Raw genomic sequence first — 57,671 nt, forward strand, 5'->3', positions numbered from 1 at the left:
TTACCTCTTAAATTTACAACCTCTATCGAAGTAGGTCACATCTTCAAGCTTGGTACTTACTACACTAAGACAATGGGTGCTGATTTCTTAGATCAAAATGGTAAAGCACAACCAGTTATCATGGGTTCATACGGTATCGGTGTAACTAGAATGTTATCAGCAGCTGTAGAACAACACTTAACTGAACGTGGAGTTGCTTGGCCAAAAGAAATTGCACCATTTACAATTCATTTAATTCAAATGAAGATGAAAGACGATGTACAAACTGAATTGGCTGAAAAACTTGAAAAAGAACTTTCTGCTAAGTATGATGTTTTGTATGACGATAGAAATGAACGTCCAGGTGTTAAATTCAATGATGCTGACTTAGTAGGTGCACCTATTAGAATTACTATTGGACGCGATGCCAAAGATAATATTGTAGAAGTTAAGCAACCAACTGATGAAAAGGCAGCAAAGCTTTCTGTTGACGAGTTGGAAGCTTATATTAGTGAAAAGTTAGGATAATTTTTCGTGACTAAGAAGAACGATCTTTTCTTACAATTATTGAAACAAGTTAAATTTCCCGATAATTTTGCAGATAATGAGCTGTTGCAAAAAGGCGAGATTGAAAACGTGGACGTGTATGCTCGTGAGCGTAGATGGAAAATCCACGTTTTTTTTAACACGCCTTTAGATTTTGATACTTACCATGCATTGGCCAAAGCTATTGAACAAGACTTCAATCCATTTGTTGATGTGGAATTAGAAGTTAAAACAGCTGATGGAGATGCCAAACACTTACCTGATTATTGGAAATATGTAGTTCAAAACTCCAAGAAATTACAGCCTGTTGTAAGAGAGTTTTTACAAAATCAAACGCCGTATTTTGAAAAAGATAAGTGGTTAATTCCTGCTCAAAATAAAGTAGTCAACGGATTAATTAATGAGCAAGTTTTAGCTGATTTGAACGAAGAGTTCAGAAAATATGGATTTTTCAACATCAAATTCACTACTAAGCTCGATGAAAGTCGAATTGATGAAAATTTTAAAAGCTTAGAGCAGCAGCAAGCTGAACATGAATCAGCAATGCAGGCCTTTTATGAGCAGAACCCTCCAGAACCTAAACCGAAGAAGAGTAACAATTCTCGCACTAGTAAATTTGGCAAAGGCAAAATTAATGAAAAAGCACAATTTGTGCAAATCAAAGATATTGAAGATGGAACTAGCAATGTAGTTTTAGAAGGAAATATCTTTTCTACTGAGTTAAAAGAATTAAAATCAGGAAAAGCAATTTGGACTGGAGAAATTACAGATTATACTGATTCAATTAGCTTTAAAAAGTTTGTTTCAGACAAAGATGAAATTGATTATTTAAGTTCAATTAAGCCAGGTGTTTGGGCTCGTATGCAAGGCTACGCTGCTGATGACCAATGGCAACATGATGTAGTCTTTAATATTCGTAACATGGAATTAGTTGAACATAAAGGCCGGCAAGAAAAGTATGAAGGAGAACAAAAGCGCGTTGAGCTGCACCTTCATACTAATATGTCGCAAGTGGACGCAATTGATCCTCCAACTAATTTTATTAAAACAGCCAAGAAATTTGGGCAAAAGGCTATTGCAATTACTGACCATGGCGATGTGCAATCTTTCCCAGAAGCCTATCATACTGGGAAAGCTGAAGATATGAAGATTCTGTATGGTTATGAAGCTAATACAATTGACGATCATGCATTGCTTGTCTTAAACCCAGCTGAAATGGATTATCGCGATCGTGAGTACGTTATTTTCGACGTTGAAACAACAGGTTTATCTTCTGTTTATGATACTATCATTGAAATTGGTGCCGTTAAGATGAAGAATGGCGAAGTTTTAGAGCGCTTTGACAAGTTTATCAATCCCCACCATCCATTGAGCGATACGACAATTAACTTAACATCAATTACTGATGAAATGGTTAGTGCAGCTGACGATGAAGATGTTGTCATTAAGCAATTTAAAGATTTTTATGGCAATCGACCACTATGTGGACACAACGTTCAATTTGATGTGGGCTTTGTTAATGCAGCATTAAGACGAGCTGGATTAGATGAGATTACCCAGCCAGTTGTCGATACGCTAGAAGTATCACGCTTGCTTCACCCAGAACAGACGCGTCATACTTTAGATTCATTAGCCAAAAAATATAACGTTGTTTTAGAGCACCACCATAGAGCTAATCAAGATGCCGAAGCAACTGGTTATTTGATGTTTAAGCTACTTGATGCTTTTTATGATCGTTTCCATGAAGCCGATCTTGGTAAAATGAACGATTATGCTAAATACGGTCAAGTATATAAGAGAGCTCGTCCGCACCATATGACAGTTTTAGCCTTGAACCAAGAAGGCTTAAAGAACATGTATAAGTTGATCTCGGTTGCTTCAACGAAATACTTTTACCGTGTCCCAAGAACGCCAATGTCAGAACTAAGAAAGTATCATAAAGGCTTAATTTATGGTTCGGGCTGTTGGCAAGGCGAAGTCTTTATTGCCATGATGCAAAAAGGCTATGATGACGCTCGTGAAAAAGCCAAGTTTTATGACTTTTTAGAAGTCCAACCACCAGCTAATTATCAGACATTGATTGATGACCATTTAATTAGTGACGAAGATGAACTTCATGAAATTATTTCTAATATCTATAAATTAGGTAAAGAATTAAATAAACCAGTAGTTGCAACTGGCGACAGTCACTATGTTGAACCTCATGAAGCTATTTATCGAAAGATTTTATTAGCGGCGCAAAAGGGTAATCCTGATAGAAATAAATCTTTGCCAGATTTACACTTTTATTCAACGCAAGAAATGCTGGATGCCTTTGACTTTTTAGGCAAAGATGTGGCAAAAGAAATAGTTATCGAAAACACTAATAAAATAGCTGATCAAATTGAAGATATTGCACCAATTAAGAGTGGTTTATATCCACCGCATATCGCCGATGCCGATCAAGAAATGAAGGACTTAACTTACAATAAGGCATATGAGTTATACGGTAAGCCTTTACCAAAACTAGTTAAGGATCGAATCGATATGGAATTAAATTCCATTATTTCTAATGGTTATGCCGTAATTTACTTAATTTCTCAACGTCTGGTAGCTAAGTCTAATAAAGATGGCTATTTGGTAGGTTCTCGTGGTTCTGTGGGTTCTAGTTTAGTAGCTACAATGTCTGGTATTACGGAAGTTAATCCGTTAGCTCCACATTATCGCTGTCCAAAATGTAAGTATTCTCACTTTTATGAAAATGGAGAATACGGGTCTGGTTTTGACTTGCCTGATAAGGATTGTCCAAAATGTGGTACGCCATTAGTTAAGGATGGGCAAGATATTCCGTTTGCTACTTTCTTGGGATTTCATGGAGATAAAGTTCCTGATATCGATTTGAACTTCTCAGGAGATTACCAACCAGTTGCTCACAATTATATTCGAGTAATGTTTGGACCAGATAATTCTTATCGTGCGGGAACAATTGCCACAGTTGCTGATAAGACTGCATTTGGCTATGTTAAGCACTATGAAGACGAACATGAATTGCATTTAAGAAATGCGGAACTTGATCGTTTGGCAGCTGGTGCCAGTGGGGTAAAAAGAACTACAGGTCAACACCCGGCCGGTATTGTTGTGGTTCCAGACGATATGGATATTTATGATTTTACGCCGGTGCAATATCCAGCAGATGATCTAAATGCTGCTTGGCTGACAACGCACTTTGACTTCCATTCAATTCATGATAATATTTTGAAGTTTGATATCTTAGGACATGATGATCCAACGATGATTAGAATGCTGCAAGATTTGTCAGGAATTGATCCTTTGACTATTCCACCTGATGATCCAGGAGTCATGTCGCTATTTGCGAGTCCTGATATTTTGGGCGTTACTCCTGAGCAAATACAATCGCAAACTGGAACACTTGGCGTGCCTGAATTTGGTACGCGTTTTGTTCGCGGAATGCTTGAAGAAACAAAGCCAAATACTTTTTCTGAATTATTGCAGATTTCTGGCCTTTCTCACGGAACCGATGTATGGCTAGGTAATGCTGAAGATTTAATTAAAAACGGCACTTGCAAGATTAAAGACGTAATTGGTTGTCGTGACAACATCATGATGGACTTGATTCACTGGGGAGTTAAACCAGAAGTTGCCTTTTCAACAATGGAATCAGTGCGTCATGGACGCGGAATAAGCGATGATGATATGGCAGTTTTAAAGAAAAATGATAATATTCCAGATTGGTATATTCCTTCATGTTTGAAGATCAAGTACATGTTTCCTAAGGCTCACGCCACAGCTTATATCTTGATGGCCTTACGAATTGCTTGGTTTAAAGTGTACTACCCAGTTATTTACTACACGGCTTACTTTTCAGTTCGTGCTGACTTATTTGACTTAGTTGCAATGAGTCACGGTAAAAATACTGTTAAGGCAGCAATGAAGGAAATTCAAGACAAAGGAATGGATGTCAGCGCTAAAGATAAGTCGCTTCTGACAGTTTTGGAAATTGCCAATGAATGTTTGGAACGCGGCATTAAGATTAAGATGGTAGATGTTAATGAATCTGAGGCTACTGACTTTAAGATTTTAGATGAGCACACCATTTTAGCTCCATTTAATGCTGTACCAGGTTTAGGTGACAATGCTGCTAAGCAAATTGTTGCCGCAAGAGCTGAGCAGGAATTCTTATCCAAAGAAGATTTGTCAAAACGTGGTAAAGTTTCGCAAACAATCATGGACTATTTTGAAAACAATGGTGTATTGGAAGGGATGCCTGATCAAAATCAATTGTCGCTATTTTAGCGTCATATTTTACAAAACTAAAGAAATATGCTATTCTAAACACGAAGTTCGAATAGCAAATTCGAGTGAGCAGTAATGCTCACTCTTTTTATTACGGAGGAAGAAGTTTGTCAAAAGTTACTGAAATGGTTACTAAATTGGTCGAACCTTTAGCACAAGCTCGAGGCGACGAAGTCGTTGATGTAGAATATGTTAAAGAAAAGACTCAATATTACTTGCGTATTTACGTAGATCGTCGACCAGGTGGTATTGATATTGAAGAGATTGCTGAATTAAGTGACATCGTTTCTGAAAAACTAGATGAATTGGACCCAGATCCATTTCCAGATCCTTATGTTCTTGAGTTGTCTTCTCCTGGTTTGGAAAGACCAATTAAGAAAGATAAAGACTGGCAAAATGCGCTTGACTCTTACATTCATGTTGGACTTTATAAAAATCTTGACGGCAGTAAAATCTATGAAGGTTTTTTAAGACAGCTTGATGAAGATGAAATAACTTTAGAAATTAAGGTTAAGACACGCACGAAAGAAATTAAAATTCCTCGTAATGTGATTGCTAATGCTCGATTTGCAATTGAGTTTTAGAAAGGATGATCAAAAACTTATGACTAAAGAAATGGTAGAAGCCTTTGCTACTTTAGAAAAAGAAAAAGGTATTAAACAAGATGTCATTGTAGATGCAATAAAGGCAGCTTTGGTTGCAGCATATAAGAAGAACTATAATCAAGCACAAAACGTTGAAGTTGTTTTTGATGAAAAGAAGGGTAACTTTAAAGTTAATGCGGTTAAGACTGTGGTTGATGAAGTTCAAGATAGTCGTTTGGAAGTAAGCTTGAAAGATGCTCTTGAAATCAATCGTGCTTACGAAGTAGGCGATGAAATCAAATTTGAGGTAACACCAAAGAACTTTGGTCGTCTTGCAGCTCAAACAGCAAAACAAGTCATTATGCAAAGACTTCGTGAAGCTGAAAGAAATCACATTATTGATGAATATTCACAATACCAAGATGAGATTGTGACTGGTACAGTTGAAAGACAAGACAATCGTTTTGTTTATGTGACTATTGGTAATGTTGAAGCAGTGATGCCACATAATGATCAATTACCTGGCGAAACTTACAATCCGCAAGATAAGATCCGTGTTTTGGTAACTCGTGTAGGTTCTGATGCCAAAGGAGCTCAAATCACTGTATCACGTACTGCACCAGGACTTGTAAAGCGTCTTTTTGAGCAAGAAGTTCCTGAAGTTTATGATGGAACTGTTGAAATTGTTTCAATTGCGCGTGAAGCAGGCGATCGCACCAAGATTGCTGTTAAGAGCAATGATCCTAACATTGATCCAGTGGGAACTTTAGTTGGACCAAAGGGTTCCAGAGTTCAAAATATCGTTAACGAATTAGGTGGCGAAAACATCGATATTGTTAAATATGAAGATGATCCATCTGATTACATTGCAAATGCTTTGAATCCAGCAGAAGTTATAGCAGTTCAATTTGGTGATGAAGAAGACGATAGCAAAGATGCTTTAGTTATCGTTCCTGATTACCAATTGTCATTAGCTATTGGTAAAAAGGGTCAAAATGTTCGTTTAGCAGCACGTTTAACTGGCTATAAGATCGATATTAAACCTGAATCACAAGTTGAGTTTGTTGACGAAGGCGATGAAGACGATTCTACTGAAGAAACTGCTCAAGATGCAGATGGTTCTTCAAGTAACGATAGCAGCGAAGTTGAGAATACTGAAGATTTTCCAAACGGAGAAACAGTTGATTCTCAATTAGACGATGATGCTGATAAGGATGAAGAATAGGAATTAGGTGATTTTCTTTGAAAAAAAGAAAAATTCCAATGCGTAAAGATCTTTTAACCAACACAATGGTACCTAAAAAAGAATTAGTGCGGATTGTGATTGATAAAGATAAAAATGTCAGCGTTGATCCTACTGGTAAAAAGTCAGGGCGCGGAGCATATGTTTCTTTAATTCCAGAAAAGATTGCAGAAGCACAAAAAAACCGTGTTTTAGAAAAAAGTCTCGGTGCAAAAATTTCCGAAGATTTTTACAAGGATCTTTACGACTATGTCGATCACCAAAAAGCAAGAAAAGAATTGTTTGGTGATAAATAGTTTTGAATAATAAATTAAAGATTTTAAATTTTTTAGGTTTGATTCAAAGAGCAGGCAAACTTGTTAGCGGCTATGATGCGGTTAGTCTAGCTATTAAAGCTCATCAAGCTAAAGTTGTCATTTTAGCTAAAGATGCAAGTGACAATACAGCTGATAAAATTCTTTCTTTAACCAAGCACGATCAGGCAATTAAGTTAGTGAGAGAATTGACAAGTTCTGAATTAAGCCACGCTCTAGGAAAAAAGCGTAAATTAGTAGCCGTAACTGATTTAGGTTTTAGTAAGGCGTTAATTAGAAAAATAGATGAAGGAGAGTGATTTGATGGCTAAAAAACGTATCTATGAAGTAGCCAAAGAATTAAACATCGATAATAAGACCGTTGTAGATAAGGCAAAGGAATTAGGATTTGATGTTAAGAGCCATATGTCCTCCTTAGATGATGCTCAAGCTGATAAATTAGTTGAAGCATTTAAATCTAATAAGAATGCTGGTAAAGCAACCAAGAAAAAGAGTAAGATTAAGATTTCTGTAGGCGCAATTAGAAGACCTAGTCATAATGAGAAAAAGAAAGATTTCTCAAAGAATAAAAAGCGTTCGAATAATCATCGCAATGATCAAGAACAAAATCGCAATAAAAAGAATAATGAACGTCGGCGTCAAAATAATGACAACAAGAATTCGCGCCCTGCAGCCAGAGATCTGTTAAAGCAACTACAACATAAGCAAAGAGCAGAATCTTCAGAATTGGATGCTCAAACAGAACGTTCACGTCGTCAATGGCATGAACAACAAAATTCAAGCAAAGGTACTAAGAAAGTAGAACAAGTGAAAAAAGCTGAAAAGAAATCAATTCCATCAGTAGGTGCTGAAGCTGTTAAAGCTCGCGTTGAAGCAAGCCAAAAGCCAACTGGTCCTAAGATTATTAAGCCATCACCTGCAAGAAATAAACCAAAAGTTAAAAAAGTTGAGCCAGTAATTCCAGCTCAACCCACTCCTGAAAATGCTAAGCCTTCTCGTAAGAAAGACTTTGGCAAGCCAGGTCGTAAAAAGCGTGAAGTTCCAGAATACGAACGGGAACGTAGCGAACATTCTGATAAAGCACGTAGACGTCGTAATAAGAAGAACAAGCGCAATAACCAAACTCAAGAAGTTAAAAAGCAACCTACTCAAAGAAAAGAACGTCCATTGCCAGAAACTCTTGTTTTTGAAGAAGGCATGAATGCTCAAGATTTAGGTAAGCTTCTTCACAGAGAACCAGCTGAAATCGTTAAAAAGCTCTTTATGCTTGGCGTTATGACTAACCAAAACCAATCTTTAGATAAAGATACAATTGAGTTATTGGCAGCTGAATATGGTATTGATGCTCAAGAAAAAGTTCATGAAGATATTTCTGACATTGATACTCTTTACACTAAAGAAGTTGAAGCTTCTAAGAAATCTAAGCACCAAATTAAGCGTCCACCAGTTGTAACTATCATGGGGCACGTTGACCACGGTAAAACTACTTTGCTTGACCGTTTACGTCATACAAACGTATCTGAACATGAAGCTGGAGGTATTACCCAGAAGATCGGTGCTTACCAAGTAAGACTTGATGATCGTTTGATTACTTTCTTGGATACTCCAGGACATGCTGCCTTTTCTAACATGCGTGCTCGTGGTGCTGAAATCACTGATATCGTTGTTTTAGTTGTAGCAGCTGACGACGGTGTAATGCCACAGACTATTGAAGCAATTGACCACGCTAAGAGTGCTAAGGTGCCAATTATTGTTGCGGTAAACAAGATTGATAAGCCAGGAGCAAATCCTGATCACGTTATGGAACAATTGATGAAGTATGGTTTAGTTCCAGAAGACTGGGGTGGAGATACCATCTTTGTTAAGATTTCTGCTAAGACTGGTAAGAATGTTGATGACTTACTTCAAATGATCTTGCTTCAATCAGATGTGATGGAATTAAAGGCTGATCCAGACCAAAAAGCTATTGGTACTGTTATTGAAGCTCGTCTTGATAAGGGACGCGGTGCTGTAGCTGACGTTTTAGTTCAACAAGGTACGCTTAAAGTTGGTGATCCAATTGTTGTTGGTGATACTTTCGGACGTGTACGTGTTATGACTAACGATAAGGGACGTCGCGTTAAAAAAGCTACTCCATCTACTCCAGTAGAAATTACTGGTTTGAACGATGTTCCATCTTCGGCTGATAAGTTAGTTGTCTTTGATGATGAAAAGACTGCACGTAGTGTTGGTGAACAACGTGCTAAGAATGCTCTTGAAAAGCAACGTGAAAATGTACAACATGTTACTCTTGATAACTTATTTGATACAATGAAGAAGGAGAACATGAAGGAAGTTGACATTGTCTTGAAAGCCGATGTTCAAGGTTCCGTAGAAGCTTTGCAACAATCTCTTGAAAAGATTAACGTTGAAGGCGTAAGAGTTAACATCATTCACGCAGGCGTAGGTGCTATTAATGAATCTGATGTTACTTTAGCTGGTGCTTCAAATGCATTTATTATTGGATTCAATGTTCGTCCAACTGCAACTGCTAAGAGTCAGGCTGAAAGCGAAGGCGTTGACATTCGTCTTTACAACATTATTTACAAGGCAATGGATGATGTTGAAGCAGCTATGAAGGGTATGCTTGAACCGACTTACGAAGAAAAAGTTACTGGTAACTTGACTGTTCGTGAAACTTGGAAGGTTTCTAAAGTTGGTACAATTGCCGGTGCCTTTGTAGATAGTGGTTACATTACTCGTGATTCTGGTGTACGTGTAATTCGTGACGGAATTGTTAAATATGATGGTAAGGTTGCTTCTTTGAAGAGATTTAAAGATGATGTCAAGGAAGTTAAGCAAGGATTTGATTGTGGGTTAACAATCGAAAACTTCAATGATATTAAGATTGATGACCAATTGGAAGCTTATGAAATGCAAGAAGTTAAGCCTCAATAATTGATCCCTAATCTTAGGAGGTTTTGACATGAAACATAGAATTGGTCGTGTTGAGGGCGAAATTTTACGCGAATTGACTAAGATTTTACGTAAAGATATTCGCGATCCTCGTTTAAGCGATGTAACAATCACTGCTGTTGAATGTACAAATGATTTATCATATGCGACTATTTATTACAGTTTATTAACTGATGATGCACAAAAAGAAAAAGAAGTTGCTGAAGGTTTAGAAAAAGCCAAAGGCATGATGCGTCACTTGCTTGGACAAACTTTAACAGTTTATAAAGTTCCAGAATTGATTTTTAAACGTGATACTTCAGTTGCTTATGGTAGCAAGATTGACAACTTGATTAGACAAGTCAAGAAAGCCGATCAAGAAAGAGAAAATAAATAATTCAAAAGACGCCATCTATGGCGTCTTTTAGTGTAGAAACGGAAATTTTATGCTTAATGGAATCGTAGTTTTAAATAAAGCGCGTGGAATGACGTCCAGCGATTGCGTTTATAAATTAAGAAAAATATTGCAAATTAGAAAAATTGGTCATGCTGGGACGCTCGATCCCGAAGTAAACGGAGTTTTACCAATTGCAATTGGGCAAGCAACTAAGTTAATTGAGCTAATGCACACCAAGCCTAAATCCTATATTGGTTCAGGTATGTTTGGTAAAAGAACTGATAGCTATGATTTAGATGGCGAAGTTTTAGAAACTAAAGCAGTCGATGTACCATTTACATCTGACGAAATTATTTCTGGGATGCAAAAACTTACAGGAAAAATTAATCAAATGCCACCAATTTATTCTGCAGTTAGAGTTAATGGTAAAAGATTATACGAATATGCAAGGCAACACATTGAAGTGCAGCGTCCAGTTAGAGAAGTAGAAGTTTATGACTATAGCTTAACTGGCGATCCAGTTTATGATGAACAAGAAAAAAGGCAAAGCTTTGATTTTGCAATTCGCTGCTCTAAAGGCACTTACGTACGCTCTCTAGTTAATGATTTAGGCCAAGAATTAGACTGTCCAGCAGTTATGACTAGCTTGACTAGAACAGCTAGTTCAGGTTTTGACTTGTCTCAAGCAGTTACGCTGGAAGATATTGAAAGTAATGTTGAACATCCTGAAAAATGGCTACAGCCAATTGATAGTTTTTTTTATGATATAAAGACTATCGATTTAAATGATGCGCAATACAATCGGGTAAAAAATGGAGCAGGTATCAAATTAAATCAACCAGATAAAAAAGTTGCTTTGCGTTATAATAAAAAAATCAAGGCAATTTATCAGAAAAAAGATGACATTTATCGTCCAGATTTAATGTTGTTAAAAAATGAGTAATGAGGATTTTTAAATGAAGGTTATAACCTTAAAATATCCATTTAATACAAAAATTTGCGATTCTAACATTGTTTTAGCACTTGGTTTTTTTGATGGCGTTCATATCGGTCATCAAGCCTTAATTAAAGATGCTAAGAAGATCGCACAAGAAAAAGGCTTACCATTAGTCGTGATGACTTTCGACCGTCATCCTAAAGAAATCTACAAGAAAGATAAGAAGTTTGTTTATTTAGACACTCAACTTGAAAAAGAAAATAAGATGGAATCTTTAGGAGTAGACTATCTTTTAGTAGTCCACTTTGATGAAAACTTTAGTAAGCTTGCTCCGCAACAGTTTGTGGATGACATTATCGTTGGACTACATACTGATACAGTAGTTGCAGGCTTTGATTATACTTATGGTCCAAAAGATGTAGCAAATATCGATAATTTACCTAAGTTTGCTAAAGATCGCTTTAAGATTGTGGTTGAACCTGAGCAAACTTTTGCTGGCATCAAAGTTGGATCCACTGAAATAAGAAAAGCCATTCAAGATGGAAATGTATCACTTGCTATGGGCTTATTAGATAAGCCATACCAAACTTCAGGCATTATAGTACGTGGCTTTAGAAGAGGTCATAAGATTGGGTTTCCTACGGCTAATTTAAAAGTTGAAGGCAGTAAAGTTCTACCTAAAGTTGGAGTTTATGCTACAAAAACTAAGATTGATGGTAAGTGGTATGATTCAATGACTAATGTGGGCTATAACGAAACTTTTGCTAATCAAGATTTAAGCATTGAAACGCACTTGTTTGGCTTCAATCAAGAAGCCTATGATAAGCCAATGACGATTAAATGGTATAAATTTATTCGTGGAGACCAAAAATTCTCAGGTATCAAGGCATTATCAGACCAATTGCAGCGTGATCAAAAATCAGTCCAGCAGTATTTTTATGAATTAAAACGAAATTAAGCTAGTTTTTTATAATTAATTATGATAAATTATTAATATCATATGAAATTCAATTTGTAGAAAGAAGGAGCGCCGTTGCGTAACTAATTTTGTTTAAAGCATTTTATTAATCGACTTTTTATTATTTAAGGGTCTTTTTGTGTGCTTTGACAGAATTAGTGCGACTGGTCTACTTCTTTTTGTTTACTTTTTAAGTCATTTCAAAGAGCCAGTCTTTTTGCACATTGTCAAAGGACTGGCTCTTTTTTGCTTGAGGTGACTTTTTATGAGTATTATAAAAATTACAAATCTTTCTTTTCACTATGATGATAGCAGTGAAAATATTTTTGACAATTTAAATTTAAACTTAGATAGTAGTTGGAAACTAGGCCTTACAGGAAGAAATGGACGCGGTAAAACGACGTTTCTCAACTTACTTCGAAACAAGCTGTATGGTTTGGGTCAAATTCAGACTAAATTGACTTTTTCTTATTTTCCAATAGAAATTGAGAATCCTGAAAATATAACTCTTTTTGAATTGCAAGAAAAGACTAACTTTGAGCAGTGGGAATTAGAACGTGAGTTAAATTTGATGGGATGCGATACTAACTTGCTTTGGCAGCCATTTAATACTTTAAGTGGTGGTGAACAAACAAAGGTTTTACTTGCATTATCATTTACAGATAAAAATTATTTTCCTTTAATTGATGAGCCAACTAACCATTTGGATGAAAATAGTCGTAAGCAAGTAGCAAATTATTTAAAGCAGCATGAGCATGGCTATATTGTGGTTAGTCATGATCGTGATTTCTTAAATCAAGTAACGGACCATATTTTAGCAATTGAAAATAAAGAGATCCATCTATATCAAGGTGATTTTTCAAGTTACGAAGATACTAAGTCCAAGCGTGATGATTTTAATCGGCAGAAAAATGAAAAGCTTAAAGGTGAAGTGAAAGCCTTAAATAAAAAGAGTGTTCAATTTCATAACTGGTCGGATAGCATTGAGGCATCTAAACATATTGGTAGAAAAACTAAACATATTCTTAATCGACGTACAAGATTAAATACTGGTGCGATTGGTCATGCATCAGCAAAAATGATGAAGAAAGCACTTGTACAAGAAAAGAGGATGGACAAAGCGATTGAAGATAAAAAAGGCCTAATGACAAATATCGAAGATGTACCAGAATTAACGATGAATTTTACACCAAATTATCACAATACTTTGCTTGAAATTCAGCATTTAGATTTGAAAATTCAAGATAAACAATTATTTGAAGATCTGAACTTAGCTGTAAGAAACTCGGGCATAGTTTCTTTAGAAGGCGCTAACGGCTGCGGTAAGTCCACTTTGTTGAAAGTGATTTTAGATCAGGCAAAAGATGCTACAATTGTTGGAAAAATTGAACTAGCTAATGGCTTAAAAATTTCATATTTACCGCAGGACTTTACTGAATATACGGGTAGTTTAAAAGAATTTGCTCAGAAACAAAAGTTATCTTATGAAGATTTACTTAATAATTTGAAGAAAATGGGATTTCCGAGAGAGAGTTTTTCAACAAAAATTGAAGAAATGAGTATGGGGCAACAAAAACGAGTGGCGATTGCAAAGTCTCTGATTGAACCAGCTGATTTATACTTATGGGATGAGCCAGCTAATTATTTAGATGTCTTTAACCAAGATCAGTTAATTGGCTTATTAAAAACAGTCAAACCTGCCATGCTTCTGGTTGAACACGATCAATACTTTATTGAGCAGGTGGCGAAAAAGCGGATTTTTTTGCAGAAATAAAAAAGTCTAAAAATAATTAGCACTCCTCTTGAACAATTGCTAATGTATGGTAACATATATATTGTTAGCACATGAAGAACTTGAGTGCTAATAAAGGGGCGATAAAAATGTTGACACAGCGGCAAGAGTTAATTTTGAAAACCATCATTAAGGATTTTACGCAAACGCACGAACCCGTTGGCTCTAAGACCGTGATGAATCAACTACCAATTAAGGTTTCTAGCGCTACTATTCGTAATGAAATGGCTGCTTTAGAAGAACAAGGTCTTTTAGAAAAGACTCATTCTTCCAGTGGAAGAGTTCCTTCAACTAAAGGCTACCGTTATTATTTGGATCATCTAGTAGATCCAGTGGAAATTCCAGCATCAGTTTATAATCAGATAGTTTGTCAACTTGATCAACCATTTCATCAAGTAAATGAAATTGTACAAGAAGCAGCAAAAATCTTATCAGATTTGACTAATTATACTGCTTTTGCAGCTGGTCCAGAAACTCATGATGTTGCAATTACGGGTTTTAGGGTAGTTCCATTATCTAGTTATCAAATAATGGCAATCCTGGTTACTGATGATGGAAATGTGAAGAATCAAGTTTATACTATTCCTCATGGAAGCAACGGTGAAGAGATAGAAAAAGCAGTTCGTTTAATTAATGATCAGTTAGTTGGTAAGCATTTGAGCGAATTAAATGATGATCTATTTAATAATATTGCCCATCATTTAGTTGCTGGCGGTTCTGCACCAGAAATTTTAGATTTACTCCAAGACGTAGTTAAAGATGCGGCTAGCGAGCAAATGTATGTCGATGGTCAATTGAACTTACTTAACAACTATGAAAGCGAAGATGTATCTAAGATCAAGTCGCTTTATGAATTAATTGATCAAAATGATATAATTTCGAGTCTTATGGGATTTAACCCACATGATGCAGTAAGTCTTAATCAAAAGTCGCAGATTCAAGTAAAGCTTGGTTCTGAACTTCCCTCAGATTTACTGAAGAATTACAGTTTGCTTACAGCAGAATATAGCGTTGGAAAATATGGAAAAGGAACGCTCGCTCTATTAGGTCCTACTAACATGCCGTACTCGCAGATGATCGGTTTACTCGAGTACTTTAGAAATGAACTAGCTAAGAAGTTGCTAGATTACTATGATAGGTTTAAGTAAAGGAGGTTAACTGTGAGTAAAGAAGAATTTCCGCATGAAAAAGATTTAGATCAAAAGCAAAAGGTTACCCCAGATGAGGCAAAAGAAGCTGAAAAGAAAGCTAAAGATACTAAGCCTCAAGAAAAACAAAATGATTCGCAACTAGAGGTTTTAAAGGCAAAGGTTGCTGAATTAGCAGATGCTAGCAAGACGTTAGAAGATAAGTATTTAAGAAGCGAAGCTGAGATTCAAAATATGCAAGCTCGTTATACGAAAGAAAGAGCCCAACTTATTAAATATGAATCTCAAAGCTTAGCTAAGGATGTTTTGCCAGCAATGGATAATCTTGAAAGAGCCTTAGCTGTAAAAGCTGATGATGAAGCTTCAAAACAACTTAAAAAGGGTGTACAAATGACTTTGGATTCATTAGTTAAGGCAATGAAGGATCATGGAATTGTTGAAATTGAAGCTGAAGGCCAAAAATTTGATCCAAATGTTCATCAAGCTGTACAAACTGTTGCAGCAAAAGATGATTCACAAAAGGACCAAGTCGTTCAAGTTTTGCAAAAAGGATATCAATATAAAGATCGAACATTAAGACCAGCAATGGTTGTTGTTGCTCAATAAAGAAAGGAAGCTTACATATGTCAAAAGTTATTGGTATTGACTTAGGTACTACTAACTCAGCAGTTGCAGTATTGGAAGGTAAAGAACCAAAGATTATTACTAATCCAGAAGGTAACCGTACTACTCCTTCTGTAGTTGCATTTAAAGATGGTGAAATTCAAGTAGGTGAAGTAGCAAAGCGTCAAGCAATTACTAACCCTAACACTATTACTTCAATCAAGCGTCACATGGGTGAAGCTGGATACAAGGTTAAGGTGGGAGATAAGGAATACACTCCTCAAGAAATTTCTGCTATGATCTTGCAATACATCAAGAAATTCTCAGAAGACTACTTAGGTGAAAAGGTTACTGATGCAGTTATTACTGTTCCTGCATACTTTAACGATGCACAACGTCAAGCTACTAAAGATGCTGGTAAGATTGCTGGACTTAACGTTCAAAGAATTGTTAACGAACCAACTGCTTCAGCTTTAGCTTACGGTCTAGATAAAGATGAAGCAGACGAAAAGATCTTGGTTTACGACCTTGGTGGTGGTACTTTCGATGTTTCCGTTCTTGAATTAGGTGACGGAGTATTCCAAGTATTATCAACTAATGGTGATACTCACCTTGGTGGTGATGACTTTGATAACCGTATTATGGATTGGTTAATCAAGAACTTTAAAGATGAAAATGGTATTGACTTATCTAAGGACAAGATGGCACTTCAACGTTTGAAGGATGCTGCTGAAAAAGCTAAGAAAGACTTGTCAGGAGTTTCTCAAACTCACATTTCTCTTCCATTCATCTCAGCAGGAGAAAGCGGTCCACTTCACCTTGAAGCTGACTTAACTCGTGCTAAGTTTGACGAATTAACTAATGACTTAGTTGAAAAGACTAAGATTCCATTTGATAACGCCTTAAAAGATGCTGGTTTAACTGTAAACGACATCAGCAAGGTTATCTTAAACGGTGGTTCAACTCGTATTCCTGCAGTTCAAGAAGCTGTTAAGAAATGGGCTGGCAAAGAACCTGACCACTCAATCAACCCTGATGAAGCCGTAGCTTTGGGTGCTGCTATTCAAGGCGGTGTTATCTCAGGTGATGTTAAGGATATCGTTTTACTTGATGTTACTCCATTATCACTTGGTATTGAAACAATGGGTGGTGTCTTCACTAAGTTAATCGACAGAAACACTACTATCCCAACTTCAAAGAGTCAAATTTTCTCAACTGCTGCTGATAATCAACCAGCCGTAGATGTTCACGTATTACAAGGTGAACGTCCAATGGCAGCTGACGACAAGACTTTAGGACGCTTTGAATTAACTGACATTCCACCAGCACCACGTGGCGTTCCTCAAATTCAAGTTACCTTTGATATTGATAAAAACGGTATCGTAAACGTATCTGCTAAGGATATGGGTACTGGTAAGGAACAAAAGATTACCATTAAGAGTTCTTCTGGTTTATCTGATGAAGAAATCAAGCGTATGCAAAAAGAAGCTGAAGAACACGCTGATGAAGATAAGAAGAAGAAGGAAGAAGTTGATTTACGTAACGAAGTAGATCAATTGATCTTCACTACCGAAAAGACTTTGAAAGAAGTTAAGGGTAAAGTTAGCGATGATGAAGTCAAGAAAGTACAAGATGCTTTGGATGACTTAAAGAAAGCTCAAAAAGACAACAACTTAGATGAAATGAAGTCTAAGAAGGATGCTCTATCAAAAGTTGCTCAAGACTTAGCTGTTAAACTTTACCAACAAAATGGTGGCGCTCAAGGTGCAGCTGGTCAAGCTGGTCCTCAAGCAGGCCCACAAGGTCCACAAAATGATGGTAGCAACAACTCAAATAATGATGGTGGTCCAACAGTTGATGGCGACTTTCATAAAGTAGACCCAGATAAGTAAAGCAGGTATAATAGACTGGATCAAAAAAGAAAAGAACTGCGCTTTGTAGTTCTTTTCTTTTGTAAATTAAAGGAGCTTTTATATGGCACAACGTGATTATTACGAAGTTCTGGGCGTTGATAAAAATGCTAGCGATGCTGATATTAATAAGGCATACCGTAAATTAGCGAAAAAGTATCACCCTGACTTAAACCATGAACCTGGTGCTGAAGAAAAATATAAAGAAGTAAACGAAGCCTATGAAGTGCTTCATGACAAACAAAAAAGAGCTCAATACGATCAATTTGGTCAAGCAGGTGTAAATGGCCAAGGTGGCTTTGGCGGCGCAGGATTCGGTGGATCTGGAGCTCAATACACTAACTTTAATGGTGGCTTTGGTGATTTCACCGATATCTTTAGTGACTTGTTTGGCGGTGGCGGACGTAGACGTGCTGATCCAACTGCACCACAAAAAGGTCAAGATTTAGATTACACTTTAGAAATTGACTTTATGGATGCCATTAAAGGTAAAAAGACCCAAGTTAGCTATGATCGTAGCGAGGTTTGTGAAGCTTGTCATGGATCTGGTGCTGAAAAGGGTACTCATCCAATTACCTGTGATAAATGTCATGGAACTGGTGTAATGACGATTTCTCGTCAAACACCATTCGGCATGATGCGGCAGCAAACTACCTGTGATAAGTGTCATGGTAAAGGACAGATTATTGAACACCCTTGTCCAACTTGTCATGGCGAAGGTACTGTTCAAAAACGTCATACTGTTGAAATTGATGTTCCAGCTGGGATTGATAATGGCCAACAATTGCGTAAGAGTGGCGATGGTGAAGCTGGTAAAAATGGTGGTCCTTACGGTGACTTATATATTGTCTTTAAAGTTAAACCAAGTAAGAAGTTTACTAGAAGAGGGACAACTATTTATACTGAAGTACCAATTTCCTTTGCTCAAGCAGCGCTAGGCGATCAAATCCAAGTTGATACTGTTGACGGCAAGGTTACTTTAAAGATTCCAGCAGGTACGCAGCCTAATACCCACTTCAAACTTCGCGGTCAAGGTGTACCACACTTAAATAGCACTGGTCGTGGCGATCAAGAAACTACCGTTAATGTGGTTATTCCTAAAAAGATGAACGATAAGCAAAAAGAGGCTTTAGTTGATTATGTTAAAGCTGGTGGTGGTAATATTACCCCACAAGAAAAGAACTTCTTTGAACGTTTGAAGGATAAACTTAACGGAGAATAAAAAAACGCATATCTAGGAACTAGTTAGCTAGCCCTTAGGTATGCGTTTTTGTTAGTTATTTAAGAGATATGAATTAGCTTGTTTGAAAGAGGAAACTAAATCTGGATAATCATTAAGTAATGTTAAAGCATCGTGATAGTTAAACCAATTTGCTTGCTTGATTTCACTAGGTTGAACTTTAATTATTTGTCCTTCAACTGCTTTGGCAAGGTAAAGAGTAACTGTTTTTTCAATATTTTCAGTTACTTGGTAAGTAAAATTAGTAGAAAAATCAAAATCGAATATTGGTTTTAAACCAACTTCTTCAAAAACTTCTCTTTGTGCAGCTTGATGGTGAGTTTCTATATCTTCAAGATGTCCTTTAGGAAAACTCCAATAGCTTGGGAATTGTTTATAAGCTTGGCTTTTACTTAATAAAAACTCAAGTTTATTTAACTTCTTACGCCAGATAATTGCTCCAGCTGATTCTTTATGTTTCATTGTTATTCCTCCAAATAATAATGTTTAATTTTAACTTATAGAAAATAATTAATCTAGCGTAAAATAATCAATAAGAATTTTAACTTACTGCAAGCCTTTGATATAATTGAGAAAGCGAAAAGGTGAGTATATGGATATTAAAAAATTACAAGATTATCAAAAACACATCCGAAATTTTTCAATCGTAGCCCACATTGACCATGGTAAGTCTACGATTGCTGACCGTATCTTAGAATTGACTGATACGGTTTCAGAAAGACAAATGAAAAATCAATTGCTTGATGATATGCCACTTGAGCGTCAACGTGGAATTACCATTAAGTTAAACTCAGTTGAAGTTAAGTACCATGCTAAAGATGGTGAAACTTATATTTTTCACTTGATTGACACACCAGGACACGTCGACTTTTCTTATGAAGTGTCGCGTTCACTAGCAGCTTGTGAAGGAGCTTTGCTAGTTGTTGATGCAACGCAAGGTGTACAAGCACAGACTTTAGCTAACACTTATTTAGCAATTGATGATGATTTGGAAATTTTACCAGTTATCAATAAGATTGACCTGCCATCTGCCGATCCAGATATGTGTAAGGGTGAAATCGAAGAAATGATTGGTCTTGATGCTTCAGATGCTGTTGAAGTTTCAGGAAAAACTGGTCAAGGTATTCCAGAATTATTGGAAGAAATTGTAAAAAAAGTGCCAGCTCCAGCAGGTGATTTAACTGCACCATTAAAGGCCTTAATCTTTGATTCAAAATATGACGATTATCGCGGAGTCGTGCTAGCTGTTCGCATTGAAGAAGGAACAGTAAAGCCAGGCGATAAGATCAGAATTATGAATACAGGTAAAGAATTTGAAGTTACTGAAGTTGGTGTTTCAAGTCCGCATCCCGTTAAAAAAGATATGTTAATTGCTGGAGATGTAGGCTATTTAACAGCTAATATTAAGTCAGTTCGTGAAACTCGTGTTGGTGATACAATTACTAGCGCTGAAAATCCAACTGAAAAACCACTTCCCGGCTATCGTCAAATTCCGCCAATGGTATATTCTGGTATGTATCCAGTTGATAACCAAAAATACGATGATTTAAAAGAAGCTTTGCAAAAACTGCAATTAAACGATGCAGCTTTAGAGTTTGAACCAGAAACCTCGCAAGCACTTGGATTTGGTTTTCGTTGTGGCTTTTTAGGATTGCTTCACATGGACGTTGTTCAAGAACGTCTTGAGCAAGAATTTGGTATGGATTTAATCATGACTGCACCAAGTGTGGACTATCACGCAATCATGAATGACGGTTCGACCAAGTTAATCGAAAATCCGGCTGAATTGCCTGATGCAGGTGAATACCAAGAAGTCCAAGAGCCTTATGTTAAGGCTGAAATTATGGTGCCTAATGATTACGTTGGACCGGTTATGGAGTTGTGCCAAAGAAAACGCGGCGAATTCCAAACCATGGATTATCTTGATAAGTATCGTGTTAATGTCATTTACAAGATGCCGCTAGCTGAAATTATTTTTGATTTCTTTGATGATTTGAAGTCTTCAACTAAAGGTTATGCTTCTCTTGATTATGAAATCATTGGCTATCGTGCAACTGACTTAGTTAAGATTGATATGTTACTTAATAAAGAGCCAATCGATGCCTTGAGCTTTATTGCTCACCGTGATGAAGCCCAAGTTCGTGCTCGTCAGATGACTTCGATGCTCAAGAAGTTAATCCCACGTCAAAACTTTGAAGTTGATATTCAGGGTGCTATTGGTGCCAAGATTATTTCTCGTGCAACGATTAAGCCATATCGTAAAGATGTTACTTGGAAGATCCATACAGGGGATCCTGACCGTCGTGCAAAACTACTTGAAAAGCAGAAACGCGGTAAAAAGCGCATGAAGGCAGTTGGTCGGGTAGACGTTCCGCAAGATGCATTTATGGCAGTTTTGAAGATGAATGACGACGATATCAAAGGAAAGTAGTATTTAACTATGCCAGAAAATAAAAAAAATAAGAAAAAAACTCCAGCTAAAGTTACTTGGCTTAGAGTTGCAGCAGTCGTTTTGCTAATTATTGGCTTAGGGATGATCTTTAATAGTCAGATTCGTGATTATATGGTTCGTCAAAATCAAACCAGTGCCTTGAAAAAGCTTGATAAAAGCACTATCGAAAAAAACGAAAAGAAAAAAGGGATGTTTGATTTTTCTAAAGTGCAAGAAATTGACTTTAGCCAAGTTACCAAATCTCGTGTTAAAAATACAGCTGATGCCATTGGCGCAATCGCCATTCCTAGCGTGAAGATGTATCTACCCATTATGAAAGGGCTAAGTAACGATGCAATGTCGACTGGTGGTGGCACCATGCGTGCTGACCAAGTGATGGGTACGGGTAATTATCCTTTAGCTGGCCACTATATGACGGCTAAGGGCGTATTATTTTCTCCTTTAGAAAATGCGCAAGTTGGACAGAAAGTCTACTTAACCAATCTAAAGAAAATCTATGTTTACAAGATTTACATGAAGAAAAAAGTCGATCCAACTGCAGTTTGGCTAGTTAATAACACTAAACAAAATATCGTTACACTAATTACTTGTGCCGATGGTGGTGTTAACCGCTGGGCAGTGCGTGGTAATTTAATCAAGACTGAAAAAGCTACGGACAAAAATTTACAGGTGTTTAAATTAAAATAATGGAATGGAAACAAAGACAAGCAAGTCCTTTATCACAAGATTTAATTGATCAATTTCAACTTAGCCCCTTGCAGGCTAAGTTGTTTTCGTTACGCGGAATAAATACCGCTAAGGATTTATCATTTTGGTTTGATGCAACTGAAGAAAATCTGGCGGATCCATTTTTGATGCATGACATGGATAAAGCAATTGATCGTATCAACCAAGCAATTGATAATGGCGAAAAAATTACTATTTATGGTGACTACGATGCTGATGGAATTACGGCAACGACCATTATGGTTGAAACGCTCCAAATATTAGGCGCCGACGTTCATTTCTTTATTCCCAATCGTTTTAAAGATGGCTATGGGCCAAGCCTAGATCGTTATAAAGATATTGTGGCTGATGGTACTAAATTAATCATTACTGTCGATAATGGCGTAACTGGAATTGATGAAGTGGCCTATGCTAAAAAAAATGGCGTTGATACCATTGTAACTGATCACCATACTTTCCAAGACCAAAAACCTGATAGTTACGCCATTGTACACTGCAATTATCCAGGACAAAAATATCCCTTTGATGACTATTGTGGAGCTGGTGTGGCTTATACGATTGCACGTGCATTAATGCAAGACCCAATGTCTGACATGCTAGAATTGGCGATGATTGGGACAATTGGCGATATGGTGAAGGTTTCTGGCGAGGGTCACGTTATTGTAAAACGTGGTCTTGAGATGCTTAATCAAACGCAGCGCCCAGGCTTACGCGCTTTAATAAAATTAGCTGGACTTAATTTAGGCTCTATCAATGAAACAGATATTGGCTTTAATATTGCTCCGCGGCTTAATGCAGTAGGTCGCTTAGATAATGCGGAATTAGCAGTTGATTTACTTTTAACAGACGATGAGCAGCAAGCTCAAGCTTTAGCTGAAAAAATCGAAAGTTTGAACGAAGAGCGCAAAGATTTGACAGCAAGCGTTTATCAAGACTGTCTTAAAAGCGTCAAAGACAATGGCTGGGGTCAGCGTAATACTTTGGTCATTTATAATCCTGATTTTCACGAAGGAGTATTAGGCTTAGTAGCAAATAAAGTCGTCGAACATACACATAAGCCGACGATAATTTTGACAAAAGGGGAAAATGGTCAACTTAAAGGATCAGGACGTTCAATTGAAGGAGTTAATTTATTTAATGCTTTGGAGCCGATGAAAGATGAATTACTCACGCAATTTGGTGGCCATGATTTTGCTTGCGGCTTATCTTTAGAAGAAGATAACTTAGAAAATTTACGTCAAGCCTTTGAAAAGAGCTTTAAGGTCGAAACTAATTTAGAGAAAAAATACTATGATTTGGAATTAGACTTTGATGAAGTGGGAACTGGCATTTTAGAAGAAATTGAGCATGTGGGACCTTTTGGTACTGATAATGAACAGCCTATTTTTTCAATTTCTGAGCCACAAATCGAACACTTTTATAAAATCGGCAAAGACAAGACCCACGTTAAATTCGACGTTTCTAAAAATAATAAGAAGCTCGATGTCGTTGGTTTTAACAAGCCGTTTTTGAATCAAAATTTGATGCCTTTTATTGATCAATTGTTTGTGACGCTTTCAGCTAATCGCTGGCAAAAACGTGTCAGCTTGCAGGCAATGATCGAAGGAATTAGTTTTGCAGCACCAAGGCTGGCAGTTCCATCACGAATTTTTGATATGCGTCAAGAAAATTACGTGATGGGCTTTGCCGACAAGTATTTGCTCTTTAATGAGAAAAACCGCTCTTGGGCTGTCAATAACTTGGGTATCGATGAAAGTCGTATTGGCTTAGTTGATGGCTATGATAGCCAAAATGAGAGCATTGTTTTATTAGACACGCCAAGTGATTCTAAGCAATTAGTGAATGCTTTTGAAAATAGCTATAATCAACTATATTTGCGTTTTTTGGTTGATGAATTGCCAGTGCAAAATATTCCTAATAAAACTTATTTTGCCAAAACACTCAAATATATTTATACTCATCCTAATTTGCGACCAGAGGATTACCAAAGCGTTGCACCATATCTTGGCTTAGATTATCAAAGTGTGCTCTTTATTTTGCGAGTGTTTTTTGAATTAAAATTTGTGCGGTATCAAGACGGACACTTAAAACCAGTTGAAAATCCGCAAAATCAGCCTCTGAATAATTCTAAGTACTTGCAAAAAATAAGTGCTGAATTGAAATTTGTTAGACAATTGAAGACAATGCCGTCGAATCAATTGATTAATTATGCTGCTCAATTTAGAAAAAAACTCTAAATCAATGATTTTACGGGCTTTTTCTGGTAAAATATAACAGTCAAACGGATTAACCGTTATTTTTGAAAAGGTCAAATGGAGGAATACTTTTCATGGCTATTGATTTTAAGAAGTACATTGCAAGCGTACAAGATTTTCCTAACAAGGGGATTGTATTTAGAGATATCACTCCAATCTTGCAAGATGGTGACTTATACAGACAAGCTACTCATAAATTAGCTGAATACGCTAAAAGTCGCGATGCTGAAGTAATCGTAGGACCAGAAGCACGTGGCTTTATCGTAGGATGCCCAGTGGCTACAGAATTGGGAGTTGGCTTTGTTCCAGCTCGTAAGCCGCATAAGTTACCTAGAGAAGTAGAAAGTGCTTCATATGACTTGGAATATGGCTCAAATGTTTTGGAAATGCACAAAGATGCAATCAAGCCCGGTCAAAAAGTTGTCATCTGCGATGACTTGATGGCTACTGCTGGAACTTTGCATGCCACTAAGGAATTGGTCGAAAGACTTGGCGGCGAAGTTGTTGGTGCTGCATTTTACATTGAATTACCTGACTTAAAGGGTAGAGAAAAATTCCCTGATACAGATATTTATTCATTAGTTCAATATCACGGAGCTTAATGATAAATTTATTCAGCCCAGCTACTTAGTTAAATGCTAGATAGCTGGGCTTTTTTTGCATTTTGGGGTTAATTTTCCTGTGTAGATGTGATAAGATCTTGCTTACAAATAAAATAAAACAAAACAATAAACAATAAGCAGACAAATAAGCAAAAACATATGCTGCTAAATCTAGAAAGAGAGAAGGGATGAATAAAAGATTTAATTTGCATCTGCTTACTAATAACCTTCCCAAAGCAAAAAAGTATCGTGTCTTAAGTAAAGAAAAAATCACTGAATATCTAAAACAACGCAGCTTCATTAAGTACGTTCATGAAGATTCAAATTATCGCTTTAATAAAGATGTCATTGCCGTTTACAATTTTGAAGGTCAGTTATTAAATGGCAAATATGCAAGCTTTATTATCGATGCTAAAAAAGGCTTTATCCTGAGTAAAAAAACGCCCAAACGTATGTTACATCATATGTTTAATCATCAGTTACTGGCTAATGTATCTTTGCAAAAGATGATCAACCAAATTCTCAATATTAAGTTTCACCATGGTGTGTCATTATGGCAGTATGCTTTTGCTTCAATCAATGGATACTGTGATAAAAGTAGCGACTGGGTGGGACTACATCAGATGGTGGATTATAAATGTAAAGCTTGCAGCGTAGTTTTAACAAGCAAAAAGATTCATGGCGTCCAATATCAATTCGTTTTTGAGCATGGACAAAAGCACTTTGCCAAAAGGCTCAATGAAGCAATTACCCATAATTGGGTAATGAGCAAGTTAATCGAAAACACAATTGCTCAGCATGGCTGGCATATTCATGAATGCGGAAAAATAAGTCAAGAAAAGACGCTACTCACTAATGAAGACTACTTAATTAAAAAAGATATTGTTAAAGATGATGAGCATCTGTTAAAAGAACTCGTTGATCAAATGCGACATGCTTGCTATGAAAATTTTGGTAAAGCAATGTTTAGTGATTTAGGGATGGAATTTAATATGGATGATTTTAACCATATTAAGCGTAAAGCAGAACGCAAACTTTCAATTATGTAGGCTAGTTCGACAAGAACTAGCTTTTTTGTATCCAAGCTTGAATATGTGAAAAAGCTGGTAAGCCAGCATTTTATTTTTTAAACTAGAAAAGAGATGCTGTTATATCAGGTATTGATTAATGTTTAAGCTTGGATTTTTTTGAAGAATAAAACTTGATAATTTATTACTTGCACAAGCGCTTGTGACATTTAATTACGAGGTCACAATAATGATTAGTCAAGAAAGCTTTATCAAAGCATGGGAAAACAAAAAATTAGTAGCTGGCGCATTAAAGGTAAGTAATGTGCGACGCAATTACGTATATTATGAAGACATAATGCAAGATGGCATTATGCTGTATGCGGAATTACTTGATAAATATGGAAAAAGTAAACCTGCTAAGGAAATAGATAAGCTCGCTTTTAGGAAGATTATCTGGAAGACGATAGATGAACTGCGTAAGATTAAAAAGCACGAAGAACGTTGTAGCGAGCTAGATGATGCTTTTAACCTGTATCGCAATGATTATGACTGGCAGAATCTAATTATATTAAAACAAGAAATTGCTAAGATGACACAAGAAGAATTATTAATCTTGTTTGAGCATTTTTTAGCAGGAAAAACAATTACGCAGATTGTCGCTGAAAATAACATTCCCCGGATTAGAATTAAGAGATTTAAGAAGAAATTGATTTCCAAGATGAAATTGGCGTTATTAGCATAGAACACTAAATTACTTGTGCTTCTGATCAACTGAAGTAGAATTAGTCGGAATAAAACGCCACTAATCAATTTTAGTGCAAACTAAAAAAGTCCTCCCTTGTGGGATGGCTTTTTTGTCTATATGTTCGATTAAAGAATAGGCGAGAGCAATCTTGAGAAGTATTGCTTAAATTTGCGCCATTTTGATTGCTGGTCAAAGTATTCATTTGTCAGCAAAGTTGATTCTTCAATATCTTTTTCAAATATTTCTTTTAATTCTTTTGTTAATTGCGGACTATAACAAAAGGCATTAACTTCAAAGTTCAATCGGTATGATCTAAAGTCTTGGTTGGCTGATCCAACTGAAGCAATATCTGATCCAGAAACCATAGTCTTGGCATGAATAAAGCCACTGTCATATTTATAGATCTTGAGGCCTTGCTTAGTTAAGTACTTAGCATAATACTCTGTTGCCCGATAGACAAAAGGATGGTCTGCCATACATGGAATCATGATTCGTACGTCTACGCCGCTTTTTGAGGCAATGACTAGACTTTCTAAAATTGGATCACCAGGAATCAAGTAAGGCGTTTGAATGTAGACGTATTTTTGCGCCTGGGCGATGATTTCTTCATAACCGCGTTGAATTGCTAAATTTGCATTGTCAGGACCCGAGGCTACAATTTGCATTGCTACAGAGTTAGGATCTTTACGATCCCAGTCGAGTTTGAAGTTCTTAATTTCGTCATCGATGTCGATTTGCGCAACATGCGACTTACGACAAGAAGTATTCCAATCCATCGTAAAGCGCACTTCCATCATGGCAGCTGATTGTCCAACGACTCTTAAATGAGTATCGCGCCAGTGACCAAATTTTTTGCTTTGATCAACATACTGGTCGCCGATATTGAAACCACCGATATAGCCGATCTTATGGTCAATGATCACTAATTTTCTGTGTAAATGATAGTTATAGCGAGGGGTAGTGTACCAGTGATTGGATGAGTCAGAAATAAATGGTTGAGCCAAACCGCCTAATTCACGCAACTTATTAAAAAAGCTAGGTTTTGTTCCGTGCGAACCACTAGTATCATACAAAACACGGACATTAACTTTACGCTGTGCTGCTTTTTCTAAAGCTGCCAAAACTCGCTTGCCTAAGCTATCTGCATAAAAAGTATAAAATTCAATATTAATTGTATCTTTTGCCTGATTAATATTATCAATCAGATTATCAAATAACTTCGGTCCATCGATAAAAGTTTCAACGCTATTATCAATCGTTAAAATTGCATCATCGTTATTCAAATTTAGCTCAACTAGTCGCCGACTGCGCATGTTTTGATCCAGGCTTGGCAACAAGTCGTGCGCATCTAGCATTTGTCTTTGCTGCTTTAAAAAGTGATCGCGAATCTTTTCTTGTTCCTGCTTGATAATGAAAATCTTATCATGCGACAACTGTCTTCCTACAAGTAAATACAAAATAAAGCCGATATAGGGCAGACCGATTAAGACGAGTAACCATGCCCAAGTCGAAGCGATATCGCGATGCGAGCGAAAGACGGTCCAGACAGCGAAGATGACGTTAATAATCCATAAAATTTCAACGATTCTACGAACCATGTCCCAAGTTAGCACTAGCATTTTCTATAAAACTCCTTTAACAGTAATCAACCTATTTTAACATAACTAAATTTTTACAAAATTAGTTTTGTATTTACCAAGCTCGCTAATCTATGTTAGGTTATTTTTATAGCTTTTTTGCTGGAGGAAAATTATGATACTTGAACAACCTTATTTAGATTTATTAAATACGATTATGACGCAAGGACATGATAAGCAGGACCGCACTGGCGTGGGAACACGCAGTATTTTCGGTGCGCAAATGCGTTTTGATTTGAGTCAAGGATTTCCGGTTTTAACTACTAAGAAGGTTCCATTTGGTTTAATTAAGAGTGAATTGCTTTGGTTTTTACATGGCGATACTAACATTAAGTTTTTACTAGAACACAACAACCATATTTGGGATGAATGGGCTTTTAAAAATTGGGTGACTAGTCCAGAATATCAAGGACCTGATATGACCGACTTTGGTCTTCGCGCATCTAGTGATCCCGAATTTAATGAAATTTATCAAAAAGAGCTAAAAAAATTCGACGATTGCATTTTAAATGATGACTCTTTTGCTCAAAAATACGGTAATTTAGGAGATGTTTATGGTGTGCAATGGCGTCATTGGCAAAAACGCGATGGTGGTTTTATTGATCAAATTCAAAATGTGATTGACCAAATTAAAAAGACACCTTATTCGCGTAGACTCATTGTGACGGCTTGGAATCCGGAAGATGTACCAAATTCTGTCCTTCCTCCGTGCCACGTACTGTTTCAATTTTATGTAAATAATAGTAAACTTAGCTGCCAGTTATACCAACGCTCAGGCGATATGTTTTTAGGCGTGCCATTCAATGTTGCTAGCTATTCTTTATTAATACATTTAATTGCACGCGAAACTGGACTTGAAGTCGGCGAATTCGTCCATACTTTAGGCGATGCTCATATTTATCAAAATCACTTTGAACAAGTGAAAAAACAGCTTTCTCGTAAGCCACTTGATGCACCAAAGCTATGGCTTAATCCAGATAAAAAGACGATTGATGAATTTACTATGAAAGATATTAAGTTAATAGATTACAAGCATGCTGGTGCTTTGCATGCACCCGTTGCAGTTTAGGAGCAGTCCAATGATTAAGATGATTTGGGCGCAAGATTTGCAGCGCAATATCGGCTATCAGGGCAAGATTGCGTGGTATTTGCCAGCCGATTTACAGCATTTTAAGAAAGAAACTTTAGGTCATGTCATGGTGATGGGGAGTAAGACTTTTACGAGCCTACCTAAAGTTTTACCTAAAAGAAAGCATTATGTTTTAACCCATCATCCCGAAAAATATGATCAAATTAAAGATAATCCCCAAGTAAAGATTTTTACCGACTTAGCCGAATTAAAGAATGCCGTGCAAGAAATAAACGATGATGTTTATGTGATTGGTGGCAGGACAATCTTTGATCAATTTATGGATTTGGCCGATGAATTAATTGTGACGCAGATTGATTCTACATTTAAAGGCGATGTCAAGGCTAGCCAGATTGACATGAATAAATTTAAGGTTATTGATCGAGAATTTTATCAACGCGATGAAAAAAATAAATATGACTATGAAATAATTAAATATCAAAAATTGGTCTAGTTTAAAGATGATTTATTGAAAAATAAATCATCTTTTTTTATTTCACAATTTATTGCTTTTAGCTTTGATAAATCAGGTTAAATAACACCGCAATATAGGTAATTTATAGAATTGATGAATACATTTTGGTTGACTTTATTTCACAAATGAGTAAATATATACATGTAGTGTATGAAAGCGTATACACAAAAATGGTATAGTTACTAGGAGAATGAATAATGGTTTTAAAGAATAAAGCATACGTGCTTTGGTTTGACGATTTAAAGCGTAATGATGTTGCTCTAGTTGGTGGAAAAGCCTCATCGCTTGGGGAATTAACTTCGGGTACCGACGTTCCAGTTCCTTATGGCTTTTCAACTACGGCAAATGCTTATCGCTACTTTATGGAAGCGACCGGCTGCAACAAGCGCGTTAATGAATTATTAGCTGGTTTAAAAGATATTGAAAATTCTGACGAATTGCATAGTGTTTGTAAAAAGATTCGTCGTATTATTGTTGATAGCAATATGCCAGCTGATTTAGCTCGCTATATTGGCGATGCTTATGATGAACTCGCAATCAAAATGCACGTTAATGAACCTTTTGTGGCTGTGCGTTCAAGTGCAACTGCCGAAGATTTACCAGATGCATCGTTTGCAGGCCAGCAAGATACTTACTTAAACGTCCATGGCCGTAAAGAAGTCATTCAAAAAGTTAAGGAGTGTTACGCTTCGTTATTTACTGATCGCGCTACATATTACCGGATTAAAAAGCACTTCCCACAAGAAAAAGTCGCCTTAGCTGCTGCCGTTCAAATGATGGCCTTTTCTAAAGCAGCCGGCGTTATGTTCACCGTTAATGTTGCTACTGGCGACGATACCAAGGTCATGATTGAAGGATCTTGGGGTTTAGGAGAATATATTGTTCAAGGAACGGTAACACCAGACAATTATGTCGTCGATAAAAAGACGATGAAAATTGTTAAAAAGACAATCAATAATAAAAATATTGAATTAGTGCGTCTGCCAGATGGTGGCGTCGAGCAAAAAGATGTTTCATCAAGTCGCGCTAAGATGCCTGCCTTAAGTGATGAACAAATTCTAGCATTAGCTAATTACGCTAAACAAATTGAAAAACATTACGGCTGCTATATGGATATGGAGTGGTCGTTAGATCAAAATGATAAGTTGTGGCTTGTGCAAGCACGGCCTGAAACCGTTTGGTCACAAAAAAATAAAGCTAAAAATGAAGATAATGACAAAGCGAAAGAATCTGAGCAAGATAATGTCACATCCAGCGATGCAAAAGTTATCCTGCGTGGTCTTCCTGCAAGTCCTGGCTTGGTTTCTGGCAAAGTTCATGTGATTGACGATCCAAAAGATATTGATCAATTTCAAAAAGGCGAGATCTTAGTTACCTTGATGACTTCACCTGATTGGGTTCCAGCTATGAAAAAAGCTACTGCAATTATCACTAATAACGGTGGGATGACTTGTCACGCTGCAATAGTATCTCGTGAAATGCAAATTCCATGTTTAGTAGGTACAGCTAGCCGTGGAGTTAAAGCAACTTCGGTTTTAGAAAATGGTCAAACAGTAACTGTTGATGCAAAAGACGGCGTAGTTTATGACGGTCTAATACAAGATTTGGTTCAACCCAAAGATGAAAAGCCTGCTCAAACGCCGGTAAAAGAATATTTTGCCCCAACAGCAACAGGCGTCATGATGAATTTAGGCGATCCTGAATTAGCTGCAAAATATGCAGATTTGCCAGCCGATGGAATTGGCTTGATGCGCGAAGAATTTTTATGGACAACTTATATTCACCAGCATCCCTTATATCTTATTGAAACAGGGCATCCAGAACGCGTCGTCAACGAACTTGCTAATGGGATTGCCAAAGTAGCCCGGGCAATGGAACCACGACCAGTAGTTTTGCGTTTTTCTGATTTTAAGTCAGGCGAATACCGCAATCTAAAGGGCGGAGAAAAATATGAACCGCACGAACCAGCGGACTTACTTGGCTGGCGGGGAGCATCGCGGTATTATGATCCAAAATATATTGAAGCCTTTAAGCTAGAGCTGCAAGCAGTTAAGAAAGTTCGTAATGAATATGGCTTAAAGAACTTGAACGTGATGATTCCATTTTGCCGGACTGTTCAAGAAGCTAAGAAAGTCACGGAATTAATGGCAGAAAATGGCCTAGTTAGAAATGAAGACTTCAAGATTTATATGATGGCAGAAATTCCATCAAATATCATTTTGGCCGATCAATTTAACCAATATGTCGATGGCTATTCAATTGGTTCAAACGACCTCACGATGCTTATTTTGGGGTGTGATCGCAATAATGATACTGTTTCTAACTTATTTGACGAAAGAAATCTAGCAGTTAAACGTGCAATAGCTCACTTGATTAAGACAGCTCATAAAGATGGCAAGACAGTTTCAATTTGCGGCCAAGCACCATCAGAATATCCAGAGTTTACTCAATTTTTGGTAAAACAGGGTATCGATTATGTTTCAGTAAATCCAGATATGGTTAAGACCACCAAGCGCAACGTGGCTCATTATGAACAGAGAATTTTGCTTGATAAGGCCACTGGACGCGGATTAATTTCAAGCGAAGATTATACATGGTAATTTAAGGAGAATTAAGCAATGGAAAAGTTATTATACGCAACTTATAACAACAATAAAGTGGCAGAAGTACAAGATATTTTAGATGAATTTGATACTGATATTGAATTAGTTTCTTTAAATGATTTTGATAATGTACCAGAATTTGTCGAAAATGAAACGACATTTTTAGATAATGCAAAAGACAAGGCTCATAAATATGCGCAATTTTCGGGGATGCCAACTTTGGCAGAAAGTTCCGGACTTTGTGTTGATCATCTAAATGGAGCACCTGGTGTATTTTCTTATAGATATGCTGGTCAAGCTCATAATGATGCAAGAAATAACGCTAAGCTCTTGGCAGCAATGGGCGGGGTTGCAAGTGCAAAAAGAAATGCGCAGCTTTATACAGCATTAGTTATTTCTTGGCCAGATAGCGATGATGATTTAATTAGTGCAGGCACGATCAAAGGCGAGATTATGACTTATCCGCACGGCGAACAAAACTATGGTTATGATCCATTATTCATGGTGCCAGAATTGGGTAAAACTTTAGGTGAAATGTCAATTGCCGAGAAAAACAGCGTTTCTCACAGAGGACAAGCATTCACTAAGATGGTGCAAGAATTGCCAATGTGGTGGAATCGCCATGTTAGTGCAATGTCGATTGAAAGATAAAAAGTAATTTAGTAAAAAGTTTTTAGGATTCTCTCATTTAAAAAGAACTGATTTTTTGTATCAGTTCTTTTTATTTTTGATTAAAAAATAAAAATTCTAGACATAATTAAAAAGATATGTATAATATTAATTAGATCATACCTTCGCAATGACGGATTTATCCATCAGCGGAGGTTTTTTTATGGAGAAATTAATATGGAACAACATCTTTCATATGAAGAACAGCTTCTTTTGTTTAAGCAGAGGGGAGTAGAAGGAATTGACCCTACAAACTCTGATTTTAATAAACAGATTAAAACTTTAAAGGTACTTGGGTATTATAAATTAAAGCAATATGCAATTCCTTTTTGGAATAAAGAAGAAAATAAATATCAGAAGATTACATATAATAATTTGGTAAAAAGATATTATAGAGATCAACAGCTTAAACAAGCGATATTTCAATCAATAAGCGATATTGAAACGGCATTAAATAATGAAATATCTTATATTCTTGGACGAGACGACCCATATTTATATTTGACATTTGAATATTGGTGCCAAACTAGAGGTTATAACAGGCATATAGGGTCTAGTATTAATAAATATAAATTAAAAAATGAGGAACTAAAATTCTTGTCTCAATTGCAGAAACAAGTTCGGAAATCAAATTATATTGATATTCAAAAGTTTGAAAGCAGTAGGGAATTTGAAGTTTTCCCACCCATTTGGCTATCAGTGAATACTTTAACTTTTGGTCAGAGTATTTATTTGGTTAAACTGATGAAACCTCAGAATAAACAGATTATTAGTAAACACTTTTTTCATCAAGACGTAAATAAATTGATTAATGATTTAGAATTATTGAATTTGATTCGAAATATCTGTTGTCATAATGGAGATTTGGTTGATATTTCATTAAAAACTATGCCCAAAATTCCAGCAAGATATAAACAGTATCTCAATATGAATGGAGATAATTATCCCCATAAGCTCGCTGTAGTTATTTTAATTTTAATTGATCTAATGTATTCAGTGAATGAAAAATATAATTTTAAGAAATTACAAAACATCTTAGTTGGATTATGTAAGCTCACTAATAAAAAAGATGCCTATCTTGCTAAAAAAATGGGTTTTAAGAATATAGCTTCTATAAGCGGATTAACTTCCACGTTTAAAAATCCTAGAATAACAACTTTCTATCCCAAAGATGGATATATTTACAATTAATAATAGTTTAGAAAAATGTAGCTAAAAGTCTAGTTTAATATTAGGCTTTTAATTTTTCTTTTTAAAAATCAGATTAGTCATTTTAATTTTAATTTCTTTAACTAAATCAGAACTATCTTGATGAATTGAAAGACCGACATCAAGATTTAATTTATCTTCAGGTAAATCCATAATATTAAACTTCTTACTTTTGTCTAAATACGGCAAAACATCTTTTAAAACGATGGCAATGCCATTATTCGTCAAGAAAAGGTTTATGCAATCTTAGACCAAGAAATTATTGATAAGTTCGCTGAAGATAAATTACCACGTAGCTTAAAGCCATTATCTGATCGCACTAAGCTAGATAAATTGAAAAATAGCAAGATAAAACTCTCAATAAAAAATGCTAGTCAGTTACGACTAGCATTTTTTATCTGCCAAATAATTGTTCAATATCATTAATCATCTTTTGGAAAGTATTTTGCAAACTTTGTAAAAATTGATTTTGATTATTTTTCATCTCATTAATTGCAGAATCAGCCTGACTTGGATTATTTTTAATTGAGTCAATGGTTGAACCCAATTGATTAATTTGATTTTGCAAAGCTTGATTATTAGAAGCATTATTTTTTAATTCTTGGTTTTGCTGTTTTAGATTATCAAGCTGGCTTTGCAATTGTTGCTTATCATTATTTTCTTTGTACTGATTTACCGCATCTTTCAAATCATTTGTTTGTTTTTGCAGCTGTTTATTTTGCTGAGATAAATCATCTAGCTTATCATTAGTATTATTTAAGGCATTAGTTTGAGCTTGCTGATTTTGAACTTCATCGTTATGGGCTTGGCACGCTGAAATGCCAAAGAAAATTAAGAACACCAAGACGATGACGCCGATAATAATCCAGATAGTTTTCTTCTTTTTCTTAGGTTGCGGACTTACTGGCTGGCGATTAATTTGTTTTTGCGGTGCTTGATTTTGAATTTGTTGATTTTCCGCTCTGACCCAAGCTTGAACTTGTTTAGTAGCATATTCATTATTTGCGCCAACAGCAGTAATTACGATCGTATAAACGCCTGCAGTGTTTGGATTTACTGCTTTTTTATTGATACTGACATGGTCAGTTAAAATGTTTTGTCCATTTTGAGTAACGGTTAAGCCGAGTTGATTAATAATATCTTGGTCAGAAAGTTCTTGACCTAAGGGCCAATTAATGGAAGTAGCTGTTGTATTTATTTGAAGTGTCATAAATTTCAATCCTTTACTGAGTTACTGTAAATTCTAACTTCATTATACAAATAATTTGATTACAAACGAAGTGAATAGCTAATTTGAGATAATTTTTATAAGAAATGTAAGAATAGATTTGCTTAGTGTAAAATGGTAAAAGATCGACTACAAGGAGCAAAATATGAAAAAGCAGATTATATATGATTGGAGTATGGCAATTTTAGCCGTTTTTTCAATAATTATAGTTGTTTTAGATTATGCAAAAGTGTTAAATATCAATTCTGGAATCTGGATGTGGGTTGATAATAGTATTTTAGTAATTTTTACGATTGATTATTTTGTAAGATTTACTCTTGCAAAAAATAAAAAAACTTTCTTCAAAGAAAACATTTTTGATCTTTTATCTATCATTCCAGTCAGTGGTTTATTTGCTTTCTTTAGAATTGCGCGGATTTCCAGAGCCGCTCGTTTGGTTCGTTTGCTACGATTATTTAGGTTAGTAGGACTTGCCGGAAAACTTAAAAAGTTTCTCCATACAAATGGATTAATTTACTGGATATATTTGAGTTTAGCTTTATTAATCATCGGAGCTGGAGCATATTCGATTACTGAAGATGCATCTCTAGGTCAATCTTTTTGGTGGGCTATAGCTACTGCCACAACAGTAGGATATGGTGATATTTCTCCCCATACTTTGGTTGGAAAAATTGTGGCTTTAATTTTAATGTTAGTAGGAATTGGTGTTATTGGGATGCTGACGAGTTCAATTACGACTTATTTTGTTAAAAATAATGATGATCAAGATTCAATTCAACAAGAAAAGCTAGATAAGATAATTGACGAGCTGGATAAAATTAAAACGCAAAATGCTGAATTACGAAGAGAAATCAACCTTTTGAAAAATAATAAGTAATATATCTAAATAATTCACAAAACATGCTGATCCAATCTAGACAAATGCAGTATTTTCCTTTAACATGGATAAAACGTATTACAAAAGAAGGCAAAATCAATGAGCAGAACTGAACCCGTAACTTTGACAAACATGTGCATGATCGAACAAGACGGTCGCATTTTAGCGATTGATCGTAAAGACCCGGTCTGGCCTGGTTTAACTTTTCCAGGCGGTCATGTTGAAGATCACGAGTCTTTTCACGATTCAGTTGTCCGCGAGATAAAAGAAGAGACCAATTTAACAATCAAAAATCCACGTCTGGTTGGAGTAAAGCAATTTTACGATCATGAAGACCATCGCTATATCGTCTTTTTTTACAAGGCAAGTGAATTTTCAGGAGAAGTTAAATCTTCTGAAGAAGGCAAGTTAATTTGGGTTACTAAAGAAGAATTAATGCAAAGAAAACTAGCCTATAATTTTGATCATGATTTGCCAGTATTTTTTGATGAAAATATCAGCGAACATCTCTTAGATGCTGCACGCGATGAATTATTTTAAAGAAGGAATGACTTAATGAAGATTAGCAATCGACAATTTCAATTATTGAAAAAGCGATTTATCTTGTCTTATATTATTGCTGAAATATTATTCTTGATTGGTGGAATAATCTATATTAGATCTCAGAATTTTCTCGGAGCTGGGATCATCGGCTTAGGTGCCTTGTTTTTCACTTATGCTTGGATTATGAGAAACCAAAAAGGCTACAAAATCTTGCGTCGTGAGTTTGATAATGTCTTGTCGATTAGAGAATTGATGGCGCAATACGGTAGAAATAGTGTCATTGGTGGTTTAGCCTTTCTTACGGCACTTTTGTTAGGAGTGGTTTATTGCGTAAATAACTTTGTAACTCACAATTGGCCGGAAACGATTTTATTTGTGATTGCATTTTACTTGGTGCAAGATTTGCGTAGCTATTTTAGAGTAAATTATAAACTTGGTGACGAATAAAGGATCAGCCTAATTAGGTTGATCCTTTTAAAATGCTTATTTTTCTTCATCAAATGGATATTTCATACCCCAGGAAGTTCTTACGCTGGTTAAGATATGGGCAACATCATGCGACATTTCTAATTGACCTTCATCGTGTCCTTGTTCAACATAGCGCTGCATATCACGAACTTCATATTCCAAAGCTTTAGAACTATCGCCAGCAGTGATAGTTTCGTGCGTTTCTTCATGTGCACTAGCAGTGTAGGTAATTTCAGTTTGTGTAGCTCTAGGATATTGGTTAATTTCGACATATCCTTTAGTTCCAGAAACAACACCACGTTTAGGTTGTTTTGCTCGCATGGAGAGGGCCATAACTGCCATTTGGTCTTTAGTATTTTTCAAAATGATTCCAGATTGTTCGTCAACGCCAGTTTCAAAGAATTTAACAGTAGTTAAAATACTCTCTGGTGCTTCGTCTAAGAAGGTTCTAGCAAATGCAGTTGCGTAGCCACCGATATCAAGTAATGCGCCACCAGCTAAATCTTTGTTAAAGAACCGGTTATTTGGGTCGTAATCTTTTAGCGAACCAAAGTTAACCTGGATCATTTTGATTTGACCTAATTTTCCGGCTTTAATCAAATCTAGCACCTTTTTATAAATTGGCATGTGATAAAGAGTAAATCCTTCAGTTAAAATTAAGCCTTTTTCTTGAGCTAATTTTTCTACTTCATCGAATTGACGTGCATTTACGGTGATTGCTTTTTCCGCAAAGACATGTTTTCCAGCATTTAAAGCTTTTTTGATGTATTCATAGTGGAAAGTATGAGGAGTAGCGATATAAACAATATCCACGTTTGGATCATTGATCATTTCATCAGGATTGGTGTAGAATTTTTGAACATGCTTTTCTTTGGTAAATTGCTTTAAAGATTCTTCATTAGGATTAGCTACCGCATAAATTTCACCGTTGACTGCGTTTAAAGCATCAGCCATATCATGTGCAATCCAGCCCGTACCAATAATTCCCCAATTGTATTTTTTCATTTTAAATCACCTTTCTTTATTTCAATAGCATTATCATCTTGCATCGTAATTAAACTTGTTACCAGATTTTTAAAATACGACGTAGAAAGTACGCCATTTTGACTGCATAATATTTGATCAATATCAGAAATATTTTTCCAATCTTGACTATAGACATCAATTAATAAGTTGCCGTTTTTGGTATAAGCATAATCAGAAATTGCTTGATCTAAACGAATTTCAGCCTTTAAATTCATTTTTTTGCATAGATTTAAAATTTGAATTCTACTGTCAAAAGCAACTTCTGAGCAAAGCTGAATTTTATTTGATAGAGTAGGAACAATTCGCTTTTTGGGTAAAAGTAGGATATATTGACCGCTTTTTTGCGCAGCCAATTTTTCAAAATAATGAATTCCGCCTTTGCTCTTTAATGCATTTAGCTGATAATTGACGCTGTCGCAGCCATCAAATGCAATATCTATCTCGTCAACTTCTTGAATTGGCTTAACTTGAAGTCCCAATTCTTTACATTTAATAATTGTCAGCTCAGAAGGAGAGTAGAGATTGAGATTATATTCTGGATGAGTTGCAATTTCTTTAACTAAGTTAAAAACATTACTTCCTCCGCCTAAGCTGACAATAGAATTAGGTTCTATTTTTGAAAAAGCTAATGAACTAATTGTTGTCATAAAACCACCTTTAAAAATGTTTTCACAGTTTGTATAAATGATAAAATAATTTACATAAATAATATTAGGATGAAAATAATTTTATATCAATAAATAAAATTACACAGATCGAATTTTTATGAAAATATTTTACAAAATGATATACTTATTCTATAAGCAAAGGAGAAAATTATGGCAGGAATTATTGATGATCTTTATAGTAAATTACCAACTTTATCAGCCAGTGATCAAAAAATAGCGCAGGTAATTTTGAATGAACCAGCTGCAGTGGTTAATTATTCAATATCTCAACTTGCTAAAAAAGCGCAGGTAAGCGATGCGTCCGTGACGCGTTTTTGCCATAATTTGGGATTGATTGGCTTTCATGATTTAAAAATAAAATTGGCTCAAACTTCGAATGAAGAAAAAAGCGTCTCGCTACAAGAAATTGGGCAAGACAATTTGAGTTCTGCCCTAAAAAAAATAGCAGCTAACAAAATTAGCGAAGTTAAAGCAACTTTAGAAAATGTTTCTAATGAAGAATTGAAGCAAGTTTTGAAGTTGCTCAAAAATAGTCGAGTTGTACAAGTTAGCGCGGAAGGAGATACATATCCAGTTGCTTCAGATGCGGTATTTAAATTTAACCAAATCGGTATTTTTGCCATGGATTCTGGAGGAAGCGTTGAAACAGCCATTGCTCAAACGATGAATTTGGGTAAGCAGGATTGTTTATTGCTGATTTCAAATTCTGGAGAAGCTGCAGGGCTTTTGAAACAGATTAAGCAGGCTAAAAAGAAAGGTATGAAAATTATTTCGATAACTAATCGGGATGATTCGCCAATCGCTTTGAAGTCAGATTTTCACTTGCGCACTGCGGTTAGACAGAGTGTTTTGCAGAGTCAATACTATTTTTCACGAGTAGCTGCATTCACGATGATTGAAGCATTATTTTTGTTATTAATTGCGCAAGATAACAAAACGATTGACAATATTAAAGAGCATGAGAGAATTATTTCTAATCAGAAGATTTGATTGTAAACTTACGCTAATAGATTTCTAAAGCAGGTGAACAAAGATGCTATTAAACAATGATCAAGAAACTTTAAAGCAAGTTTATGATGACTAGAATTATTAATATGAAGCAGGTTTTGCAAAGCATGCAGCTAATTAATGAAGAAAATTTAGTTATTAAAATCAGCGGGGATGAGATTATTGAAGAAAATAATGGCATCTGGAAACTAACTAAACAAAATAATAAAATTTGGGTAGGAAAAAGTAATGCTCAACCAGATTATGCGGCATCTTTAACTAACTGGACTAAAGTCTTGTTAGGATATTTAACTTTGAAACAAGCAGTAGAATTGAATTTTGTTAAGCAATATCATAAAGTACCTAATGATTTTGTTAAGGGAGAAGTTTCGTTTTATGATTATTTCTAAGAAAAATAGAGGTAAGATTTATGCGCAGAGTTTTAAGCAATCTTGGTAGCGATGAAAGACATACTTTTAGAGCTCAATTTGGTAAATACGGGTATAAGAGATTTCATGATCCGATTAAGGGCGTACTTTATAGTCCGACTATGGTTGTTCGTAATGTTGAAATTATCGATGATCCTAGTAAGCCAACTGGAGTGACAGACCATTTATGGCTTAATTTGACAAAGAGTTTTTCCGATTTAGGTTTGCTTGAGCCAGGCGATATTATTCAATTTAATGGACGCGTCGCTCAATATACGAAAGGCTACGGTTCAACTTCAGTGGTTGATTATAAATTAACTTATCCAAGTAAGGTAATTTTACAGAATCAGCGCGAGACTTTACCAATTCCTAAAGATCATACAGCACTCATTGGGATGATTATGAATTTGAATTATGATTTTTATAAAGTGCAAAAAAGACCATTAGTGCCATTTTTTATGGATGCTTTTAAGAAATGGCAAGAAAGTCAAATTAAGACATTACCAATTGAGTGTCATGAAGGCAATAGCTATGAAAGTGACTTGGGCTATGATGCGCTGAATTATAAACAAGAAATGAAAGAACTTGAAGCTAAAAAGCAAGCCCAGCAAGAAGCCAATAATGAAAACGAAGCCGAAGGTATAGAATTTTTGAAATCTCATAAACTCTGGCTTGATGAATTAAAAAAGTTGGCTAGTGAAAATGAGAATAAAATTTCAAACCGAATTTTGACGCAATTTTTACAAGAAAAGACCGAATCTAAGAAGCAGTTAATGGAGATACGTGTGAAAATTAGGGCTGCGGTCAAGTCTGACTGGTTCGAATCGCAATTAAATGATGAAAATAAAACATTAAGTCCACTAGAATTATTGGCTAAAAAGCTAAATTCCAGATAATATCAAAATATATGGGCTTTATTAGATGAAATTAATCCTATTTATGTTACAATAATTTATGGAATAAACTAAACATAACGACGAAAGACGAGTTGAAGCTCGTCTTTTTGCTTTTCTTCGAAAAGATTTGACATTTACTTTCAAAATTTTATACCAATCTTTAGTTTTAGAAAAAGAGGGAAGTTACAAAATGGATTTTTCGAAGAAAGCATCGTCATGGCACGTTTTTGGTAAAAGTGTCTGGGTCGGTTTCATTGCTGGTATGATTTCAGGAATGGTTAAGATCGGCTGGGAGAAGATTTTACCACCTAGAACTTTGCAAAGAGATGTGGTAAACCCACCACAACGTATGCTTCAACAAATGGGAGCTTCTTATGATTTTACTCATGCTTATGTAATCTACAACACTAATCAAAAAGTATTCTGGGTTGCATTGATCTTGCATTTTAGCTTTTCAATATTTTTTTGCATGGCTTTTGATTTACATGGTGCAGTTTAAGAAGACTTCATGGGCTGGTCTTTGGCAAGGTGCTTTCTATGGATTTTTGATCTGGGTAGTATGGCACTTATCCTTAATGCCAATCCTTGGAACTACTCCAGCTCCTTGGCAAATGCCATTTGCGGAACACTTTTCAGAATTTTTCGGTCACTTAATTTGGGGTTGGTCAATTGCTGCCGTTGGTTACTATATGATTGCTAAGCAAAAAGTCCAAACCTTGACCAATCAATATTGGTAAAATTAATTACTAAAATCGAGCATTTTTGCTCGATTTTTTATTTAAAAAATAAAAAAGGCGACTTTTCGTGTACTTAGTTATAGAGAATAAATTTCTCAATTATTTATCAAACGAGGTATTACATGAAGCCGCAAATAAATACTCCATGGTTCGGTTTTACTGAAGATGAAGTTTTTGGCTGGGTGATGGAAGATAAGAAGTTCTGTCGTCATATTTTACAGATTATTTTGCCGGATATTAAAATTTCTAAAGTTGAAAATCTTTATCTGCAAAAACAAGATGATAAATAAAGTAGTTAAGTAAATATAAGTTTTTAGGGTAAAAGAAAAAGATTAACTTCAGTACATTTGAAGTTAATCTTTTTTCGTATCTCGAATTAATTATTACTTTGGTCCCAAACTTTTTTAACAGCTGGGATTTTACCTAAATCTGTAATATCATCTTTATCAACGACAATTAAGTTGTTAGGTCCTTGAGCTAAATGATTAAAACTATCAAGGCTTTGGTTTTTGAAGTAACCATCGCCCGCATTGTTTAATGCTTCTTGTAGTTTATCGATTCGATAAGAATCAGCGTCGGCCTGCGTTCTGACAGCTTCGGCGTTTGCCTTAGCAGTAGCAACTAGAGCGTCGTTTTTTGCTTTAGTAGTTAATTCAATATTTCTTGCTTCACCTTCAGCGCGAGCAATAGCAGCAGTCTTTTCACGATCGGCGGTTAATTGCTTATCCATTGCCTTTTGAATTTCTGGACTAGGGAGCAACTCGTCAACGTTAACACGGACAACACGAATACCGTAGATATCAGTTAAATCGCCGATTGCCGCAGAAAGTTGGGCGTTGATTTCACTAGTTGAACCAAGTGCTTCGTTTAACTCCATACGACCAATGATGTCACGCAAGTGTCCACGAATTAATTGGACCATCGATTCCACCGAATCAGTGTTGTTATAGAAATACTTGTAAGCATCAGTTACTAGATAATTAAGGGTCAGGCTCGTAGTAATTTCAGCATTGTCTTTAGTGATAATACGGTATTTAGAAATCTCGAGTGGTTGAAGAGCAAGACTCACTTTTCTCAAACTTTGAAAAATCGGCCAAATAAAAACAAGGCCTGCTTTGACAGTGCGTGAATATTTACCTAAAGTTTCAACTAAACCAACATAATTTTGTGGTACGATACGTAAACGGCACAAAATATAAACAATGACAAGTGCGATAATAATTCCAACGATAAGATATGTCATAATAGTCCCTCCAATAAATTGAATTTGATGATATTATCTACTATTTGATTAGAAAAGAAAAGATAATTTAGAAAAATATTTTTATTTATTATTTTACTTAAATACGAACAAAATTTATTATTGCATTATAATTATTTAGATTTATACTAAAATTATCGATTAAGCGTATTAGTCGTTTGATGGGATCAAAAAGGAGATAATAATGCAAAATAACCATCGTCGTCATCTAAGTCGTGTTGTAATTAGTCTTGCTTCATCGGCATTATTAGGATTATTTCTAACTAGTAATCAAAATATTGTTCATGCTGATTCAGTACAGGAAAACAACGCAAGTCTTCAAAACTCGAGCTCTGTTAAGGTATATACAAACCAAGATCGACAGTCAAAGCCGAACAATGATTATTGGAAAGACCCAGCAAATTATAAAGATGATGTTCCTGTTCAATTTTTAGGCATCAATGATTTACATGGAAACATTGATACTACTTCTAGAGCATTCGTGGGTCATAAGATGTATCAAGATGCAGGTAACGCTGCACGTTTAGCTAGTTATTTGAATAATGCAGAAAATGATTTTAAAACTAAAAATCCTAATGGTACTACGTTTCGTGTAGAAGCAGGAGATATGGTGGGAGCATCTCCCGCAACTTCTTCATTGCTTCAAGATGAGCCAACGATGAAATCACTCAAAGCAATGGGAATAAACATTGGTACTTTAGGAAATCACGAATTTGATGAAGGATTAGATGAGTTTCACAGAATTGTTGTTGGAAATGCTCCAGAAAAGGGAAAATACAATCAAGTTGAACAAGATTATCCTCATGAAAATTCTGGTCTACAAATTGTTGTATCAAATTTAGTAAATAAATCTGACGGTCAAGTACCTTTTGGCTGGAAACCTTATCTAATTAAAGAAATTAACGATAATGGCAAAAAAGTTAAAGTTGGTTTCATTGGAATTGAAACAACTGATTTAGATAAGCTGACTTTTGCTAAAAATATTAAAGATTATACTGTCTTAGATGAAGCTGACTCGATTGCAAAATATGATAAAATTTTGCAAGATCAAGGCGTACATGCAATTGTGGTTTTAGCTCATACAGCAGTTTCAACATATAAAGGAAAAACGAGTGGCGACGCAGTAGATATTTTGCAAAAATTATATCGCATTGCACCAAATAACTCAGTTGACTTGTATATTGCAGCGCATTCTCATCAATATGCAAACGGCACTGTAGGACATACGAAGATTGTTCAAGCGGATAAGTTCTCAATGGCTTATGATGACGCTATTGGCTATATCGATCCTAAAACTGATGATTTTGTTAGAGGTAGTTTGGTAACTCATGTTTATCCAGTTATGTCAGAAAAAGATGATCCCCAAACTCAGGCAGATCCTAAAGTAGCTGCAATTATTAAAGATGCCCAACAAAGAACTGCTAAAATTACTGAAGCTTCAGTTGGGAAAGCAGCTAGTGCTCAAGATATTACCACAACGATTAATGCTAGTCGAGAAAGTAGTATAGGTGACTTAGTAGTTGATGCGCAACTTTCTGAAGCACATCGCATGGGAATTGCAGCTGATTTTGCTATAACTAATGGTGGTGGCGTCAGGAGCAATTTAAAAGTTGAAAGCGACGGTACGATTAAATGGAAATCAGCTCAAGCTGTACAACCATTTAACAATCAAATTCAAGTTTTTGAATTAACTGGTAAGCAAATTGAAACTTTACTTAATTCCCAATATATAGGCACTGGTGAAAGATACTATTTAGTTAGTGGAATGAAGTATGTCTATACTGATAATGCGGATCCTCATCAAAGTCACAAGGTTGCTGTAATGTATGATAGCCATGGAAATAAGCTTGATTTAAATAAGACTTATCGTGTAATTACTAGCAATTATCTTGTTGATTCTACTAAAGAATTAAAGGGTGCAAAAAAGGTAGCTGATGTTGGTGTAGATACGGATTTGTTTGTAGATTATTTTAAACATCAAACAGCTGCTGGCAATTTAATCAAAGCTCCAGTGTTAGACAGAGAAGAATATGTTTCTGTCGAAAAGGCAGCTGAATTAATCGCTCAAGGGCAAGAACAAGAAAGTAAAAATACTCAAGCCGAAGAAACTCAACCAGTTGTTGACCACTTGACTGAAAAGGTACAAGAGAGATCTGTGTATTTACCAGTAATTCATCAAAACAAAAATTGGAAGATTCGCTTATTAGACCAAAATGGTAGATACCTAAATCAATTTTTAGATACAGATCAAGTAATTAAGATAAGCGGACATAAGATGATCGATGGGCGAGAATTTTATCAAATTGCTGGAAGTGATGCTTGGATTCCTAGCCAATTTGTAGTTTCTGCACAAGATGAAACTAAAGTATCTGCAATTGGATATATTCCAGTCTTAACTAATCATCCAACTTGGAAAATAAGATTAGTTGATGTACAAGGTCATTATGTAAATCAATACTTATCGACAAAAACTTATTGGAAAGTTTTTGCTAAAAAGATTATTAATGGACAATTGCATTATCGTCTAGGTAATCAGAGACAATGGATTCCGGCAAAGTATTTGCAATTAATACATGAAATTTAAATTTTTGATATGAGAAAAGGCATCCCTTTATGTGTTAAAAGGGATGCCTTTTGATTTATCTATTCTTTATAAAAATCAAAAAGTAAAAGAATGCTGTGATTACTTCAGCAATTCCTTGCATTAAAATAGCTTCAGTTGCGCTGTAATGCTGGACAATAATTCCGCCTAGAAATGAGCCTAAAGGAATCATACAATTAATGATACTAGTGTTAATTGTTTCAATACGACCTAAAATTTGAGAATCAAAACTTTCTTGAACTAGCACCTTAAAATTAATATTCATCATACTAATCCAGACGGAACTTGATACAAATAAGATTAAAATCCAGCTGAATAAGAGCTTGGCTAAAATCGCTTGCAGAATAACTGAAATACCAGCAAGTAATAAAGATAAAGTTACGAATTCCTCTAATTTTTCTTTTCCAAAATTAAAATGCTGGATGATAATACTTCTTAAAATTCCACCAAGAGAGCAAGCGAATTCAATCATTCCATAGCCACTTGCATTTTTAGAAATAAAATTGCTAGCAAAATACGGTAAACCAACCGAAGCAATACCGTAAAACAAATTTGTGATAGCAAATGGCAAGATAAGAGCCAAAATTCGATCTTCATTTTTTAGCGTTTTCCAGCCAGTTATAAGATCTTTCAAATAATTGTCAGCAAAGTAATCGGATGTTTGCTTAAATAACTTCTTTGGCAAAAAAAGCTTACTATAAAATGCCAGTGCTATTGCAAAAATTAAAGCTGATATGACCATTGTATTATTAATTGATAAATATGTGATCAATAAGGTTGCTAGAGAATCTAAAAATAAGTCTAATGTCTGGTAGGTCATTTGAAAGATTCCGTTGATCTTGATTAGTTGATTGCGATCAGTAATTACTGGTAGGATTTTTTCTTCGCTTGGATAAATAAGAGTTGAACCAATTGTTGAAAAAATATATGTGATAATTAGTCCGACAATAATAAAAATATTTTGCTCATTTTTATTTAAGAAAAATCCAACTGTAATAAAACTGAATAAGATTTGAAAAGCAGTCACATATTGAAGTAAACGCTTAATATAGATACGATCTATTAGTGGGCCGAAAACAAAAGCCATCATGTCAATTGTTGAATCGGCTATAAATACTAAGGATAAGACGATAGGCGAATGAAAGTGTACTTTAAAATACCAAAGAATCGTCATATAAAATAGTGAATCAGCAATATTTGTGGCTATTCGGCCAGCTAGAAGATTAGCAACATTTGAATTATTTTTTGCAATTAATTTTTTAAACATTTTCCCGTTCCTTTTCTTAATACTTTGACGCGTATTTCTGAAAGTTAGGGAAAAGTTATCTATTTAATTTTAGTTAACAAACCCCAAACCTTCAGAAAATTCGGGGTTGAGCCTTAAGTAGAGCTTGACGGTTAAAAGAAAGAAATTTAACCGTAAGCTTAACGCTAAGTGATCATTGTTAAACACTTAAATTTGCATCTCCTATTTAAAAATTGTTTTTATTATAGCATTATGAGTTGAATTATAATAGAAGAAAATAATCCTAAAGTAGGTACTGAAATTGGTAAATAAACTAAAAATTGACAGTAAAAATCAAGTAATTCAAGGAGTAAAAATACTAGATAAAATACTCTTTCAAAAAGTCCGCTTTGCCGTGCAAAATAATCATCTGGAAGGTTGGAATCCAACACAATCTGAAATTAGTCAATTAGTTGAAAAATCCCAGATAAAAGATTCAAGCTTAGAAACTGATTTTAACAAAATTTTTGGAGAAAATAATGAGTGATTGGATTTCAGAAACGCTTTATGACAATGGAACTTTAATTAATAAATTGGGGATTAAAGATAAAGCGCAATTAGCGCAAAAAGAATTTGAAATTACGGCTCAAAGAGAAATTTTTCTGTTAGATCAAAGACTCAAAATAAACTCAATTAATGATTTAAATAAGATCCATGAATTTTTGTTTTCGCCATTATATGATTGGGCTGGAAAATTGCGTCCGGGTAATTTTGCTAAAGGAAATACTGTCTTTTTTGACTACAGCCGTTTTAGCTATGCTCAAGAAGATATAGATCATATACTTTTGATGCAAAGAAAAAAACGCAATCTTGAAACAAAAGATTACGCTGAATTGATGGATTTGATTAATTATATGCATCCTTTTAGAGAGGGGAATGGTAGAAGTACACGGTTGTTTTTGCAATGCTATGCTTATCAGCATGGTCAATTAATTGATTATCCTTTGAGCAATGATGGACTAATTGCTGCACTTAATGAAGCTGATACTGATAAGATTGCTGAATTAATAAGGTTAGAAATACCTTAGCAACTGTTTTTCGTTCTTATTTTTAAGAAGTTTTACTTAAAAAATGTTTTATAAATAGTTCGAATCACTTCTTCAGAGTCTTGTCGTCTTGTACCAATCATAATTGAAATTTGAGATGCACCTTGGTTAATCATTTTAATTGAGATGTTTTTTTGACCTAATGGATAAAGGATACTTGCACAAAGACTTAACTTATCTTGCATTCCTTCGCCAACAACCATTGTGATTGCATAGTCATCAATCCACTGCATCTGGTCGGGATTAAGAGAAAGCTGGATTTCATTGCAAATTTGATCAATCAATTCTGCATTAAGATCCTCCTTTTTAAAAATAATGGTGATATCGTCAATTCCTGATGGCATATGTTCATAGGCAACTTTATGATGATCTAGAATTTGTAAAATTTTTAAGGTAAATCCGGCTCCTTTATTAAGCAAATATTTGTGTAAGTAAAGAGCAGAGAAATTTTTTCCTCCCGCAATTCCAGTAATTGTATGCTGAGCTTTGAAGTTAGTTTCAGGTACAATCATTGTTCCTGGTTTTTCAGGATGCTGAGTGTTTTTTACATTAACGGGGATTTGCGCTTGAATAGCAGGTATTAAAGCTTCGTCATGAAAAACTGAAAAGCCAGCATAAGAAAGTTCGCGCATTTCACGGTAGGTCATTTTACTGATTGGTTCAGGATTAGAAACTATTGCTGGATTGGCTGAAAAAATAGCATCAACATCAGTGAAGTTTTCATATAGCCCAGCATTAAAGCCTCTTGCTAAAATCGCTCCCGTAATATCTGATCCACCGCGTGAAAAAGTTGCAATATTACCTGAAGGGGCAATGCCATAAAAACCTGGGAAGATTATTTTTTCATCTGGATCAATTATTAAATTGCGAAGATTTACATAAGTTTCCGGGTTGACTGTGGCATCATTAGGAGTGCCTGTGACAATTAAACCAGCTTGTCTTGGCGTAACAAGACGAGCTTTGAAGCCTTGACTTTTCATGATAAGAGTTAAAAGTTTGGCGTTAAGCAGTTCTCCGTGGGCCTTAAAAGAAGCCAATAAGTAATCGCGATTAGGATAAGCTTGATTTGGAAGGGCATTAATTAATGTCTTTATTTCGTCAAGATCTTGAACAGTTAAATTAAAATGCTCTCCAATTTCTGCGTAACGTTCAAAGATTCGTGTCTGGATTTCGCTATAGTTTTGTTTTTCTAGAGTAAGATTGGCATACTTAATTAAAAGATCGGTAACTTTTGTATCTGCCTTATTTCTTTTTCCAGGCGCAGATACAACTACGACTTGACGCTTATCATCGCTTTTTAAAATATTGATTACTTGAGCAATTTTGGGCCCTGAGGCTACAGAACTACCACCAAATTTAACTACTTTCATAAAAATTAATATCCTCTCTAGAAAATTTTAGTTGACTTATATTATGCATCATTATAACCTACAAATAAACGAAATGAGGGTAGATTATGAAAAAAGAATTTACAGTAGCTATCTTAGGCGCAACTGGCTTAGTTGGACAGCGAATAATTAAGCAATTAGAACAATCGACTATTCCAGTTAAAAAAGTAAAATTTTTGGCATCTAAAAGATCAGCAGGAAAAAAGTTGAAATTTAATGATCAAGATGTAGAAGTTGAAGAAACTACACCGAATTCTTTTTCAGGTGTTGATATAGTGCTGTCTTCAGCTGGTGGTGCAGTTTCAAAAAAGTTTTTACCAGAAGCTGTTAAAAGAGGTAGTGTCTGTATAGATAATACCAGCGCTTTTAGAATGAATCCTGAAGTGCCCTTGATTGTACCAGAAGTTAATGGAGAAGAAATTAAACATCATCATGGTATTATTGCTAATCCAAACTGCTTAACGATTCAGATGGTAATGGCTCTAAAACCAATGATGGATAGTTTTGGCTTAAAGCGCGTAATTGTATCTACATATCAAGCTGCCTCTGGAGCAGGACATGCGGCTTTAGAAGAATTGTTTAAAGAAGCTAAGGATTATATGGCAGGTAAAGATATTAGAAAAGAAGCTAAAATTTTACCCACATCTAGTGATAAAAAACATTATCCATTAGCTTTTAATTTATTGCCTCAAATCGATGTCTTTGAAGATGATGGCTATAGTCATGAGGAATGGAAAATGATTCATGAAACTAAGAAAATTCTACTTAATGATATGAATGCATCTGATATTAAAGTAACTGCTACTTGTGTACGTGTTCCAGTTGAGATTTCGCATGGGGAAAGCGTCTATTTTGAATTAGGGAATAAAAATGTCACTGTGGCCGATTTAGAGAAAGTATTAAAAGATTTTCCTGGAGTTCAAGTACAAAATGATTTTAGAAAGCAGGAATACCCACAACCTCTAAATGCTGTAGGTAGTAACGATACATTCGTTGGACGAATTAGACCAGACTTAGAAACACCTGGTGCTTTTAATATGTGGGTGGTAGCTGATAATTTATTAAAAGGTGCTGCTGGAAATACAGTTCAAATTGCTGAAAAATTAGTTGCTAATAATTGGTTTTAAAAAAGATGAGTTTTAAAAACTCATCTTTTTTAGAGGTTTAAGATATTCAATAAAGTATCTTTCATCTGATTAGCTTCAATTATTTGTTCTTGATAATTACCATTTTGAATTAAGTTATGTACATTGCCCTGAAAATCTTCTTTTAAATAATTATTCAATTCTTGGATAGCAGGGATTCCTTTCTGCTTAACTTCTTTTTCAGTAAGAGCATGAAAGACTGTTTCAGGGAATTTATATGGACTTGCAGTTGACACAATTATAGTTGGCGTTTTATCATGAGTGTTTTTTTGATACTGCTTAGTCACAAATGATGCAACAGCTGTATGAGGATCTATTGTATAACGATCTTTATCATAGATACGCTTAATTTCATCTTCAACTTCTTTTTCAGAAGCAAAACCGGCCGCAAAAATCTGATCTAATTTTTCTTTTACAGTAGAATTTACTGTATATTTTCCATTGGCATTCAGGTTATTCATTAATTTGGCAAGTTCATTAGAATCTTCATCATAAAGATCAAATAAAAGTCGTTCTAAATTGCTTGAAACCAAAATATCCATCGCTGGAGAATTAGTTAAATAAAATTTACGTCGACGATCATAAGTACCAGTTTTGAAAAAATCAGTTAGTACATTATTTTGGTCAGATGCACAAATCAGTTTATTGATTGGTAAACCTAATTTTTTAGCATAATAACCTGCTAGAATATCCCCAAAGTTTCCGGTGGGGACGCTGAAATTTATTTTCTGCCCAGATCGGATGTTGCATTTTTTGAATAATTGAACATAGCTATAAAAGTAATAGACAATTTGCGGAATTAATCTTCCAATATTCATTGAATTTGCTGAAGAAAACTGTAATTTGTTTAAATTTAATTTCTCAACTAATTCATGATTATTAAAAATCTTTTTGACATTGCTTTGTGCGTCATCAAAGTTTCCTTTGATAGCAATTGCAGTTAAATTATTGCCTTTAAGAGCAAGCATTTGTCTTAATTGTACGGGACTTACACCGCCATAAGGATAAAAAACGATAACATGAGTGTGATCTTGTCCTTTAAAGCCACTCATGGCAGCTCCGCCTGTGTCACCTGAAGTGGCCGTTAAGATGATAATATCAGAATCAACTTGCTTAATATTGATCGCTTTATTCATTAAACGAGGAAGAACTTGTAAGGCAATATCTTTAAAAGCCAAGGTAGGGCCATGAAAGAGTTCTAAATAAAAATTATCTGCATGATTTACAATTTTGACAATTTCTTGAGTATCCCATTGCTTGTCATAGGATTGATCAACAATTCCAGCAAGTTGTTCATTTGAAAAATCGTCAAAGAAAGTAGCTAGAATCTTTTTTGCCATTTCTTGGTAGGATAGGTTTTTAAATTTATTTAAATCAAAAATAGGGTGAGGAAAAGCAACTGGAACAAAAAGACCACCTTCGGGAGATAGACCTTGGATTATCGCTGTTGGTGCATCTAGTTGATAATTTAAGTTAGCACGTGTACTACGGTATTTCATAAATTAACTCCTTGTATCATAGAAAATGAAATGTCTGTTCTTATCATTGTAACCTGTTAAGTGACTATGATACAATCAAAAATAAAAAAATTATTAAAGAGGCCACTTAGATGAAAACTATTGAAGTTGCAATGCTTGGATTGGGAACTGTTGGATCTGGTGTACTTGATATTTTAAAACATGATCAAGAAAAAATAGGACAGATTTCAGATACTGATTTTAAAATATCCAGAATTTTAGTTAGAGATATAGCGAAGTATCAAAAAGCTTATCCTAATTTAAATTTAACTACAAATTTTGATGAGATTATTGAAAATAAAGACCTTCAAATAGTTATTGAAGTTATGGGAGGAATCCATCCCACAAAAGAATATATATCAGAACTTTTAAAACAAGGACGTACTGTAATTACAGCCAATAAAGATTTAATGGCAAGTTATGGTCTTGAATTAATGAAACTTGCTAATAAATATTCTGGAAAGTTATTTTATGAAGCAAGTGTTGCTGGCGGTATCCCGATTTTAAGAATTCTTGATCAAAATTATGTTGGAGATCAGATTAGCCAGATTGCTGGAATTATTAATGGAACCAGTAACTATATTCTTACTCAGATGGCCGATAACGGTTGGTCATACGGACAAGCTTTAAGTCAAGCGCAGAAATTGGGTTTTGCAGAAGCAAATCCGGCTAATGATGTTAGTGGTAAAGATGCTGCTTATAAGCTTATTATTTTAGGATGGTTGGCATTTGGTATTAATTTGTCACTTGATCAAATAAGGGTAGTAGGCATTACTGAAGTAACCCAGGAAGATTTAACAGCAGTTGAAAAATTCGACTATACTTTAAAACTTATTGCAAAACTAGAAGCTAAAAATAATACTTATAATGCACTTGTAGTGCCAATGTTAGTATCCAACGACAATATGCTAGCTAAAACAAATAATGAGTTTAATGCTATAGAAATAAAAAGTTACGCAATTGGTAGTTCGTTTTATTATGGACCAGGGGCTGGTAAATTACCAACAGCTAACAGCGTCATCAATGATCTTGTAGCGGCAGTTAAATCCGAACCTATTTTTGATACTGCTTGGAATTGTGAGATGCCAACAGTTAAAGATATTTTTATTAGACAATATTGGTTTAAAGTTGAGAAGGCTTGTCAAAATGATGTAGCTGAAATTATGTCGCAATATCAAATTGAAGAAGCAGATATTTTTATTAGTTATGACTATGTTTATTATTTAACAGGAAATATTACTGCTACTCAAAAAGAGAAGCTATTTGCTGAATTAAAAAAGAAAAATATTAAAGTTTATTGTATGTATGAAGTATATTGAGGCTAAAAATGAAAATTTTTGTTCCAGCAACCTCAGCCAATATGGGGCCAGGATTTGATTGTTTGGGAACGGCATTGACAATGTTTTTAGAATTAGATGTTTTAGAAGAAAGCGATAAGTGGTTTGTTGATCATCAAATGGCTGAGATAAGTCATGATGAAAATAATTTAATTGTAAAAACTGCCTTAAAAATTGTTCCAACCCTAAAGTCACACTATTTAAAAGTTAAAAGTGAAATTCCTTTGAGTCGCGGTTTAGGAAGTAGTTCAACTGCAATTGTTGCAGGAATTGAATTAGCTAATCAAATAGCTAGCCTAAATTTAAACCAGCAAGATAAATGTAGAATAGCGGCAAAGATTGAAGGTCATCCAGATAATGTAATGCCAGCAATTTTGGGTGGAATGGTTGTAGCTAGTCGTGTGCAAGAGCAATATTATTATCAACAGTTGCCAGATCTTCCATTTGATTTTGTGGCGTATATTCCGAACTATGAATTAAGTACAAAGTCGTCAAGAGAGGTTTTGCCAAAAACTTTGCCATTAAAAAAAGCTACACATGCAAGTAGTATTTTAGGGACTTTAACTGCTAGCTTAGCTTTACAAGATTATGAAACTGCTAAAAAATTAATTGAATCTGATGAATTTCACGAACCATATCGTCAAAAATTGGTTCCCGAATTAACGCAGATTAGAGAAATTGCGCATCGCTGTGAAAGTTGGGCTACATATCTAAGTGGAGCTGGTTCAACTGTGATGACAATTATTAAGCACGAAAAGACTGAGCAATTTATTGCTAATTTAAGAGCTGCTAATTTGTTAGATAGAGTTGAAGTATTAAAGCAGAGTAATCAAGGTGTTTTTGTAAAGCAATAATAAAGCTAGAATTGATTCCGCTGAATTAAAATGGAGTACATAGCAAAATAAAAGGCCGCATTTTACGCGGTCTTTTATTTTGGTTATTTATTGATTACTTTTAATCTTTTTAATTTCTACAGATATTTTTCCACTCATCCCTTAATATCCCATATTTCATAGAGTCGTAATATCGTACTTTTCTAATTTGAGCTTTCTTTTGAAAGCCGAGTTTTTCTGCAATGAATTGCTTATTAAATATAAGTATAATAGAATAAATTTGTGAAAGCGATTTATTAAAAATATTCATTTAAGGAGTAGAAAATGAACGCAATTTTTAAAAGAAGAGCTGTTAGAGAATATACTAGTGAAAAAATTGATGACGAAAAGATTCAAAAGCTAATTGATGCTTTTCAAGCTGCACCTTGTGCGCTGCATCAAACTGAAGTTATGGAGTTGAGCGTAATTACGGATCCAGAACTTCTTAAAAAAATTGAAGATAATACTAACAATTCTTGTTATAATGCACCACTTATTTTTATGATCAATACTAAAAAAGATAGCCAATTTGGTGAAAGAGATGCTTCTGCAGCTGCGGAAAATGTGATGGTTGAAGCTTTTGAATTGGGGCTGGCCTCTGTTTACGTAATGGGTGGAGTAAGTGTACTGAATAAATTCCCTGAAATTCAAAAAGAATTAGGAATGGATGATGGCTATGAAACTTCTGTACTTTTACCAATTGGTTATCCTGCTGATGATGGAAAGCCTGAAGATAGATCAAATCGTTATAAAGTTGTTAGAAAATAATTGCAGATAGTAAAAAACATTGATCCTGATACTGGACCAATGTTTTTTATTTGCTCAAGTCAATAATTCTGTCAAACATTTCTTTTTCTTGTTGTGAGATTTTATGAGCAACTTCAATTACTGCAAAATTTGAATTTTTGAGTAAAACTTGATGTATCTGTAATGATAGTTCATTGTCTAAAGCGCTTGTTGCTTCATCAGCTAGCAAAATTGGACGTTTTGCCAAAATAGATCTGGCAATTTCGATTCTTTGAATTTGACCACCAGAAAGATTATTACCGTTTTGTCCCACCTGGTAATCAAGTCCCTTTTCTTTGACTAATTCTGTTAGACCAGCTAATTTAATTGCTTCATTTAAATCTTCTTCTGAATATTTTTTACCTAAGGTTAAGTTAAAATGCAGGCTGCGGTCAAACATGAATGGCTTTTGATTAATGTATCCAAAGTAATCATGCGATTTTTGCGAATTACCGGTTACATTTTGTTGGTTAATTATAATAGAGCCACTAGTTGGTTTTAATTGACCAACTAATAGACGGAGTAAAGTTGTTTTTCCAAAGCCACTTGGCGCCATTAAAAGGACTTTTTCATTAGCATTAACAGTGAAGTTTACGTTCTTTAGGATAGTTTTATCACCAACCGTATATGTTAATTTCTCAACTGATAATTGATTAAATGATAGATTAGTAGCATTTTCATTTTTATTATTAAAATTGATTGCTTTTTGAACTTTATCCCAAATAGGCTTAGTAGATCGAATCTGATTTAGTTGATCTAAAATCATAGTGATTGGATTAATGAAGTCGTTGGATAGTTGCACGATCATTACTAAAGTACCAGCACCAATTTGACCATTAAACATTAAAATGGCACCTATTAAGAATGGAATAATAAAGCTGAAAATGTCAGCAAGAGTAATAATCAATGTAGAAATAGCACCTTGAGTATAATTAAGACTGCGTAATGCATTTTCCATTTGTTTGGCTTGTTTAACTACATAAGAAATAACTGGAATCTGAACATCATAGAGCATTGCGGTTTTAGAACCATTGATGGCATCAGTGACTGCTTGCGTATAATCAGCATTTTTATTTTCCCAGACGGCAGCTTTATTTTGAATATCTTTGACAAATAGTTTCTGAATAAAGCCCGGACTAATAGTTGCGATTACAAAAATTAAAGTTAAAATCCATGAATTAAGTAAACCCACAAAAATCGAGATTATAAAAGCGGCAGCTTCTGAAATAATCATCAATTCATTGGCAATCTTCAGTGATTCGATTTGCTTTAGATCGTTGGTCATTAGGTTAAGACCTTCTTTTTGCGAGTCGGATTGTTGATTGACTAAGTAAGTGACTGTTTTATTTTTTAATTCAAGATTGATATCGCGAATAATGTCATAGCGTAAATAGCGATATCCAAAGTTCAAAAACATGATCACAATTAAAATAATTGCTCCTAGTAAGGCATTTTAATTAATTGTTTTAATGAGCCACGATGATATTGCGCGCTGTTAAGCATAATCTTCGTGACATAAGCGATAACGACATTACCACAAGCACTTATGCAGGCTAAAAAGACATAAAGTGCTAGCTTATTTTTGTTAGCAAACTTTAATGACATAAATATACCTTTCTAGACCCCATCAAAGTGACTTCATTTAAGTCGTTTCTTCTTTGATGAAAATAATATAGCATATTTTGTTGAAAATTAAAATAGTATTAGATATTATTTTGATAAAAGAAATTGGAGGAAGTGTATATGCAAGAAAATGTAATGTCGTTTGTTAATATTTCACCTTTATTTATTGCAATTATTATTGGTTTTGTAGTTTCATTTAATGAAAATACTTCTATAAGAGTACCGATTATTATAGTTATTATTTCAACAATTATTAGTTTTCTTTTGCCAATTTTTAATTTAAAATCTTGGGTTACTTATCCAGTAGTTATCTCTGAAAGTGCAGTGTTTGTTTTGGTCTCAATGTTATTAAGTCAAAAGATGAAAAAATGGCTGGCCTGGATTTTGGGTTTGATTGTAGGATTTGTTTGGGCAATTGTACTGCTTATTTTACTAGGAGTGACTTTTAATATCTAATGCTTATTAGAAAGTATGAAAATTCTGATTTCGATCAATTGTGTCATGTGATGGATAGGGCACGACTGCAGGAATTAAAGACAGCTAATATGGAGCAAGTGTTTA

Annotated in this window: 52 protein-coding genes and 3 pseudogenes (2 of these 55 only partly in view); 43 read left to right on the forward strand and 12 right to left on the reverse strand. The window is 35.0% G+C overall.

All coding sequences use genetic code 11. The features are described from left to right. From BN55_RS00815 to dnaJ, 15 genes are all read left to right on the forward strand, one after another. Positions 1–507, forward strand: the final stretch of a protein-coding gene (locus BN55_RS00815; RefSeq protein WP_008469639.1) for a proline--tRNA ligase. 1,191 nt of this gene lie to the left of the window's left edge; only the last 507 of its 1,698 coding nucleotides appear in the window; its start codon lies beyond the left edge, outside the window; its stop codon occupies positions 505–507. A 6-nt stretch (positions 508–513) separates the two neighbouring features. Further along, positions 514–4,818 (forward strand): PolC-type DNA polymerase III, encoded by a 4,305-nt coding sequence (locus BN55_RS00820; RefSeq protein ID WP_008469640.1) that lies wholly within the window; start codon positions 514–516, stop codon positions 4,816–4,818. Positions 4,819–4,925: 107 nt separating this feature from the next. Further along, complete coding sequence (rimP, locus tag BN55_RS00825) at positions 4,926–5,402, forward strand: ribosome maturation factor RimP (RefSeq protein WP_008469641.1); 477 nt, start codon at positions 4,926–4,928, stop codon at positions 5,400–5,402. 19 nt (positions 5,403–5,421) lie between these two features. After that, positions 5,422–6,627 (forward strand): transcription termination factor NusA, encoded by a 1,206-nt coding sequence (gene nusA / locus BN55_RS00830; protein ID WP_040469090.1) that lies wholly within the window; start codon positions 5,422–5,424, stop codon positions 6,625–6,627. A gap of 17 nt (positions 6,628–6,644) precedes the next feature. Next, positions 6,645–6,941, forward strand: a complete 297-nt coding sequence (gene rnpM, locus BN55_RS00835) for an RNase P modulator RnpM (RefSeq protein WP_040469063.1) — start codon at positions 6,645–6,647, stop codon at positions 6,939–6,941. Between the two features lie 2 nt (positions 6,942–6,943). Further along, on the forward strand, positions 6,944–7,258 hold the full coding sequence (locus BN55_RS00840) for a L7Ae/L30e/S12e/Gadd45 family ribosomal protein (RefSeq protein WP_008469645.1): 315 nt from the start codon (positions 6,944–6,946) through the stop codon (positions 7,256–7,258). Positions 7,259–7,262: 4 nt separating this feature from the next. Beyond that, on the forward strand, positions 7,263–9,896 hold the full coding sequence (gene infB / locus BN55_RS00845; protein WP_040469065.1) for a translation initiation factor IF-2: 2,634 nt from the start codon (positions 7,263–7,265) through the stop codon (positions 9,894–9,896). Between the two features lie 28 nt (positions 9,897–9,924). After that, complete coding sequence (locus BN55_RS00850; protein WP_008469647.1) at positions 9,925–10,290, forward strand: ribosome-binding factor A; 366 nt, start codon at positions 9,925–9,927, stop codon at positions 10,288–10,290. 49 nt (positions 10,291–10,339) lie between these two features. Then, positions 10,340–11,233: a tRNA pseudouridine(55) synthase TruB gene (truB, locus tag BN55_RS00855; protein ID WP_008469648.1), complete on the forward strand. Its 894-nt coding sequence runs from the start codon at positions 10,340–10,342 to the stop codon at positions 11,231–11,233. A gap of 13 nt (positions 11,234–11,246) precedes the next feature. After that, a complete protein-coding gene (gene ribF, locus BN55_RS00860) occupies positions 11,247–12,185 on the forward strand; it encodes a riboflavin biosynthesis protein RibF (protein WP_008469649.1) in 939 nt (312 codons plus the stop codon). A 265-nt stretch (positions 12,186–12,450) separates the two neighbouring features. Continuing rightward, positions 12,451–13,959: a ribosomal protection-like ABC-F family protein gene (gene abc-f, locus BN55_RS00865; protein WP_008469650.1), complete on the forward strand. Its 1,509-nt coding sequence runs from the start codon at positions 12,451–12,453 to the stop codon at positions 13,957–13,959. Positions 13,960–14,066: 107 nt separating this feature from the next. Next, positions 14,067–15,125 (forward strand): heat-inducible transcriptional repressor HrcA, encoded by a 1,059-nt coding sequence (gene hrcA / locus BN55_RS00870; RefSeq protein WP_008469652.1) that lies wholly within the window; start codon positions 14,067–14,069, stop codon positions 15,123–15,125. 12 nt (positions 15,126–15,137) lie between these two features. Further along, a complete protein-coding gene (gene grpE, locus BN55_RS00875) occupies positions 15,138–15,731 on the forward strand; it encodes a nucleotide exchange factor GrpE (RefSeq protein WP_008469653.1) in 594 nt (197 codons plus the stop codon). Positions 15,732–15,748: 17 nt separating this feature from the next. Next, a complete protein-coding gene (gene dnaK / locus BN55_RS00880; RefSeq protein ID WP_008469654.1) occupies positions 15,749–17,620 on the forward strand; it encodes a molecular chaperone DnaK in 1,872 nt (623 codons plus the stop codon). Between the two features lie 82 nt (positions 17,621–17,702). Further along, positions 17,703–18,860 carry a molecular chaperone DnaJ gene (gene dnaJ, locus BN55_RS00885; protein WP_008469655.1) on the forward strand — a complete coding sequence of 386 codons (1,158 nt, stop codon included), beginning with the start codon at positions 17,703–17,705 and terminating at the stop codon, positions 18,858–18,860. Positions 18,861–18,911: 51 nt separating this feature from the next. On the opposite strand, the gene BN55_RS00890 is transcribed toward dnaJ, so the two are convergent. Beyond that, complete coding sequence (locus BN55_RS00890) at positions 18,912–19,340, reverse strand: bis(5'-nucleosyl)-tetraphosphatase (protein ID WP_008469656.1); 429 nt, start codon at positions 19,338–19,340, stop codon at positions 18,912–18,914. A 130-nt stretch (positions 19,341–19,470) separates the two neighbouring features. Here BN55_RS00890 and lepA point away from each other — a divergent pair, with 130 nt between their 5' ends. The 6 genes from lepA to BN55_RS00920 all read left to right on the forward strand — a co-directional run bounded on the left by lepA (position 19,471) and on the right by BN55_RS00920 (position 26,665). Further along, the gene (lepA, locus tag BN55_RS00895) at positions 19,471–21,309 is read left to right on the forward strand and encodes a translation elongation factor 4 (RefSeq protein ID WP_008469657.1); all 1,839 of its coding nucleotides are present in this window, start codon (positions 19,471–19,473) and stop codon (positions 21,307–21,309) included. A 9-nt stretch (positions 21,310–21,318) separates the two neighbouring features. After that, a complete protein-coding gene (locus tag BN55_RS00900) occupies positions 21,319–22,017 on the forward strand; it encodes a class A sortase (protein WP_008469658.1) in 699 nt (232 codons plus the stop codon). Next, positions 22,017–24,293 carry a single-stranded-DNA-specific exonuclease RecJ gene (gene recJ, locus BN55_RS00905; RefSeq protein ID WP_008469659.1) on the forward strand — a complete coding sequence of 759 codons (2,277 nt, stop codon included), beginning with the start codon at positions 22,017–22,019 and terminating at the stop codon, positions 24,291–24,293. Before BN55_RS00900 ends, recJ begins: the two co-directional genes overlap by 1 nt. Before the next feature lie 92 nt (positions 24,294–24,385). Beyond that, positions 24,386–24,913, forward strand: a complete 528-nt coding sequence (locus tag BN55_RS00910) for an adenine phosphoribosyltransferase (protein ID WP_008469660.1) — start codon at positions 24,386–24,388, stop codon at positions 24,911–24,913. A gap of 188 nt (positions 24,914–25,101) precedes the next feature. Continuing rightward, on the forward strand, positions 25,102–25,962 hold the full coding sequence (locus BN55_RS00915; RefSeq protein WP_008469662.1) for a hypothetical protein: 861 nt from the start codon (positions 25,102–25,104) through the stop codon (positions 25,960–25,962). Positions 25,963–26,170: 208 nt separating this feature from the next. Then, entirely contained in the window at positions 26,171–26,665 is a 495-nt protein-coding gene (locus tag BN55_RS00920) for a sigma-70 RNA polymerase sigma factor region 4 domain-containing protein (protein ID WP_008469664.1), read from the forward strand. 128 nt (positions 26,666–26,793) lie between these two features. Here the strand turns inward: BN55_RS00920 and cls are convergent, their stop codons facing one another. Then, the gene (gene cls / locus BN55_RS00925; RefSeq protein ID WP_008469665.1) at positions 26,794–28,287 is read right to left on the reverse strand and encodes a cardiolipin synthase; all 1,494 of its coding nucleotides are present in this window, start codon (positions 28,285–28,287) and stop codon (positions 26,794–26,796) included. A gap of 130 nt (positions 28,288–28,417) precedes the next feature. Between cls and BN55_RS00930 the strand changes: the two genes are divergently transcribed. The 5 genes from BN55_RS00930 to BN55_RS00950 all read left to right on the forward strand — a co-directional run bounded on the left by BN55_RS00930 (position 28,418) and on the right by BN55_RS00950 (position 34,372). Next, the gene (locus BN55_RS00930; protein ID WP_040469067.1) at positions 28,418–29,374 is read left to right on the forward strand and encodes a thymidylate synthase; all 957 of its coding nucleotides are present in this window, start codon (positions 28,418–28,420) and stop codon (positions 29,372–29,374) included. 10 nt (positions 29,375–29,384) lie between these two features. Further along, positions 29,385–29,888, forward strand: a complete 504-nt coding sequence (locus BN55_RS00935) for a dihydrofolate reductase (protein WP_008469667.1) — start codon at positions 29,385–29,387, stop codon at positions 29,886–29,888. A 218-nt stretch (positions 29,889–30,106) separates the two neighbouring features. Further along, positions 30,107–32,509, forward strand: a complete 2,403-nt coding sequence (ppsA, locus tag BN55_RS00940) for a phosphoenolpyruvate synthase (protein WP_008469668.1) — start codon at positions 30,107–30,109, stop codon at positions 32,507–32,509. Positions 32,510–32,527: 18 nt separating this feature from the next. After that, a complete protein-coding gene (rdgB, locus tag BN55_RS00945; RefSeq protein WP_008469669.1) occupies positions 32,528–33,163 on the forward strand; it encodes an RdgB/HAM1 family non-canonical purine NTP pyrophosphatase in 636 nt (211 codons plus the stop codon). A gap of 195 nt (positions 33,164–33,358) precedes the next feature. Further along, a complete protein-coding gene (locus BN55_RS00950) occupies positions 33,359–34,372 on the forward strand; it encodes an Abi family protein (RefSeq protein ID WP_008469670.1) in 1,014 nt (337 codons plus the stop codon). A 48-nt stretch (positions 34,373–34,420) separates the two neighbouring features. Here BN55_RS00950 and BN55_RS10305 read toward each other — a convergent pair whose 3' ends face one another. Together BN55_RS10305 and BN55_RS00955 are read right to left on the reverse strand one after the other, a co-directional pair. Continuing rightward, the gene (locus BN55_RS10305; RefSeq protein ID WP_008469672.1) at positions 34,421–34,543 is read right to left on the reverse strand and encodes a hypothetical protein; all 123 of its coding nucleotides are present in this window, start codon (positions 34,541–34,543) and stop codon (positions 34,421–34,423) included. A 241-nt stretch (positions 34,544–34,784) separates the two neighbouring features. Then, complete coding sequence (locus BN55_RS00955) at positions 34,785–35,600, reverse strand: hypothetical protein (RefSeq protein WP_008469673.1); 816 nt, start codon at positions 35,598–35,600, stop codon at positions 34,785–34,787. Between the two features lie 163 nt (positions 35,601–35,763). Here BN55_RS00955 and BN55_RS00960 point away from each other — a divergent pair, with 163 nt between their 5' ends. The 3 genes from BN55_RS00960 to BN55_RS00970 all read left to right on the forward strand — a co-directional run bounded on the left by BN55_RS00960 (position 35,764) and on the right by BN55_RS00970 (position 37,485). After that, positions 35,764–36,495, forward strand: a complete 732-nt coding sequence (locus BN55_RS00960; protein WP_008469675.1) for an ion transporter — start codon at positions 35,764–35,766, stop codon at positions 36,493–36,495. A 99-nt stretch (positions 36,496–36,594) separates the two neighbouring features. Then, the gene (locus BN55_RS00965; protein ID WP_008469676.1) at positions 36,595–37,035 is read left to right on the forward strand and encodes an 8-oxo-dGTP diphosphatase; all 441 of its coding nucleotides are present in this window, start codon (positions 36,595–36,597) and stop codon (positions 37,033–37,035) included. Between the two features lie 15 nt (positions 37,036–37,050). Then, entirely contained in the window at positions 37,051–37,485 is a 435-nt protein-coding gene (locus BN55_RS00970) for a hypothetical protein (RefSeq protein WP_008469677.1), read from the forward strand. A gap of 36 nt (positions 37,486–37,521) precedes the next feature. On the opposite strand, the gene BN55_RS00975 is transcribed toward BN55_RS00970, so the two are convergent. Next, the gene (locus tag BN55_RS00975) at positions 37,522–38,511 is read right to left on the reverse strand and encodes a Gfo/Idh/MocA family protein (RefSeq protein ID WP_008469678.1); all 990 of its coding nucleotides are present in this window, start codon (positions 38,509–38,511) and stop codon (positions 37,522–37,524) included. Then, a complete protein-coding gene (locus BN55_RS00980) occupies positions 38,508–39,179 on the reverse strand; it encodes a ribose-5-phosphate isomerase A (protein WP_008469679.1) in 672 nt (223 codons plus the stop codon). The genes BN55_RS00975 and BN55_RS00980 overlap by 4 nt, the downstream gene beginning before the upstream one ends. Positions 39,180–39,350: 171 nt before the next feature. Here BN55_RS00980 and BN55_RS00985 point away from each other — a divergent pair, with 171 nt between their 5' ends. The 5 genes and pseudogenes from BN55_RS00985 (at position 39,351) to BN55_RS09900 (ending at position 42,538) form a co-directional block, all read left to right on the forward strand. Beyond that, positions 39,351–40,190 (forward strand): MurR/RpiR family transcriptional regulator, encoded by an 840-nt coding sequence (locus BN55_RS00985; RefSeq protein ID WP_008469680.1) that lies wholly within the window; start codon positions 39,351–39,353, stop codon positions 40,188–40,190. 83 nt (positions 40,191–40,273) lie between these two features. Further along, positions 40,274–40,597, forward strand: a complete 324-nt coding sequence (locus BN55_RS00990; protein ID WP_147614484.1) for a sterol carrier protein domain-containing protein — start codon at positions 40,274–40,276, stop codon at positions 40,595–40,597. Between the two features lie 20 nt (positions 40,598–40,617). Beyond that, positions 40,618–41,511 carry a hypothetical protein gene (locus tag BN55_RS00995; RefSeq protein WP_008469682.1) on the forward strand — a complete coding sequence of 298 codons (894 nt, stop codon included), beginning with the start codon at positions 40,618–40,620 and terminating at the stop codon, positions 41,509–41,511. A 190-nt stretch (positions 41,512–41,701) separates the two neighbouring features. Then, positions 41,702–42,248 (forward strand): annotated as a pseudogene (locus BN55_RS01000) (YagU family protein). A 122-nt stretch (positions 42,249–42,370) separates the two neighbouring features. Next, a complete protein-coding gene (locus BN55_RS09900; protein ID WP_008469688.1) occupies positions 42,371–42,538 on the forward strand; it encodes a hypothetical protein in 168 nt (55 codons plus the stop codon). A gap of 86 nt (positions 42,539–42,624) precedes the next feature. Here the strand turns inward: BN55_RS09900 and BN55_RS01005 are convergent, their stop codons facing one another. Then, positions 42,625–43,491 (reverse strand): SPFH domain-containing protein, encoded by an 867-nt coding sequence (locus tag BN55_RS01005; RefSeq protein WP_008469691.1) that lies wholly within the window; start codon positions 43,489–43,491, stop codon positions 42,625–42,627. A 202-nt stretch (positions 43,492–43,693) separates the two neighbouring features. Between BN55_RS01005 and BN55_RS01010 the strand changes: the two genes are divergently transcribed. After that, positions 43,694–46,093 (forward strand): bifunctional metallophosphatase/5'-nucleotidase, encoded by a 2,400-nt coding sequence (locus BN55_RS01010; RefSeq protein WP_008469693.1) that lies wholly within the window; start codon positions 43,694–43,696, stop codon positions 46,091–46,093. Between the two features lie 55 nt (positions 46,094–46,148). Here BN55_RS01010 and BN55_RS01015 read toward each other — a convergent pair whose 3' ends face one another. Continuing rightward, on the reverse strand, positions 46,149–47,378 hold the full coding sequence (locus BN55_RS01015; protein WP_008469694.1) for an MFS transporter: 1,230 nt from the start codon (positions 47,376–47,378) through the stop codon (positions 46,149–46,151). 280 nt (positions 47,379–47,658) lie between these two features. Here BN55_RS01015 and BN55_RS01020 point away from each other — a divergent pair, with 280 nt between their 5' ends. Further along, the gene (locus tag BN55_RS01020) at positions 47,659–47,883 is read left to right on the forward strand and encodes a hypothetical protein (protein WP_008469695.1); all 225 of its coding nucleotides are present in this window, start codon (positions 47,659–47,661) and stop codon (positions 47,881–47,883) included. After that, entirely contained in the window at positions 47,876–48,424 is a 549-nt protein-coding gene (locus BN55_RS01025; protein ID WP_008469696.1) for a Fic/DOC family protein, read from the forward strand. Before BN55_RS01020 ends, BN55_RS01025 begins: the two co-directional genes overlap by 8 nt. Positions 48,425–48,456: 32 nt before the next feature. Here the strand turns inward: BN55_RS01025 and BN55_RS01030 are convergent, their stop codons facing one another. After that, positions 48,457–49,812, reverse strand: coding sequence for an aspartate kinase (locus tag BN55_RS01030; RefSeq protein ID WP_008469697.1), 1,356 nt, complete (start codon positions 49,810–49,812; stop codon positions 48,457–48,459). An 86-nt stretch (positions 49,813–49,898) separates the two neighbouring features. On the opposite strand from BN55_RS01030, the gene BN55_RS01035 reads away from it, so the two are divergent. Next, a complete protein-coding gene (locus BN55_RS01035; RefSeq protein WP_008469699.1) occupies positions 49,899–50,957 on the forward strand; it encodes an aspartate-semialdehyde dehydrogenase in 1,059 nt (352 codons plus the stop codon). A gap of 29 nt (positions 50,958–50,986) precedes the next feature. Here the strand turns inward: BN55_RS01035 and thrC are convergent, their stop codons facing one another. Then, the gene (gene thrC / locus BN55_RS01040) at positions 50,987–52,474 is read right to left on the reverse strand and encodes a threonine synthase (protein WP_008469701.1); all 1,488 of its coding nucleotides are present in this window, start codon (positions 52,472–52,474) and stop codon (positions 50,987–50,989) included. A gap of 110 nt (positions 52,475–52,584) precedes the next feature. Here thrC and BN55_RS01045 point away from each other — a divergent pair, with 110 nt between their 5' ends. Both BN55_RS01045 and thrB read left to right on the forward strand, forming a co-directional pair. Continuing rightward, entirely contained in the window at positions 52,585–53,811 is a 1,227-nt protein-coding gene (locus BN55_RS01045; protein ID WP_008469702.1) for a homoserine dehydrogenase, read from the forward strand. Positions 53,812–53,819: 8 nt separating this feature from the next. Next, a complete protein-coding gene (gene thrB, locus BN55_RS01050; RefSeq protein ID WP_040469069.1) occupies positions 53,820–54,683 on the forward strand; it encodes a homoserine kinase in 864 nt (287 codons plus the stop codon). A 109-nt stretch (positions 54,684–54,792) separates the two neighbouring features. Here thrB and BN55_RS10180 read toward each other — a convergent pair. After that, a pseudogene (locus tag BN55_RS10180) lies at positions 54,793–54,906 on the reverse strand (GNAT family N-acetyltransferase); the annotation flags it as partial. Between the two features lie 80 nt (positions 54,907–54,986). On the opposite strand from BN55_RS10180, the gene BN55_RS01055 reads away from it, so the two are divergent. Further along, positions 54,987–55,469, forward strand: a complete 483-nt coding sequence (locus BN55_RS01055) for a nitroreductase family protein (protein WP_008469704.1) — start codon at positions 54,987–54,989, stop codon at positions 55,467–55,469. Positions 55,470–55,515: 46 nt separating this feature from the next. Here the strand turns inward: BN55_RS01055 and BN55_RS01060 are convergent. Continuing rightward, a pseudogene (locus BN55_RS01060) lies at positions 55,516–57,092 on the reverse strand (ATP-binding cassette domain-containing protein). Between the two features lie 138 nt (positions 57,093–57,230). Here BN55_RS01060 and BN55_RS01065 point away from each other — a divergent pair. Both BN55_RS01065 and BN55_RS01070 read left to right on the forward strand, forming a co-directional pair. After that, positions 57,231–57,566: a hypothetical protein gene (locus tag BN55_RS01065; protein ID WP_008469707.1), complete on the forward strand. Its 336-nt coding sequence runs from the start codon at positions 57,231–57,233 to the stop codon at positions 57,564–57,566. Beyond that, a protein-coding gene (locus BN55_RS01070) for a GNAT family N-acetyltransferase (protein ID WP_008469709.1) crosses the window boundary here: on the forward strand, positions 57,566–57,671 show its 5' end (the start). It continues 341 nt past the right edge of the window; the window shows 106 of its 447 coding nt (coding positions 1–106); its start codon is at positions 57,566–57,568; its stop codon lies beyond the right edge, outside the window. Before BN55_RS01065 ends, BN55_RS01070 begins: the two co-directional genes overlap by 1 nt.

This window comes from Lactobacillus hominis DSM 23910 = CRBIP 24.179, from assembly GCF_000296835.1.
GTDB classification, from domain to species: Bacteria; Bacillota; Bacilli; order Lactobacillales; family Lactobacillaceae; genus Lactobacillus; species Lactobacillus hominis.

Excerpts from the sequence above, each read along its gene's own strand:
- nusA (WP_040469090.1), top strand. The coding sequence starts at position 5,422 with ATGACTAAAGAAATGGTAGAAGCCTTTGCTACTTTAGAAAAAGAAAAA.
- infB (WP_040469065.1), top strand. The coding sequence starts at position 7,263 with ATGGCTAAAAAACGTATCTATGAAGTAGCCAAAGAATTAAACATCGAT.
- BN55_RS00850 (WP_008469647.1), top strand. The coding sequence starts at position 9,925 with ATGAAACATAGAATTGGTCGTGTTGAGGGCGAAATTTTACGCGAATTG.
- truB (WP_008469648.1), top strand. The coding sequence starts at position 10,340 with ATGCTTAATGGAATCGTAGTTTTAAATAAAGCGCGTGGAATGACGTCC.
- ribF (WP_008469649.1), top strand. The coding sequence starts at position 11,247 with ATGAAGGTTATAACCTTAAAATATCCATTTAATACAAAAATTTGCGAT.
- abc-f (WP_008469650.1), top strand. The coding sequence starts at position 12,451 with ATGAGTATTATAAAAATTACAAATCTTTCTTTTCACTATGATGATAGC.
- hrcA (WP_008469652.1), top strand. The coding sequence starts at position 14,067 with ATGTTGACACAGCGGCAAGAGTTAATTTTGAAAACCATCATTAAGGAT.
- dnaK (WP_008469654.1), top strand. The coding sequence starts at position 15,749 with ATGTCAAAAGTTATTGGTATTGACTTAGGTACTACTAACTCAGCAGTT.
- dnaJ (WP_008469655.1), top strand. The coding sequence starts at position 17,703 with ATGGCACAACGTGATTATTACGAAGTTCTGGGCGTTGATAAAAATGCT.
- BN55_RS00890 (WP_008469656.1), bottom strand. The coding sequence starts at position 19,340 with ATGAAACATAAAGAATCAGCTGGAGCAATTATCTGGCGTAAGAAGTTA.
- lepA (WP_008469657.1), top strand. The coding sequence starts at position 19,471 with ATGGATATTAAAAAATTACAAGATTATCAAAAACACATCCGAAATTTT.
- BN55_RS00900 (WP_008469658.1), top strand. The coding sequence starts at position 21,319 with ATGCCAGAAAATAAAAAAAATAAGAAAAAAACTCCAGCTAAAGTTACT.
- recJ (WP_008469659.1), top strand. The coding sequence starts at position 22,017 with ATGGAATGGAAACAAAGACAAGCAAGTCCTTTATCACAAGATTTAATT.
- BN55_RS00910 (WP_008469660.1), top strand. The coding sequence starts at position 24,386 with ATGGCTATTGATTTTAAGAAGTACATTGCAAGCGTACAAGATTTTCCT.
- BN55_RS00915 (WP_008469662.1), top strand. The coding sequence starts at position 25,102 with ATGAATAAAAGATTTAATTTGCATCTGCTTACTAATAACCTTCCCAAA.
- BN55_RS00920 (WP_008469664.1), top strand. The coding sequence starts at position 26,171 with ATGATTAGTCAAGAAAGCTTTATCAAAGCATGGGAAAACAAAAAATTA.
- cls (WP_008469665.1), bottom strand. The coding sequence starts at position 28,287 with ATGCTAGTGCTAACTTGGGACATGGTTCGTAGAATCGTTGAAATTTTA.
- BN55_RS00935 (WP_008469667.1), top strand. The coding sequence starts at position 29,385 with ATGATTAAGATGATTTGGGCGCAAGATTTGCAGCGCAATATCGGCTAT.
- ppsA (WP_008469668.1), top strand. The coding sequence starts at position 30,107 with ATGGTTTTAAAGAATAAAGCATACGTGCTTTGGTTTGACGATTTAAAG.
- rdgB (WP_008469669.1), top strand. The coding sequence starts at position 32,528 with ATGGAAAAGTTATTATACGCAACTTATAACAACAATAAAGTGGCAGAA.
- BN55_RS00950 (WP_008469670.1), top strand. The coding sequence starts at position 33,359 with ATGGAACAACATCTTTCATATGAAGAACAGCTTCTTTTGTTTAAGCAG.
- BN55_RS10305 (WP_008469672.1), bottom strand. The coding sequence starts at position 34,543 with ATGGATTTACCTGAAGATAAATTAAATCTTGATGTCGGTCTTTCAATT.
- BN55_RS00955 (WP_008469673.1), bottom strand. The coding sequence starts at position 35,600 with ATGACACTTCAAATAAATACAACAGCTACTTCCATTAATTGGCCCTTA.
- BN55_RS00960 (WP_008469675.1), top strand. The coding sequence starts at position 35,764 with ATGAAAAAGCAGATTATATATGATTGGAGTATGGCAATTTTAGCCGTT.
- BN55_RS00965 (WP_008469676.1), top strand. The coding sequence starts at position 36,595 with ATGAGCAGAACTGAACCCGTAACTTTGACAAACATGTGCATGATCGAA.
- BN55_RS00970 (WP_008469677.1), top strand. The coding sequence starts at position 37,051 with ATGAAGATTAGCAATCGACAATTTCAATTATTGAAAAAGCGATTTATC.
- BN55_RS00975 (WP_008469678.1), bottom strand. The coding sequence starts at position 38,511 with ATGAAAAAATACAATTGGGGAATTATTGGTACGGGCTGGATTGCACAT.
- BN55_RS00980 (WP_008469679.1), bottom strand. The coding sequence starts at position 39,179 with ATGACAACAATTAGTTCATTAGCTTTTTCAAAAATAGAACCTAATTCT.
- BN55_RS00985 (WP_008469680.1), top strand. The coding sequence starts at position 39,351 with ATGGCAGGAATTATTGATGATCTTTATAGTAAATTACCAACTTTATCA.
- BN55_RS00990 (WP_147614484.1), top strand. The coding sequence starts at position 40,274 with ATGATGACTAGAATTATTAATATGAAGCAGGTTTTGCAAAGCATGCAG.
- BN55_RS00995 (WP_008469682.1), top strand. The coding sequence starts at position 40,618 with ATGCGCAGAGTTTTAAGCAATCTTGGTAGCGATGAAAGACATACTTTT.
- BN55_RS09900 (WP_008469688.1), top strand. The coding sequence starts at position 42,371 with ATGAAGCCGCAAATAAATACTCCATGGTTCGGTTTTACTGAAGATGAA.
- BN55_RS01005 (WP_008469691.1), bottom strand. The coding sequence starts at position 43,491 with ATGACATATCTTATCGTTGGAATTATTATCGCACTTGTCATTGTTTAT.
- BN55_RS01010 (WP_008469693.1), top strand. The coding sequence starts at position 43,694 with ATGCAAAATAACCATCGTCGTCATCTAAGTCGTGTTGTAATTAGTCTT.
- BN55_RS01015 (WP_008469694.1), bottom strand. The coding sequence starts at position 47,378 with ATGTTTAAAAAATTAATTGCAAAAAATAATTCAAATGTTGCTAATCTT.
- BN55_RS01025 (WP_008469696.1), top strand. The coding sequence starts at position 47,876 with ATGAGTGATTGGATTTCAGAAACGCTTTATGACAATGGAACTTTAATT.
- BN55_RS01030 (WP_008469697.1), bottom strand. The coding sequence starts at position 49,812 with ATGAAAGTAGTTAAATTTGGTGGTAGTTCTGTAGCCTCAGGGCCCAAA.
- BN55_RS01035 (WP_008469699.1), top strand. The coding sequence starts at position 49,899 with ATGAAAAAAGAATTTACAGTAGCTATCTTAGGCGCAACTGGCTTAGTT.
- thrC (WP_008469701.1), bottom strand. The coding sequence starts at position 52,474 with ATGAAATACCGTAGTACACGTGCTAACTTAAATTATCAACTAGATGCA.
- BN55_RS01045 (WP_008469702.1), top strand. The coding sequence starts at position 52,585 with ATGAAAACTATTGAAGTTGCAATGCTTGGATTGGGAACTGTTGGATCT.
- thrB (WP_040469069.1), top strand. The coding sequence starts at position 53,820 with ATGAAAATTTTTGTTCCAGCAACCTCAGCCAATATGGGGCCAGGATTT.
- BN55_RS01055 (WP_008469704.1), top strand. The coding sequence starts at position 54,987 with ATGAACGCAATTTTTAAAAGAAGAGCTGTTAGAGAATATACTAGTGAA.
- BN55_RS01065 (WP_008469707.1), top strand. The coding sequence starts at position 57,231 with ATGCAAGAAAATGTAATGTCGTTTGTTAATATTTCACCTTTATTTATT.